At 69.2% G+C, this 55417-nt stretch carries 49 protein-coding genes, 1 tRNA gene and 2 pseudogenes (1 of these 52 cut by a window edge); 34 read left to right on the top strand and 18 right to left on the bottom strand.

Features of this window, described 5'->3' with window-relative positions:
- The first annotated feature begins 166 nt into the window (after window positions 1-166).
- Window positions 167-1999, top strand: a complete 1833-nt coding sequence (mnmC2, locus tag MQH10_RS18140) for a tRNA (5-methylaminomethyl-2-thiouridine)(34)-methyltransferase MnmC2 (RefSeq protein WP_242565415.1) — start codon at window positions 167-169, stop codon at window positions 1997-1999.
- Window positions 2000-2052: 53 nt separating this feature from the next.
- Complete coding sequence (locus MQH10_RS18145) at window positions 2053-2436, top strand: DUF6491 family protein (protein ID WP_242565416.1); 384 nt, start codon at window positions 2053-2055, stop codon at window positions 2434-2436.
- Between the two features lie 72 nt (window positions 2437-2508).
- Here the strand turns inward: MQH10_RS18145 and MQH10_RS18150 are convergent, their stop codons facing one another.
- Window positions 2509-5670 (bottom strand): TonB-dependent receptor domain-containing protein, encoded by a 3162-nt coding sequence (locus MQH10_RS18150; protein WP_242565417.1) that lies wholly within the window; start codon window positions 5668-5670, stop codon window positions 2509-2511.
- Between the two features lie 561 nt (window positions 5671-6231).
- Window positions 6232-9174: a TonB-dependent receptor domain-containing protein gene (locus MQH10_RS18155; protein ID WP_242565418.1), complete on the bottom strand. Its 2943-nt coding sequence runs from the start codon at window positions 9172-9174 to the stop codon at window positions 6232-6234.
- 313 nt (window positions 9175-9487) lie between these two features.
- Between MQH10_RS18155 and MQH10_RS18160 the strand changes: the two genes are divergently transcribed.
- A complete protein-coding gene (locus MQH10_RS18160; RefSeq protein WP_242565419.1) occupies window positions 9488-10393 on the top strand; it encodes an oxygenase MpaB family protein in 906 nt (301 codons plus the stop codon).
- A 15-nt stretch (window positions 10394-10408) separates the two neighbouring features.
- Here MQH10_RS18160 and MQH10_RS18165 read toward each other — a convergent pair.
- A tRNA-Val gene (locus MQH10_RS18165) sits at window positions 10409-10483 on the bottom strand.
- Window positions 10484-10558: 75 nt separating this feature from the next.
- The gene (cpdR, locus tag MQH10_RS18170) at window positions 10559-10918 is read right to left on the bottom strand and encodes a cell cycle two-component system response regulator CpdR (RefSeq protein ID WP_242565420.1); all 360 of its coding nucleotides are present in this window, start codon (window positions 10916-10918) and stop codon (window positions 10559-10561) included.
- A gap of 138 nt (window positions 10919-11056) precedes the next feature.
- Between cpdR and MQH10_RS18175 the strand changes: the two genes are divergently transcribed.
- The 4 genes and pseudogenes from MQH10_RS18175 to MQH10_RS18190 all read left to right on the top strand — a co-directional run bounded on the left by MQH10_RS18175 (window position 11057) and on the right by MQH10_RS18190 (window position 15852).
- A complete protein-coding gene (locus MQH10_RS18175) occupies window positions 11057-11959 on the top strand; it encodes an N-formylglutamate amidohydrolase (RefSeq protein ID WP_242565421.1) in 903 nt (300 codons plus the stop codon).
- Window positions 11960-12346: 387 nt separating this feature from the next.
- Window positions 12347-14178: pseudogene (gene typA / locus MQH10_RS18180) on the top strand (translational GTPase TypA).
- A 7-nt stretch (window positions 14179-14185) separates the two neighbouring features.
- Window positions 14186-15499 (top strand): sensor histidine kinase, encoded by a 1314-nt coding sequence (locus MQH10_RS18185; RefSeq protein WP_242565422.1) that lies wholly within the window; start codon window positions 14186-14188, stop codon window positions 15497-15499.
- Window positions 15496-15852: a response regulator gene (locus tag MQH10_RS18190; protein ID WP_242565423.1), complete on the top strand. Its 357-nt coding sequence runs from the start codon at window positions 15496-15498 to the stop codon at window positions 15850-15852. The genes MQH10_RS18185 and MQH10_RS18190 overlap by 4 nt, the downstream gene beginning before the upstream one ends.
- Here the strand turns inward: MQH10_RS18190 and MQH10_RS18195 are convergent.
- Window positions 15849-16301, bottom strand: coding sequence for a GNAT family N-acetyltransferase (locus MQH10_RS18195; protein ID WP_242565424.1), 453 nt, complete (start codon window positions 16299-16301; stop codon window positions 15849-15851). The genes MQH10_RS18190 and MQH10_RS18195 overlap by 4 nt on opposite strands.
- A gap of 39 nt (window positions 16302-16340) precedes the next feature.
- Between MQH10_RS18195 and MQH10_RS18200 the strand changes: the two genes are divergently transcribed.
- Window positions 16341-17510: an aminotransferase gene (locus MQH10_RS18200; RefSeq protein ID WP_242565425.1), complete on the top strand. Its 1170-nt coding sequence runs from the start codon at window positions 16341-16343 to the stop codon at window positions 17508-17510.
- A 7-nt stretch (window positions 17511-17517) separates the two neighbouring features.
- Here the strand turns inward: MQH10_RS18200 and MQH10_RS18205 are convergent, their stop codons facing one another.
- Window positions 17518-18282 (bottom strand): SDR family oxidoreductase, encoded by a 765-nt coding sequence (locus MQH10_RS18205; protein WP_242565426.1) that lies wholly within the window; start codon window positions 18280-18282, stop codon window positions 17518-17520.
- Between the two features lie 83 nt (window positions 18283-18365).
- A complete protein-coding gene (locus tag MQH10_RS18210) occupies window positions 18366-19673 on the bottom strand; it encodes a glycosyltransferase (RefSeq protein WP_242565427.1) in 1308 nt (435 codons plus the stop codon).
- Between the two features lie 204 nt (window positions 19674-19877).
- Between MQH10_RS18210 and MQH10_RS18215 the strand changes: the two genes are divergently transcribed.
- From MQH10_RS18215 to MQH10_RS18225, 3 genes are read left to right on the top strand one after another with little or no spacing between them, the layout of a single operon-like run.
- Window positions 19878-20363, top strand: coding sequence for a lysylphosphatidylglycerol synthase domain-containing protein (locus MQH10_RS18215; protein ID WP_242565428.1), 486 nt, complete (start codon window positions 19878-19880; stop codon window positions 20361-20363).
- Window positions 20363-20827 (top strand): hypothetical protein, encoded by a 465-nt coding sequence (locus MQH10_RS18220; protein WP_242565429.1) that lies wholly within the window; start codon window positions 20363-20365, stop codon window positions 20825-20827. The genes MQH10_RS18215 and MQH10_RS18220 overlap by 1 nt, the downstream gene beginning before the upstream one ends.
- Window positions 20824-21435, top strand: a complete 612-nt coding sequence (locus MQH10_RS18225) for a pyridoxamine 5'-phosphate oxidase family protein (protein ID WP_242565430.1) — start codon at window positions 20824-20826, stop codon at window positions 21433-21435. Before MQH10_RS18220 ends, MQH10_RS18225 begins: the two co-directional genes overlap by 4 nt.
- 16 nt (window positions 21436-21451) lie before the next feature.
- Here the strand turns inward: MQH10_RS18225 and MQH10_RS18230 are convergent, their stop codons facing one another.
- The gene (locus MQH10_RS18230; RefSeq protein ID WP_242565431.1) at window positions 21452-22663 is read right to left on the bottom strand and encodes an acyl-CoA dehydrogenase family protein; all 1212 of its coding nucleotides are present in this window, start codon (window positions 22661-22663) and stop codon (window positions 21452-21454) included.
- Window positions 22664-22976: 313 nt separating this feature from the next.
- On the opposite strand from MQH10_RS18230, the gene MQH10_RS18235 reads away from it, so the two are divergent.
- Window positions 22977-24071: a 3-deoxy-7-phosphoheptulonate synthase gene (locus MQH10_RS18235; RefSeq protein WP_242565432.1), complete on the top strand. Its 1095-nt coding sequence runs from the start codon at window positions 22977-22979 to the stop codon at window positions 24069-24071.
- Between the two features lie 27 nt (window positions 24072-24098).
- Here MQH10_RS18235 and MQH10_RS18240 read toward each other — a convergent pair whose 3' ends face one another.
- Window positions 24099-24851 carry an extensin-like domain-containing protein gene (locus MQH10_RS18240; protein ID WP_242565433.1) on the bottom strand — a complete coding sequence of 251 codons (753 nt, stop codon included), beginning with the start codon at window positions 24849-24851 and terminating at the stop codon, window positions 24099-24101.
- A 237-nt stretch (window positions 24852-25088) separates the two neighbouring features.
- Between MQH10_RS18240 and MQH10_RS18245 the strand changes: the two genes are divergently transcribed.
- From MQH10_RS18245 to MQH10_RS18255, 3 genes are all read left to right on the top strand, one after another.
- Entirely contained in the window at window positions 25089-25697 is a 609-nt protein-coding gene (locus MQH10_RS18245) for an ATP-dependent Clp protease proteolytic subunit (protein ID WP_242565434.1), read from the top strand.
- A 3-nt stretch (window positions 25698-25700) separates the two neighbouring features.
- Window positions 25701-27317, top strand: coding sequence for an alpha-amylase family glycosyl hydrolase (locus MQH10_RS18250; protein WP_242565435.1), 1617 nt, complete (start codon window positions 25701-25703; stop codon window positions 27315-27317).
- 95 nt (window positions 27318-27412) lie between these two features.
- On the top strand, window positions 27413-28516 hold the full coding sequence (locus MQH10_RS18255) for an aromatic ring-hydroxylating oxygenase subunit alpha (RefSeq protein WP_242565436.1): 1104 nt from the start codon (window positions 27413-27415) through the stop codon (window positions 28514-28516).
- Window positions 28517-28543: 27 nt separating this feature from the next.
- On the opposite strand, the gene MQH10_RS18260 is transcribed toward MQH10_RS18255, so the two are convergent.
- A complete protein-coding gene (locus tag MQH10_RS18260; protein ID WP_242565437.1) occupies window positions 28544-29629 on the bottom strand; it encodes a hypothetical protein in 1086 nt (361 codons plus the stop codon).
- An 84-nt stretch (window positions 29630-29713) separates the two neighbouring features.
- Here MQH10_RS18260 and MQH10_RS18265 point away from each other — a divergent pair, with 84 nt between their 5' ends.
- Entirely contained in the window at window positions 29714-30502 is a 789-nt protein-coding gene (locus tag MQH10_RS18265; RefSeq protein WP_242565438.1) for an alpha/beta fold hydrolase, read from the top strand.
- Between the two features lie 118 nt (window positions 30503-30620).
- Entirely contained in the window at window positions 30621-31760 is a 1140-nt protein-coding gene (locus MQH10_RS18270; RefSeq protein ID WP_242565439.1) for a hypothetical protein, read from the top strand.
- A gap of 23 nt (window positions 31761-31783) precedes the next feature.
- Here the strand turns inward: MQH10_RS18270 and MQH10_RS18275 are convergent, their stop codons facing one another.
- Window positions 31784-32410 (bottom strand): glutathione S-transferase family protein, encoded by a 627-nt coding sequence (locus MQH10_RS18275; RefSeq protein ID WP_242565440.1) that lies wholly within the window; start codon window positions 32408-32410, stop codon window positions 31784-31786.
- An 80-nt stretch (window positions 32411-32490) separates the two neighbouring features.
- On the opposite strand from MQH10_RS18275, the gene MQH10_RS18280 reads away from it, so the two are divergent.
- Complete coding sequence (locus tag MQH10_RS18280) at window positions 32491-34143, top strand: acyl-CoA dehydrogenase family protein (RefSeq protein ID WP_242565441.1); 1653 nt, start codon at window positions 32491-32493, stop codon at window positions 34141-34143.
- On the opposite strand, the gene MQH10_RS18285 is transcribed toward MQH10_RS18280, so the two are convergent.
- Together MQH10_RS18285 and MQH10_RS18290 are read right to left on the bottom strand one after the other, a co-directional pair.
- On the bottom strand, window positions 34140-34745 hold the full coding sequence (locus MQH10_RS18285; protein ID WP_242565442.1) for a TetR/AcrR family transcriptional regulator: 606 nt from the start codon (window positions 34743-34745) through the stop codon (window positions 34140-34142). The genes MQH10_RS18280 and MQH10_RS18285 overlap by 4 nt on opposite strands.
- 98 nt (window positions 34746-34843) lie before the next feature.
- Window positions 34844-35497: a TetR/AcrR family transcriptional regulator gene (locus MQH10_RS18290; RefSeq protein WP_242565443.1), complete on the bottom strand. Its 654-nt coding sequence runs from the start codon at window positions 35495-35497 to the stop codon at window positions 34844-34846.
- A gap of 475 nt (window positions 35498-35972) precedes the next feature.
- Here MQH10_RS18290 and MQH10_RS18295 point away from each other — a divergent pair, with 475 nt between their 5' ends.
- Together MQH10_RS18295 and MQH10_RS18300 are read left to right on the top strand one after the other, a co-directional pair.
- The gene (locus MQH10_RS18295; protein WP_242565444.1) at window positions 35973-36173 is read left to right on the top strand and encodes a twin transmembrane helix small protein; all 201 of its coding nucleotides are present in this window, start codon (window positions 35973-35975) and stop codon (window positions 36171-36173) included.
- A 4-nt stretch (window positions 36174-36177) separates the two neighbouring features.
- Window positions 36178-36750 (top strand): cob(I)yrinic acid a,c-diamide adenosyltransferase, encoded by a 573-nt coding sequence (locus MQH10_RS18300; RefSeq protein WP_242565445.1) that lies wholly within the window; start codon window positions 36178-36180, stop codon window positions 36748-36750.
- Here the strand turns inward: MQH10_RS18300 and MQH10_RS18305 are convergent.
- On the bottom strand, window positions 36747-37007 hold the full coding sequence (locus MQH10_RS18305; protein WP_242565446.1) for a hypothetical protein: 261 nt from the start codon (window positions 37005-37007) through the stop codon (window positions 36747-36749). The two genes, MQH10_RS18300 and MQH10_RS18305, sit on opposite strands and share 4 nt — an antisense overlap.
- A gap of 157 nt (window positions 37008-37164) precedes the next feature.
- Here MQH10_RS18305 and MQH10_RS18310 point away from each other — a divergent pair, with 157 nt between their 5' ends.
- From MQH10_RS18310 to MQH10_RS18330, 5 genes are all read left to right on the top strand, one after another.
- Window positions 37165-37911, top strand: a complete 747-nt coding sequence (locus tag MQH10_RS18310) for an electron transfer flavoprotein subunit beta/FixA family protein (RefSeq protein ID WP_242565447.1) — start codon at window positions 37165-37167, stop codon at window positions 37909-37911.
- Window positions 37911-38855, top strand: a complete 945-nt coding sequence (locus MQH10_RS18315; RefSeq protein WP_242565448.1) for an electron transfer flavoprotein subunit alpha/FixB family protein — start codon at window positions 37911-37913, stop codon at window positions 38853-38855. Before MQH10_RS18310 ends, MQH10_RS18315 begins: the two co-directional genes overlap by 1 nt.
- A gap of 241 nt (window positions 38856-39096) precedes the next feature.
- On the top strand, window positions 39097-39975 hold the full coding sequence (locus MQH10_RS18320; protein ID WP_242565449.1) for a 3-hydroxybutyryl-CoA dehydrogenase: 879 nt from the start codon (window positions 39097-39099) through the stop codon (window positions 39973-39975).
- Window positions 39976-40117: 142 nt separating this feature from the next.
- Window positions 40118-41395: a flagella assembly cyclic-di-GMP phosphodiesterase TipF gene (gene tipF, locus MQH10_RS18325; RefSeq protein ID WP_242565450.1), complete on the top strand. Its 1278-nt coding sequence runs from the start codon at window positions 40118-40120 to the stop codon at window positions 41393-41395.
- A 42-nt stretch (window positions 41396-41437) separates the two neighbouring features.
- Window positions 41438-42301, top strand: a complete 864-nt coding sequence (locus tag MQH10_RS18330; protein WP_242565451.1) for a TIGR01459 family HAD-type hydrolase — start codon at window positions 41438-41440, stop codon at window positions 42299-42301.
- Between the two features lie 4 nt (window positions 42302-42305).
- On the opposite strand, the gene MQH10_RS18335 is transcribed toward MQH10_RS18330, so the two are convergent.
- A complete protein-coding gene (locus MQH10_RS18335) occupies window positions 42306-42803 on the bottom strand; it encodes a copper resistance protein NlpE (RefSeq protein WP_242565452.1) in 498 nt (165 codons plus the stop codon).
- 120 nt (window positions 42804-42923) lie between these two features.
- Between MQH10_RS18335 and MQH10_RS18340 the strand changes: the two genes are divergently transcribed.
- The 5 genes from MQH10_RS18340 (at window position 42924) to lspA (ending at window position 49087) form a co-directional block, all read left to right on the top strand.
- Window positions 42924-43355, top strand: a complete 432-nt coding sequence (locus MQH10_RS18340) for a MaoC family dehydratase (protein ID WP_242565453.1) — start codon at window positions 42924-42926, stop codon at window positions 43353-43355.
- Window positions 43356-43359: 4 nt separating this feature from the next.
- Entirely contained in the window at window positions 43360-44295 is a 936-nt protein-coding gene (locus MQH10_RS18345) for a bifunctional riboflavin kinase/FAD synthetase (protein WP_242565454.1), read from the top strand.
- Between the two features lie 63 nt (window positions 44296-44358).
- Window positions 44359-45453 carry a S1C family serine protease gene (locus MQH10_RS18350; protein ID WP_242565455.1) on the top strand — a complete coding sequence of 365 codons (1095 nt, stop codon included), beginning with the start codon at window positions 44359-44361 and terminating at the stop codon, window positions 45451-45453.
- A gap of 198 nt (window positions 45454-45651) precedes the next feature.
- On the top strand, window positions 45652-48564 hold the full coding sequence (ileS, locus tag MQH10_RS18355; protein ID WP_242565456.1) for an isoleucine--tRNA ligase: 2913 nt from the start codon (window positions 45652-45654) through the stop codon (window positions 48562-48564).
- Window positions 48557-49087 (top strand): signal peptidase II, encoded by a 531-nt coding sequence (lspA, locus tag MQH10_RS18360; protein WP_242565457.1) that lies wholly within the window; start codon window positions 48557-48559, stop codon window positions 49085-49087. The genes ileS and lspA overlap by 8 nt, the downstream gene beginning before the upstream one ends.
- Here lspA and MQH10_RS18365 read toward each other — a convergent pair.
- Entirely contained in the window at window positions 49084-49308 is a 225-nt protein-coding gene (locus tag MQH10_RS18365; RefSeq protein ID WP_242565458.1) for a helix-turn-helix transcriptional regulator, read from the bottom strand. The two genes, lspA and MQH10_RS18365, sit on opposite strands and share 4 nt — an antisense overlap.
- Window positions 49253-50083 carry an AraC family transcriptional regulator gene (locus MQH10_RS18370; RefSeq protein ID WP_242565459.1) on the bottom strand — a complete coding sequence of 277 codons (831 nt, stop codon included), beginning with the start codon at window positions 50081-50083 and terminating at the stop codon, window positions 49253-49255. The genes MQH10_RS18365 and MQH10_RS18370 overlap by 56 nt, the downstream gene beginning before the upstream one ends.
- A gap of 126 nt (window positions 50084-50209) precedes the next feature.
- Here MQH10_RS18370 and MQH10_RS18375 point away from each other — a divergent pair, with 126 nt between their 5' ends.
- The 3 genes from MQH10_RS18375 (at window position 50210) to MQH10_RS18385 (ending at window position 52586) form a co-directional block, all read left to right on the top strand.
- Window positions 50210-51694 (top strand): DUF1254 domain-containing protein, encoded by a 1485-nt coding sequence (locus tag MQH10_RS18375; RefSeq protein ID WP_242565460.1) that lies wholly within the window; start codon window positions 50210-50212, stop codon window positions 51692-51694.
- 120 nt (window positions 51695-51814) lie between these two features.
- Entirely contained in the window at window positions 51815-52372 is a 558-nt protein-coding gene (locus MQH10_RS18380; RefSeq protein WP_242565461.1) for a DUF3035 domain-containing protein, read from the top strand.
- Window positions 52373-52379: 7 nt separating this feature from the next.
- Window positions 52380-52586, top strand: a complete 207-nt coding sequence (locus MQH10_RS18385) for a DUF1737 domain-containing protein (RefSeq protein WP_242565462.1) — start codon at window positions 52380-52382, stop codon at window positions 52584-52586.
- A gap of 3 nt (window positions 52587-52589) precedes the next feature.
- On the opposite strand, the gene MQH10_RS18390 is transcribed toward MQH10_RS18385, so the two are convergent.
- Window positions 52590-53549 (bottom strand): TraB/GumN family protein, encoded by a 960-nt coding sequence (locus tag MQH10_RS18390; RefSeq protein WP_242565463.1) that lies wholly within the window; start codon window positions 53547-53549, stop codon window positions 52590-52592.
- Window positions 53550-53612: 63 nt separating this feature from the next.
- On the opposite strand from MQH10_RS18390, the pseudogene mutL reads away from it, so the two are divergent.
- Window positions 53613-55417 (top strand): annotated as a pseudogene (gene mutL, locus MQH10_RS18395) (DNA mismatch repair endonuclease MutL) (it continues 78 nt past the right edge of the window).

The raw sequence follows: 55417 nt of genomic DNA on the forward strand, positions 1-55417 counted from the left end.
CCACCGCCGCCGCCCCGCCGCCGGCCGACGCCGCATCTTCGGCCATGGCGCCCGCCGCCTCCGCCATGGCCCCGGCCGCCCCGGCCCCGGCCAAGCACTAAGCGTCTTACGCGACTTCGCGTATAGGGAGGGCCGCCTGACCAGGCGGCCCTTTTCGTTTGAGGCCATGAGTTCCAGCCCCGCCCCTTCCGCCGCCGACGAGACCCCGCTGGACTGGACCGAGGACGGCCATCCGCGGTCGCGCCATTTCGGCGACATCTATTTCTCGCCGGAGGACGGCCTGGCCGAGAGCCGGGCGGTGTTCCTTCAGGGCTGCGGCCTGCCGGAGGCCTGGGCCGGCCGAGACCGGTTCGTGGTCGGAGAGCTGGGCTTCGGCGCCGGCCTGAACATCCTGGCCCTGCTGGAGCTCTGGCGCCGGACCAGGCCGCCTGGCGGCCAGCTGTCGATCTTCAGCATTGAGGCCTTTCCGGTCCGCGCCCAGGACATGCTGCGCGCCGTCGCCCGCTGGCCGGAGATCGCCGACCTGGCGGCCCTGCTGGCCAGCCGCTGGCCGGGCCGGGCGCGCGGCTTCCACCGGGTCGAGCTGCAGGAGCTGAACGCCGTCCTCGACCTGGCCGTCATGCCGGTGGAGGACGCCCTGGCCGCCTGGAGCGGCCGGGCCGACGCCTGGTTCCTCGACGGCTTCTCGCCGGCCCTGAACCCCCAGATGTGGAGCGAGGCGGTGATGGCGGCCGTGGCGGCGCGCTCAGCCCCCGACGCCCGGGCCGCGACCTTCACCGTGGCCGGGGCTGTGCGTCGCGGCCTGCAGGCCGCCGGCTTCGCCATAGACAAGCGCCCGGGTTACGGCCGCAAGCGCGAGCGGCTCGAAGCCCGCCTGCCCGGCCCGCCCGCGCCCCGGCCCGATCGTCCCCGGGTGGCCGTCGTGGGCGCGGGGATCGCCGGCGCCTCGGCCATGCGGGCCCTGCGCGCCCTGGGCCTGGAGCCCCTCCTGTTCGAGGCCGCCGATCCCGGCGCGGGCGGCTCGGGCAATCCCGCCGCCCTGGTGACGCCTCGCCTCGACGCCGGCCTCGGCCCGGTGGCCGAACTCGCCGCCCAAAGCTTCGGCCGCGCCGTCGGTCTCTATGCCCAGACGCCCGGCGCCGTCATCGCCCGCGGGGTGTTGCAGCTGGCCCAGACCGACCGCGACCCCGAACGGTTCAGGACCATCGCCGCGGCCGACCTGTTCGAACCGGGCGCCATGACCGTCCTCGCCGCCGAGGTCACCACGGCGCGGCTGGGGGAACCGGCGCCGGCCGGGCTGGACATGAACGAGGCCCTGGTCATCGCCCCGGCCATCGTGCTCGCCTCCTGGCTCGGGGACTGGCGGCCCGCCGCCGTGGCCGCCGTCGTCCGCGACGGCGACGACTGGCGCCTGACCGATGCGGCGGGGGCGGAGCTGTGGCGCGGCGCCGCCGTGATCCTCGCCGCCGGCCCGGACACCGCCCGGCTCTGGCCCGACCTCGCCCTCACCCCGGTCCGCGGCCAGGCCAGTTGGGCGACCGACGCAGACCGGCCTGCCGCAACCGCCTGGGGCGGCTATCTGATCCCCACCGCCGACGGCCTGCTGTTCGGCGCCACCCACGACCGCGGCGACATCGGGACCGAGACCCGCGCCGACGACCATGCCCGCAATCTGGAGACCCTGGCGTCGCGCCATCCGGAGCTGGCCGCTCGCCTGTCCGCCTCGACGCTGGAGGGCCGCGCCGCGGTGCGCGCGACGACTGGGGACCATCTGCCCCTGGCCGGGGCGGCGTCGGAGCAGGCTCCGGGCCTCTTCCTCCTGACCGGCTTCGGCTCGCGCGGCTTCTCGATGGCGCCTCTGCTGGGCGAGCATGTCGCCGCCCGGATCGCCGGCGCGCCATCCCCCCTGCCCGCCGCCCTGGCCGACCTGGTCGATCCGCAGCGGTTCGAGCGCCGGGCCGCCCGGCGTGGCCGTAATTCCGTCCAGACTCGCGCCTAGGCTTTAGGGCATGCTCGGCGGGGCGGCCGAGCCCCTCGGAGTGGAGCATCAATATGAAAAAGATCATCCTGACCGGTGTCCTGGCCGCCGGCGCCCTCGTGACCCTCGGCGCCGCCGGACCGGCCCCCGCCGCGTCCCAGCACAGCTGTTTCTGGAACCGCGAGGTCAACAGTTTCTCGGCCCCCGACGACCACACCGTCTATGTCCGGGTGGGCGTGAAGGAGGTCTATCGGCTGGACCTGATGGGCGCCTGTCCCGATGTGCAGTGCAACAACGGCATCGCCCTGGAATCGCGGCCCGGCTCTTCCATCTGCTCGGCCTTGGAGGCCACGGTTATCACCCACGGCCCGACCGGACCGCAGCGCTGCGCGGTGAGCCAGCTCACCAAGCTGACCCCGGCCGAGGTCGCGGCCCTGCCCAAGCGCTCGCGACCCTGACACCGGCCGTAAAAGAAAGCGCCGCCTCCTTTCGGAGGCGGCGCAAGAGGGTCAATCACGCTCCCGTCGGGATTAGAAGCGCTTCTTGACGCCAATCGAATAGACGCGGCCCAGCGGGTTGGCGCTGGCCGGGTCGTAGTTGTACTGGGTGCCGATCGCGAAGGGCGGATCCTTGTCGAACAGGTTCTGCACCGACAGGGTCGCCGAGGTGTCCCAGGGCAGCTCGATCCGATAGGTGATGTCGTTCTGCCAGTATTCCGGGATCTTGGTGGTCCCGTGAACCTGGGCGGCGATGGCGATGGAGTTCGCCTCCACCTGGTTCGTCGAGGAGATGAACCGCACCTGCCAGCGCAGGTTATGGATGCCGCTCGACCAGTTCACATAGCCGTTGGCGCGGACCTTGTTGTAGCCCGTGAACACCGACGCCCGGTAGGTGCCGGCCCGATGGCTGACCCCGGCCGAGACCGGGATGCCCTCGACCGTATAGGGGCTCTCGTCATAGGTCAGCAGGTAGGTGCCGTCGACGCCGGTGGTCAGGTCGCCGCCGAACACCTGGCCCACGGCGAGATCGGCCTGGAAGTCCACGCCCGAGGTCTTCACCTCCCCGCCGTTGATGTACTTGGTGCGGTAGGCGAGGATGTTGGCGCGGCTGCAATTGCCCTGGTCGAAGGTGAACCGGGCCTGCAGCGCCGCAAAGGCGGCGTTGCCGCAGTTGCCGGTGTTCGAGCCGCCCGGGAACATCAGGGTCACCAGATCGGTCGGGGCTTCCGCCGTCAGGGCGTCCTTGAAGTCGAAGTTCCAGTAGTCGACCGTCGCCTTGAAGCCGCCGATATGGACCATGGTCCCGACGTCGTAGGTGGTGGCGGTTTCCGGAGCCAGGTTCGGGTTCCCGTAGAGGTCATTGGCCTTGTAGGTGCCGTTGGCGCTCGACAGGTTGCGGACGAAGTTGGTGGTGGTGATGGTCGCCAGCGGCGCGCGGTAGGTCGTGCCCACCGAGCCGCGGAACGCCAGCCAGTCCAGGGCCTGCCAGCGGATCGAGGCCTTGGGGTTCGTGGTCGACCCCTGGCCTTGATAGTACTCGTACCGGCCCGCCAGGGTCAGTTCGAGGTTATCGGTCAGCGGCAGTTTGGTTTCGACGAACAGCGAGCTGATCTTCCGCGACACGTCGTAGGGACGGACGTTGGCGTTGAACAGGAACGGCCCGTTGGCGGTGTTGGCGCAATAGGGTGAGCCGTCGCCGAAGGGCGGGCTGTCCACGCAGGGCGTGGCGTTCGCATCATAGAGCGCGTCCGGCGTCTGCTGGGTGCGGTCATAGCGGAACTGAGCGCCGGCGGCCCAGGCCACGCTGTCCTCGCCCCACAGCTTCCATCCCGTGTCGCCGTTGAAGATCAGGTCGGCGACCAGCAGCCGCGACTGGATCTCGTTGTACTGCTTCTGGATCATCCAGTCGGCGACGGCGCTGCGGGCCGAGGCCGCATCGTTGAAGCCCGGGATGGACGAATTGGCGATGTAGTAGGGGTTGGCCGCCACGTTCGACGTCGACTGGGCGAAGGCGTTGGCGAAGGGGTTGAAGTAGTAGCAGCCCAGCGCCGCATTGCCGGCGTTGGTGGTGAAGTTCGCCGTCTCGGCCGCGGTGCACTGGTCGGACGCGCCCGCCTTGCTGCCGTAGCCGCGCAGGCCCAGCTGCAGACGGTTCACCGACACGTCCTCAAGGTTATAGTTGTAGTCCTGCTCCTGATAGGTGAGCGAGAAGTCCCACCCGATGTCGTTGGCGAACTTGCCCTTCAGGCCGCCGGCGATGCGCCAGGTGTCGACCTTGTAGCTGTAGTGGCTGTGACCATCGGAGGTGGCCGGATCGCCGCCGAAGCCCATGGGTCGCCAGGCGGTGTTCGAGGCCGCGACCCCATAGAGCCCGGCATTGGCGACGCCCGCCTTGGCGAGGTTGAGCGCGGTGGTGCAACTCGCCGCATCCACGCCATAGGGATAGACCGGCCCGGCGCAGGAGGCCGTGGAGATCTGGCCCAGCAGGGCGATCAGGCCGGGATTGCTGGCCGGAATATAGAAGCGCGACTGTTCGCCGAGGCCCGAGGCCGGAATGGGCGAGACGCCGCCGCCGATCGAGGCGCCGGACGCCACTTCGGGCGCCGGATACTGGTTCGGGCCGGTGACCGCCCAGCTCTGCTGCGGCGTGGTGTGCTTGGCGTAGAGGACTTCGACGTGGGCCGTGATGTTGTCGGTCACGTCGACGTTCATCTGGCCGTAGACCTGATAGTGGTCCTCGTTCTCCACCAGATTGTCGAAGGTCGTGTACTGGAAGTTACACGAGGTCGGGCTGCCGACCACCGAGCCCAGGACATAGGGCGAGCCGCCATTGGCTGCGCAGCCGATGTCCGGCAGGGCGCCGGAGAAGGTCCCGGCGGTGAAGCCGGTGTTGGGCGAGCCCACCGGGGCGGTGGTGGCATACTGGTACTGGCCGGGGTTGCCGGTGCCGGCCCAGCCGCCCAGCGGATTGACCAGATAGCCGTCGACGCCGGTGCGCAGCGCCCAGCTGCGTTCCTGGATCGGCAGTTGCGACCGGTGGCGATAGCCGCCGGTCAGCATGATGTCGGCCTTGTCGCCCTTCCAGCCCCAGGCGATGGAGCCGTCATAGTCGCCGTCCGAGCCGTTGATGGCCTGATAGTTGGCGCTGACCTCCAGCCCGTTGAGGTCGGTGCGGGTGATGAAATTCACCACCCCGCCGATGGCGTCCGAGCCGTAGGTCGCCGCGGCGCCGTCCTTCAGCACCTCGACCCGACCGATGGCGGCCGACGGCAGGAGGTTGATGTCCACGGCGTTGAGGCCCTGGGACGACACCGGCACGCGCCGGCCGTTCAGCAGCACCAGGGTGCGGGTCCCCGTGGTGGTGGAGTTCAGGTTGCGCAGGTTGACCGTCGCCGCGCCGGAGCCCGATCCGAAGCGGTTGTTCTCCCCGATCACCGCGCCGGAGGAGGGGATGGTCTTGATGAACTGGACCATGGTGGGCGAGCCCCGCCGTTCCAGCTCCTTGGCGCCGATCACATCGACCGGCAGGGCGGCGTCCTCTGGCGTGCCGGCGATAAATGAACCGGTGACCACGACCTCTTCGACCGTGGTGTCAGCCTTGGGCGCATCGGCGGCCGAGGCGGCGCCGGCGATCCCGAAGGACATGGCGACGGCCAGAATTGAGCCGCCACAGAAATATCTGCTCTTTGACATCTATGTTTCCTTTCCCCCTCTGGCGGCCGACGCCCTTGTTGAAATGGACGGGCGTCTCGTGGCCGCAGAGTGAAAGGATCATCCGGCGCCCTCGCGGAGAGCGCCATACCGCCGGGTCACGCTGTTTCAGAGGAGAAACACGCCGCACACAGCCGACATCTTTGACATTACAGTGTTATTTATTTTTCCTTTTCGTACCCTTGAGTCAAAACTGCAATGCGCCCGACGACCGGAGCGAAAGTTCGCCTGGATTGCAAACCGGTTGCCCCTCTCCCGATGCGGGACTGAACGCGGTTCGAATGATACGGCCGCTTCGAAAACAAACCGGACGGACCGCTTGCAAATCATCCGCCGCCCCCCGGGACGGGTGTGGCATTCCCGTCGCGCCTATAGAAAAAATCGCAAGGGCGTCGGGGACGAGCCGCCGCCGGCTCGCGCCAAAGGCGGCAGGACGAGAATCGGAGAGCGTCAGCCCCGCCGCTCGTGCCCCAAAAAAAGCGCCGCCGGAGGACTCCGACGGCGCTTCTCTTGATCTACAGACCCGGCGAGGCCGGGCCTCGACTAGAACTTCTTGGTGGCGACCACCTTGAAGGTCCGGCCGTACGGATTGCCGATGAAGGGATCGTAGCTGTACTCGATCCGGGCTTGGGACGGGTCCTGGTCGAACACGTTCAGAGCCGAGATCGACAGGGTCGAATCCCAGGGCAGATCCACGCGATAGGTCAGATCCAGGGTCACGAACCGCTTCACCTTCATGCCGAAGGTGACCGGCACGCAGACCGCCGAGGCCGCGACGCAGGCCGTGGAGCTGGCCCCGCTCTGGACGAAGATCGGCGCCCGGTTGTCGGTGGCCCCGTCCACATAGTTCACCGTGGCGCGCAGGTTGTGAATGTCACGGTGGAAGTTGGCGTAGAAGTTGCCGCGCCAATCCGGAATGGTCCCCGGCAGGCGGTTGTAGTTGGTGAAGCCCTTGGCCGAGTAGGCCGCGTCGATCTGAACGCCGCCGGCCGTGAACGCGCCGATATCGTACTTGAGCACGTAGCTGGCCGCAGCCCCGAGGCCCAGTTCGCCCCCGAAGACGTCGTCGATCGTATAGTCGATCTGGGCGTCGATGCCGGAGGTGTCCAGGGTCGGGCCGTTGACCCGATCGGAGCGGATCCGGGCGATGTCGTTGCCGATTGTCACGCCCTGGGTGCAGGTGTTGTTGTTGCTGAAGGTGATCAGCCCCCGCAGAGCGGCGCCGCAATTGACGAACTGGGTGCCGTTGCCGACGCCGGCGACCGAGGTCGCGATGACGTTGGCCGGGACAGACGAGATCTGGCCCTCAATGGCGTAGTTCCAATAGTCGACGATGGCGCGGAAGCCGTGGACTTCATAGATGGCGCCGATGTTGTAGGTGGTCGCCGTCTCAGGACCGATCGAGGGATTGCCGAAGAAGTCGACCGACTTGAAGTTGTTGCCGGCCGCGGTGATGCCCGAAAGACCCGTCACGCCATCGGCCGCCCGGTCCGCCGGGGTCGGACCCCGGAAGGTGGTGCCGACCGAAGCCCGCAGGGCGAGCGCGTCCGTGACCTGCCACTTCATCGCCAGCTTGGGATTGGTGGTCGATCCGGTCTGTCCGCCATAGTCCTCGTAACGGACGGCCAGCTGGGCGTTGAAGTTGTCGGTGACCGGCAGGTTCAATTCGCCGAACACCGCCTTGACCTGACCGTCCACATAGGAGGGCGCGCTTTGGCCGAGGAAGATGAACGGGCCGGTCTTGATCGTGCAGTTCACCGTGCCCACGACGGGGCAGGGCGTGACCCGGGAATCGGCCAGGTCGCTGGCGACCGAGGTGCGGGCTTCTTCCGAACGGGTCTGGATGCCGGCGGCCCAGGCGATCTTGCCGCCCGGCAGCTCAATGCCCGTCTCGCCGTTCAGCACGGCGTCGAACACCAGCAGGCTCTGACGCGCTTCGCCGCCCGTCGAGTTCGGCGGCGCCAGCCACTTGATCAGCTCGACGCTGTTGGCGCCCGAGGAGACATAGCCGGGATTGGTCAGGCCCAGAGCCGGGTTGCCGGCATAGGCGTTGGAGAACGGGTTGAAGTAGACGCAGCCGTTCGCCCCGGCGACGGTGCCGGTGCAGGCCGGTCCGCCGAAGCCGTTCAGGGCCCTTTGCAGACGGTCGATCAGGATGTCGTTGCCGCGCGAGGTGTTGGTCGCGTCGGAATAGGTGACCGCCACATCATAGCCGATGGTGTCCGTCAGCTTGCCGACGAAGCCCGCCGACACCCGGAACATCTCGAACGCACGGCTCGAGCTGTAGCCGCCGAGACCGCTTTCACCCGGACGACCGCCCGCGCCGAGCGGACGGAACAGGGTGAGGGAGGCGTTGTCGGCGACCCCGATCAGCGCGCCGAGGCCCGCCTGGGTCAGGGCGACGTTGAAGCCGGGGTTCGAGCTCGGCACGGTGAACACGCCCACGCTGCCGGGGCCGTTGGGACCGGAAGTCGGGGGATAGCCCGGCGAGCTGCGGCCATGCGGGGTGTCGGTCTTGGCGTAGAGGCCTTCGACATGGAACCGCGTGGTGTCGCTGAGGTCGAAATTGACTTCGGAATAGACCTGATAGCGGAACTCGTCCTCGACCAGGTTGTCGAAGGGCACATAGGTGAAATAGCAGGCCGCCGTGGCGCCGGTGAAGCCGACGAAGCCGCCGACCGCGGCGCATCCGCCGTCACGGGTGACGCCGGCGACCGGCACAGCGCCCTTGCGCGGCAGGAAGGCGGGCGGCTGACCCAGGACCGACCAGCCCGAGGGGTTGGTCAGATAGGGCTGGTTGGCCCAGTCGCGGTCCGTGGAGGAGAGTTCCGAGCGGCGCTGATAGCCGGCGGCGATCAGGACGTTGCCGTTGTCGAATTCGTGGCCCCACGCCCCGTTGATCCCGTAGTCGCCGGCCGAGCCGTCGACGAGGCGATAGTCGGCGCTGATGTCGAAGCCTTCGAGATGCTTGCGGGTGATGAAGTTCACCACCCCGCCCATGGCGTCAGAGCCATAGGTGGCGGCGGCGCCGTCCTTCAGGATCTCGACCCGCTGGATCGCGGCGACGGGCATGAGGTTGGTGTCGACGCCCTGGCTGCCGGCGCCCGGCGAGACCGTCGAGCGGCGGCCATTCAGCAGGACGAGGGTCCGCTGGCTGCCGATGCCGCGCAGGTTGATGCTGCCGGCGCCCGGCTGGCCCTGGGCGGTGGTGCTGAACTGGTTGGAGTCCCCGATCACCGGGCCGCTGATCGGCAGCGACTTGATCAGGTCAAGGGTCGAGGGCGAACCTTGCTTGGCCAGCTCTTCCTTGCCGATGACGGAGACGGGCAGAGCCGCCTTCTCCGACGAGCCGGCGATGAACGAACCGGTGACTACAACCTCTTGCACGGTTGTGGTGGTGTCGGCGGCGAAGGCGTGGCCCACGCCTCCCAGCGACATGGCGACAGCGAGCGCAGACCCGCTGCACAGGATCCTGTGTTTAGTCATCATTTCCTCCCCCCGCGGGCTCGCCACACTCGATCTGACGCGAGGGGTCGGCCCGTGGATACGGTGAGGGAAGCCGAGTTGCCCTAAGGGCGCCAGGGTTTTGTAACGCGGCTGACACAATGCCGCATAACTGCGGTACTCGCGCAACACCGTTACGCGATCATTTCATACAGGGCGTCAAAAACACACAATCAGGGGGCGCGCCGATCGACCTTCGCACGCAGACGTGCGCGCGCCGCGCGGACCGCCAGCATACGGCATGCTAGAATCGACCGATCCGAATTCCGTCGCAAGGCGCCCGCATCCTCAGCCCATGACCACGCCCGTCCCCCTGATCTCCCGCCTCGCCGACCGGGCCGCGCGCGCCCTGTTCGCCGCGCCAGGTCTCCCGGAGGCGGACTATCTGAGCCCCATGGGCGATCCGGGCCTCTACGGCCCCGACAGCGTGGCCTGGCGGGCGCACGCCAATCCGGTGACCCTGGCGGTCGGCGGGATCGCCGCGGTGATCCTGGAGCTGGCCGAGCCGCGCGTGCGAACGGGGGTGTGGGAGCACTCGATCTTCCGCACCCAGCCGCTGCTGAGGCTGAAGCGCACCGGGGAGGCGGCCATGGTCACCACCTACGGCCCGACGGAGGCCGCCGAGCGCCGCATCGCCATGGTCGCCCGCATGCACGCCCGGGTCGGCGGGACCACGCCCGAGGGACAGGCCTATCAGGCGCTCGATCCCGAGCTCATGACCTGGGTCCATGTCACCGCCGGCTACGGCTTCCTGAACGCCCATCTGCGCTATGTGGAGCCGGACATGAGCCGCGCGGACCAGGACCGCTACTACGCCGAGGGCCGCAAGGTGGGCGAGGCGTTCGGGGCGCGGGACATTCCGGGGTCGGTCGGCGAGGTCGCCGACTATATGGCGGCCATGACGTCCCGCCTGCGGCGCCATCCGATCCTCGGAGAGTTCCTGGGGCTCGTCGGCCAGGCCTCGCCTCTGGGGCGGACGGGCCGGCCGCTGCAGGGCGCGCTGGTTCAGGCGGCGATCGATCTGACGCCGGCCGAGATCGCCGCGCGCCTGGGCGTGACGCCGGGACGTGGTGCGACGACGGCCCTGGTCCGCGTCCTGGCCAAGGCCGCCCTGGCCGCGACCGGAGCGGACAGCATTCCCGGCCAGGCCTACCGGCGCATGGGACGGCCCGCGCGAAGCTTCGCGCTCAGACCGGTCTGATTTTCAGGAGGGAAATGGTGGACGCGACAGGGATTGAACCTGTGACCCCCTCGATGTCAACGAGGTGCTCTCCCGCTGAGCTACGCGTCCATCTGGACTCCCCGAGGGGAACGAGAGGCGGCGGTATAACGGCGCCTTTTTCCTAAGGCAAGCGTCAGAAGCGGCTTAGGCGGCCGCCATCATCTTCTCCACCTCGGTCACGATTTCCCGCAGGTGGATGGGCTTGGACAGGACCTTGGCGCCGGCGGGCGCGCTTTCGCCCGCGGCGAGCGCCACGGCGGCGAAGCCGGTGATGAACATGATGCGCAGGCCGGGGTGCTTGGCGGCGGCCAGGCGGGCCACCTCGATGCCGTCCATGCCGGGCATGACGATGTCGGTCAGAAGCAGATCCCAGCTCTGGTCGAGCACGGCGGCGGCCTCGTCGCCATCGGCGCAGGCGGTGACCTCATAACCGGCGCGCTCCAGCGCGCGGGACAGGAACCCGCGCAGGGAATCATCGTCTTCGGCCAGTAGGATCCGGGGCATGGGCGCTCCGCCAAGTGATATCGAGAAGAGGCACATTAGCGCCCCAGACGTAAACTCACGATGAACCTTGCGCCCGGGACGGGGACAAAGGCGCTCAACCGTTTGACCCGCCCAGGCTTCAATCGTCATATGCCCTTGATGAACGTCTGGCAGACTGTCCCCTCCCCCACCGAGGATTCCAAGGCGCTTCCCGCCTTCGACATCCTGCGGGCGGCGGCGGACGGGCGACCGGCCCCCACGCCGCTGGTCTTCGCCTCCCCCCATTCGGGACGCCTCTATCCCGCCGACATGATGCCGGCCCTGGAGGGCGTGGCGATCCGCCGCTCGGAGGACGCCTTCGTCGATGAGCTGGTCGCCGCCGCGCCCCGGCTGGGGTGCGCCCTGATCGCGGCGCGGCTGGCGCGGGCCTATATTGACGTGAACCGCGAGGCCTTCGAGCTCGATCCCGCCATGTTCGCCGACGAGCTGCCGGACTTCGCCCGCGGCCGCTCGGCGCGGGTGCAGGCCGGCCTGGGCGCCATCGCCAAGGTGGTGTCCGAGGGCCAGGAGATCTACGCCCGCAAGCTGACCTTCGCCGAGGCCCGGGCGCGGATCGACGGCGCCCACACCCCCTATCACGCCGCCCTGGCCCGCCTGCTGGGCGAGGCCCACTCAGCCCACGGCCTGGCGATCCTGATCGACTGGCACTCCATGCCCGCCGCCGCCGCCAAGGCGGGACGCGGCGAAGCTTGCGACATGGTGCTGGGCGACCGCTTCGGCGCGGCCTGTTCCGGCCAGGTGACCCAGCTGGTCGAGCGGGAGCTTGAGGGCCTGGGCTACAGGGTCACCCGCAACGCCCCCTATGCCGGGGGCTACACCACCGAGCACTACGGCCGGCCGGCGCGCCGCACCCACGCCCTGCAGATCGAGATCAACCGCGCCCTCTATCTGGACGAGGCGACGCTCGTCCCCACGGCGGGGTTCGAGAAGCTGAAGGCGGATCTGGAGCACCTGACCCGGGTGCTGGCGGCGAAGGACTGGAGCGGTCTCAAGACCGCCTGAACCTGCCCGATTTCGGCGCGTTTTGGCGCGCCAGGGTCCCGCGCAAGAAAAAAGCCGGGCACAAGGCCCGGCCAGTTCATTAGGGAGGAAACGCCCAGGAAGGGCAGAAGCGCCAGCGGCGCCTCACGAAGAGATGTATACGGTGCGGCGCACAAAACGGCAAGGACAAAAATGTCGCAGATGCGAATTGGAGGGCGAAAAAAATTGCCTTCCCTTGCGTAATCAAAGGGTTGATCCCACATGACCCCCTGTCGCCTTCGTGCTGCGCTGCACAATGGCGACCGAATCACGCATAGGCCACATGTGAGAAGGCGCTGGCCTAACACCGCGCGCTCAACTAAAAGCGCGCGCCCTTCAAAGCCTCGCCCTCCCCGAGATAAGATTTAAATGTCGCTCCGCAACATCGCCATCATCGCCCACGTCGACCATGGCAAGACCACACTCGTCGACCAGCTGCTCGCCCAGTCGGGCGTGTTCCGCGCCAATGAGGCGACGGTCGAACGCGCCATGGACTCCAACGACCAGGAGCGCGAGCGCGGGATCACCATCCTGGCCAAGTGCACCAGCGTGCTGTGGCACGGCGAGGCCGGCGAGACCCGGATCAACATCATCGACACCCCCGGCCACGCCGACTTCGGCGGCGAGGTGGAGCGGATCCTCGGCATGGTGGATGGCTGCGTCATCCTGGTGGACGCCGAAGAGGGCGTCATGCCCCAGACCAAGTTCGTGCTCGGCAAGGCGCTCAAGATGGGCCTGCGTCCCATCCTCTGCCTGAACAAGGTCGACCGGCCCCACGCCGATCCCGACCGCATCCTGAACGACGTGTTCGACCTGTTCGCCGCCATGGGCGCGACCGACGAGCAGCTGGACTTCCCGCACATCTACGCCTCGGGCAAGAACGGCTGGGCGACGCTGGACATGGCCCAGCCCAACGACACGCTCGCCCCCCTGTTCGACCTGATCGTCCGCCACGTGCCGAGCCCAAGGTCGTCGCCAACAAGGACAAGCCCTTCCAGATCCTGTCGGTGCTGATCGAGAACGACCCCTTCCTGGGCCGTCTGCTCACCGGCCGCATCCAGTCGGGCAAGGCGGTTCCCGGCATGTCGATCAAGGCCCTGTCACTGGACGGCAAGGAAATCGAGCGCGGCCGCATCACCAAGGTGCTGGCCTTCCGCGGCCTGAAGCGCCAGCCGATCGAGGACGCCGAGGCCGGCGACATCGTCGCCATCGCGGGCCTCAGCAAGGCCACCGTGGCCGACACCCTGTGCGCCCTGGAGGTCACCGAGGCCCTGCCGGCCCAGCCGATCGACCCGCCGACCATCTCCATGACCGTCTCGGTCAATGACAGCCCGCTGGCCGGCCGCGAAGGCGACAAGGTGCAGAGCCGCGTCATCCGTGACCGCCTGCTCAAGGAAGCCCAGTCGAACGTCGCCATCCGGGTGACCGAGACCGCCGACAAGGACGCCTATGAGGTCGCCGGCCGCGGCGAACTGCAGCTGGGCGTGCTGATCGAAGGCATGCGCCGCGAAGGCTTCGAAGTGTCCATCAGCCGTCCGCGGGTGGTCTATCAGACCGATCCGGAGACCGGACAGCGCCTGGAGCCGATCGAAGAGGTCATGATCGACGTCGACGACGAGTTCTCGGGCATCGTCATCGAGAAGCTGTCGGCCCGTAAGGCCGAGCTCAAGGACATGGGCCCCTCCGGCGCCGGCAAGACCCGGATCAGCCTGATGTCGCCCTCGCGCTCGCTGATCGGCTATCAGGGCGAGTTCCTGACCGACACCCGCGGCTCCGGCGTGCTGAACCGCGTGTTCAGCCACTACGAGCCCTATAAGGGCCCCATCGACGCCGGCCGTAAGGGCGTGCTGGTCTCCAACTCCGACGGCGAGACCGCGGCCTATGCGCTGTGGAACCTGGAAGAGCGCGGCACCATGTTCGTGGGCGCCGGCGAGAAGACCTACCAGGGCATGATCATCGGCGAGAACTCCCGGGTCGACGACCTGGACGTCAATCCGATGAAGGCCAAGCAGCTGACCAACGTGCGGGCCTCCGGCAAGGACGAAGCGGTCCGCCTGACCCCGCCGCGCCGCCTGACCCTCGAACAGGCCATCGCCTATATCGAGGAAGACGAACTGGTCGAAGTGACGCCGAAATCGATCCGGCTCCGGAAACAAGTGCTCAATCCTTCGTTCCGCAAGAGACGCGTCAAAGAAGAATAGGATTTGCATGGCGAGCACGGATCCGGCGGAAACATCGGGGTCTGACCGGCAGGGCGCGCGGGAGCGCACCTACCGGATGCTCGCAGGAGTCATGGCCGCCCTGTTCCTGGGCTTCGGCGCCCTGGGCGGCCTGTTTCTCTGGTATGACAACGCGACCTCGTGGGTGAGCCACACCCACAGGGTCCGCACCGGGGTCGCCGACACCCTGGAGGCCCTGACCGAGGCGGAGTCCGCCCAGCGGGCCTATGTGCTGACCGCCGACCGCCGGTTCGTCACCACCCTGGAAGACGCCAAGCGCCGCGCCCTGGCCAGCTTCGAGGCGCTGGACCGGCTGACCCGCGACAATCCCGCTCAGCAGGACCGGCTCGGCCCGCTGCGCACGCAGATGGCCATCAGGCTGGAGGTCATCGACCAGGTCGTGGCCGCCCGCGCCGCCGGCGCGCCCGTGGCCGCCATCCGCATCATTCGCCAGGGCCGCGGCATCGCCGCCATGGACGCGATCCGCGCCCAGCTGAAGGACATCGACGCCACCGAGGCGCGGCTGGAGGTCGAGCGCCGGGCGCGGGCCGATACGATCCGCGTGCTGGTGATCGGCGCCGTCCTCGCCTTCGCCCTGCTGCTGGCCATCGTGTTCATCCGCACCCTGCGCGAACTGGATCTCGACCGCGAGGCTGAGGCCGACAGCGCCGAGCGCCTGAGGCGGCTCCTGGCCGACCGCACCCTGCTGATCGACGAGGTGAACCACCGGGTGAAGAACTCGCTGCAGCAGATCGCCAGCGTCGTTCGCCTGCAGTCGCGCGCCTCGCCCCATGCCGAGACCCGCGAGGCCCTGGAAAAGACCCTCGACCGGATCATGGCCGTCGGCCGCGTCCATGAGCAGCTCTACCGGTCCGGCGAGTTGCTGGGCGACTTCGACGCCGGCCTCTATGCGGAGGCCCTGTCGCGCGAACTGATCGAGTCCCTGGGTCGCGACGACGTCGTGCTGGAGACCGATGTCATCTCCGCCAAGCTCGACGTCCGCCAGGCCACGCCCCTGGCCCTGATCCTCAACGAGCTGATCACCAACGCCCTGAAGTACGGCTGTCCCCCGGGCCGCGCCTGCCGAATCCGTGTGACGCTTGGAACCGATGAGGGGGGCTATCGCTTAAGCGTGGCGGATGACGGGCATGGACTGCCGGCGAATTTCAATCCCAAGCAGGGCAAGAGCCTGGGCATGAGAGCGATCGATGCGCTCACCCGGCAGCTGCAAGGTCGCTTCATCGTCGAGACGTCGGAGGTCGGAGCGCATTTCGCGCTCGTCTTCCCCAGGAGTTTGGCATGACCATGCGTATCATGGTGGTAGAGGACGACGCGCTGATCGCGCTCGATATGGTCGGACTCTTGGAGGAGATGGGGCACGAGGTGGTGGCCGAGGCGGCCGACGCCTGCGCCGCCTGGGAACTGGCCGAGCACGACCGGCCGGACATGGCCCTGGTCGATATCCGCCTGGCCCGCAACACCGACGGCGGCAAGCTGGCCCTCAAGCTGTATGACCGGCTGGGCATCCGCTCGCTGTTTGTGTCCGGATCGATCACCGAGGAATTTCGCCGCGAGATGGCCAAGGCCAATCCTGTCGGGTTCCTGGGCAAGCCGGTCACCCGCCGCACCCTGGGCGACGCGCTCAAGACCGCCTAGAGGACCAGCTCCATCCAGACGTCGGCGCGGGCATAGGGCGTCTCCCGCGGCGGCAGGTGAACGAAGCCCATGGCCTCATAGAGACCCAGCGCCGGCGCCAGGCTGGAATTGGTCTCCAGATAGAGCCTGGGCGCACCGCGCGCCCGGGCGCGGTCGATGCAGGCCTGCATCAGCCTCCGCCCCAGGCCGGTTCCCCGCGCCGCCTCGCTGACCGTCATCTTGGCCACCTCGAAGCCGCCGTCCGGCAGGGCGATCAGGGCCGCGCAGCCGATCGCCTCGCCGTCCCGTTCAGCCATGAAGATACAGCCGCCGGGATCGAGGATCTTGGCCTGGGGGTGATCCAGCACCTCGATGTCCTTGGGCTCCAGCTTGAACAGCTGGGTGATCCAGGCTTCGTTCAGGTTTTTCCAGGCGGCGGCGTGCCGGGGTTCGAAATCGACGATCTGCATGCTTCGATTCTGCCGGGCAAGCTGTGCTAGGCAAGGCCCATGGTTCATCCGGTCTTCGCAAACCTGCCCACCACCGTCTTCGAGGAGATGTCGGGCCTCGCCCGGGAGCTGGGCGCCATAAATCTGGGCCAGGGCTTCCCGGACGATCCAGGTCCGCCGGACATCCGCCAGCGCGCCGCCGATCTGGTGCTGAACGGCTACAACCAGTATCCGCCCATGGCCGGCCTGCCGGAGCTGCGCGAGGCGGTGGCGGGCCACTATGGCCGCACCCAGGGCCTGGCGCTGGACTGGAAGACCGAGGTCACCGTCACCTCCGGCGCCACCGAGGCCCTGGCCGCGACCTTCCTGGCCCTGATCGAGCCGGGCGACGAGGTCGTGGTGTTCCAGCCGGTCTATGACGCCTATCTGCCGCTGATCCGCCGGGCTGGCGGCATCCCCCGCCTGGTCCGCCTGTCGCCGCCCGACTGGCGGTTCGACCGCGCCATGCTGGAGGCCGCCTTCACCGACCGGACCCGGCTGGTGGTGCTCAACAACCCACTCAATCCGGCCGGGACCGTCGCCTCTCAGGAGGACCTCGCCCTGCTGGCGGAAGTCTGCGTGGCGCGCGACGTGATCGCCGTCTGCGACGAGGTCTGGGAGCAGGTGGTGTTCGACGGCCTCGTCCACACCCCGCTCATGGCCCTGCCGGGCATGCGCGAGCGCACGGTGAAGATCGGCTCGGCCGGCAAGATGTTCGGCCTGACCGGCTGGAAGGTCGGCTTCCTGATCGCCGCCCCGGCGCTCAGCCACGCGCTCGCCCGCGCCCACCAGTTCCTGACCTTCACCACCCCGCCCAATCTGCAGGGCGCGGTGGCCTACGGCCTGGACAATCCGGGCCAGTGGTTCAGCGCCATGCCGGCCGACCTGCAACGGTCCCGCGACCGCCTGGCCGATGGTCTCCGGCGGGAGGGCTTCTCGGTCCTGCCGTCGTCGGGGACCTATTTCCTGAACATCGACCTGCCGGCCTCGGGGATCGTCGAGCCCGACCGGGCCTTCTGCCTGCGCGCGGTGAAAGAGGCCGGCGTGGCGGCGATCCCGGTCTCGGCCCTCTACGAAGAGGCGCCGGTGACCACCATCCTGCGCCTGTGCTTCGCCAAGCGCGACGCGACCCTGGACGGCGGGATTGAACGCCTGGCCCGGGCGCGGGAGCTGTCCCGCGCCGCGAGCTGAAACGACCTCAGCTGGTCGAACCGCCGTCGATGACCACCGTCTGGCCGGTCATCCAGGAGCCCGCCTTGGAGGACAGGAACACCGCCGCCCCGGCGATGTCGTCGGGCTCGCCCAGGCGGCGCAGCGGCGTGCCGGAGCTGGCGCGGCGCTCGCCCTCCGGGGTGTCCCACAGGGCCTTGGCGAAGTCGGTCTTCACGAGACCCGGCGCGATGCAGTTGACCCGGATGTTGTCGGGGCTGAGTTCCTGGGCGAGGTTCCGCGCCAGCTGCATGTCGGCGGCCTTGGAGATGGCGTAGGCGCCGATCACCGAGGTGCCGCGCAGACCGCCGATCGAGGAGATGATCACGATCGCCCCGTCCTTCCGCTCGCGCATCTCCGGCGCGACCATCTGGATCAGCCAGTTGTTGGCGATGATGTTGTTCTCGAGGATCTTGCGGAACTGGTCGTCATTGATGCCGCTCATCGGCCCGTAATAGGGGTTGGAGGCGGCGTTGCAGACCACGATGTCGACCTTGCCGAACGCCTTGCGGGTCTGGTCGACCAGGTTCTGCAGGTCGTCCTTGGACGAGATGTTGGCCGGGACCGCGATGGCCGCGCCCGGATGGGCGGCGTTGATGGCGGCGGCGACCTCGTCGCAGGGGCCGGCCTTGCGCGAGGAGATGACCACCTTGGCGCCGTGCTCGGCCATGCGTTCGGCGATGGCCTTGCCGATGCCCTTGGTCGAGCCGGTGATGATGGCGACCTTGCCGGTCAGATCGAACAATTGGCCCATGAGCGCGGCCTCCCCCTTAAAACGTATGTTTGAATTCCCGGCCGGCATTTGCCGCGCCCCCGAACCCTAGGTCAAGCGCCGCGTCAGGCGGTCAGGCGCAGGCCGGGGCCGGACATCAGCTCCTCGATCCGGTCCGCCGCCGCCACCGCCCCATGCTCGCGCGACAAGCGGCGCGAGAGGTCCTCCGTGCGCGGCCCATAGGCGCCGTTCAGCAGGGCGCCAAGCTCCCGCGTCGCGGCGCCTGGCCGCCAGGCGCGATCGGCGAGCGACCGGCCTGCGCCCAGGCGGACCACGCGGGCGGCGTTGTCCGGCTGGTCGGCGAAGAAGGGGACCACCAGCTGCGGCTTGCCGGCGCGCAGGGCCTGGGCCGTGGTGCCCACCCCGCCGTGATGGACCACCGCGCAGGCTCTCGGAAACAGCAGGGAGTGCGGGGCGTATTCGGTGATCAGCACGTCCTCGCTGCGCGGCAGACGCCGGGCGGCGTCGGGGCCGACCAGCAGCACGGCGCGACGGCCCAGCTGGCGGGCGGCCTTGATGGCGACGTCGTAGAAGCGGCCGGGTTCCAGGGTCAGGGCCGAGCCCAGGGTGAAGACCAGGGGCGGCGGGCCGGAGTCGAGGAAGGCCGCCAGGGCCTCGGGCAGGCGCTCGGCGGCGCCGGCGCGGCGGTCATAGAAGCAGAAGCCGGTCATGGCGCAGTCGGGCGGGAAATCCGGCTGCAGAGACCCGAACAGGGGCGAATAGAGGGCCAGCGTGCCGAAGGGCGAGAACTGGCCTTCGAACAGGGGATTGGCGCTGCGCGGCAAGCCGAGCCGGGTGCGCATCTGCTGGAACTTGCCGGTCCAGGAGGCGGTGGCGAGCCGCACGACCCGCGCCAGGGCGGCGTCGGACCGGGCGCCGGTCATCCGCCGCAGGGTCTTGAGGGGCGGCAGGGTCGAGAGGATCGGCGGGTCATAGACCGACATGAAGGTGAAGGGCGCCAAGGCCGTGGACAGCCAGGGCAGGCCCCGCTTCTCGGCTGCCAGACGGGCGGCGAAGGCGGAGGTGTGGGTGACCACCAGGTCGGCGTCGACCGTGGCGGCCATCATGTCGTCGAAGGCGCGGCGCAGGAACGGCATGGCGATGCGGCGGACCGCGAACTCCAGCCCGCTCGACCCATGGGTGGCGCGCTGCACGATCTCGGGGGCGTCGAGGCCCAGCTCGCGGCGGACATCGTCGACGCCGGGTCGGACCAGGTGGAAGGCCAGGCCCTCGGCCTCGATGGCGGGCTGGAACTCGCGCTGGGTGGCGATGACCGGACGATGGCCGCGCGCCCGCAGCTCCAGGGCGATCGCGATGAACGGATTGAGGTCGCCCGCCGTCCCTGCCGTGGACAGGACGATCCTTCTCCCCATCGAGCCGCTCCATCCTGAAACGGCGCCCGTCACCGCATCGAAACCGGCGACCGACCCGTCGACCCCAAATGACCGGGCCGCTTCTTCGCGTGGTGTCTAAGATACTCGCGGCAGGATTTAGGCGTGTATCCTTGACCTCCGTCAACCCACGTCCGAGGTGTGGCGCAGCATGGGCCCGCGAGCGGCGAGGCCCGCGAGGCCTGAATGACCAAACCGCCCAAGGCGTTGATCAACGTCGTCATCCCGATCGTGCTGCTGACCGCGGCCGGCTACGTGCTGTGGCGCGAACTGCATCACACCTCGATCGCCGAGATCGCGGCGGCCGTGCGGACCTGGACGCCCGGCCAGCTGGTCGCGGCCGCGGCCCTGTCGCTCGGCGGCTATCTGTTCCTGGGGGTCAACGAGCAGATCGCCCTGCGCTGGTCCGGCTCGACCATCGGCTGGGTTCCCGGGGTCGGCGGATCCTTCATCTCCCACGCGCTCGCTAACACCCTGGGCATGACGATCTTCGTGGGCGGGGCGGTGCGGGCGGGCGTCTATGCCCGCTATGGCGTGACCGTGGCCCAGTCGGCGGTGGTCACTGTCTATGGCGCCCTCTCCTTCGGCCTGGGGCTGGCGGCCCTGGCGGGGGTGAGCTTCCTCTCGGCGCCCGCCGCCACCTTCGAGATTCTCGCGCGCCGGTGGTGCTGATGCGGATCATAGGCGGCCTGCTGGCGGCCGGCCCTATCGCCTATCTGGCGGCCTGCGCCTTCGTCCGGCGCAAGGTGACGCTGATGGGCCAGGAGATCGCCTTCCCGCCCCTCTGGCTGGGCTTCGTGCAATTCGGCTTCGGCCTGGGCGACGTGGTGCTGTCGGCCGCCCTGATGTGGCTGCTGATCCCCGGCAATGAGCTCGGCTTCGCCACCTTCGCCAGCGGCTATCTGACCGCCATGTCGGCCGGCCTGTTCTCCGGCGTGCCCGGCGGGCTGGGCGTGTTCGAAGGCGCCCTGGTCGCCCTGTTGCCCCAGCTGCACCGGCCGGATCTCGCCGCCGCCATGCTCGGCTATCGCCTGTTCTACTATCTGCTGCCCCTGGCGATCTCGGCGGTGGCCCTCGCCGCTGACGCCGTCCTGCGGCCCCGCGCCGCCGCCGCCCCGACAGGAGACGCATCATGACCCGCCTGACCACCCTCGAGGCCCTGGAGGCGATCTATGGCCCGACCAACGCCGCTTCGACGGTGAAGGAGCTGGATCACCTGAACGCCCCCTACCGGGCCTATATCGAGGCCTCGCCCTTCTGCGCCCTGGCCACCGTCGGACCGGAGGGGCTGGACTGCTCGCCGCGCGGCGACGCCGGCGGGGTGGTGCGGATCGCCGACGATCGCACCCTGATGATGCCGGACCGGCGGGGCAACAACCGCTGCGATTCGCTGCGCAATATCGTCCGCGATCCGCGCGTCGCCCTGATGTTCATGATCCCCGGATCCAACACGACGCTCAGGGTCAATGGCCGGGCGGTCATCGAGACCGATCCCGCCCTGTTGGACAGCTTCATGATGGAGGGAAAGCCGCCGCGCTCGGTGGTCGTGGTCACCGTCGACGCGGTCTATTTCCAGTGCGCGCGGGCCCTGATGCGCGGCCAGGTCTGGAACCCGGAGACCTTTGTCGATCCGGCCAGCCTGCCGACCGCCGGACAGATGCTCGCCGCCGCCAGCGCAGGGGCTGTCGGCGGCGAGGCCTATGATCGCGAATGGCCGGAGCGGGCGAAGGCCTCGATGTGGTGAGGCCCCGCCGCCGGACCTAGGCCGAGTGGGTGCTGTCGGGCAGGCCCAGGATGCGCTTGGAGATGATGTTGTTCTGGATCTCCACCGAGCCGCCATAGATCGACATGGCCTTGCCGGAGAGCCAGCCGCGCACCGCCTCGATCTCCTCCTTGGAGAAGCTCGCGCCGTCCCAGCCGAGGCCTTGGGCGCCCATGATCTCCAGCGTCAGCTCGGCGCGGGTCTGGGCGACATTGGTCGCGGAGTTCTTCAGCACCGAGGCGGCGTTGGTGGCGCCCGAGGCGCCCTTGGATTCCACGGCCGCGCGGGCCAGCGTCAGGCCGTGGACCTTGGCGTCCATCAGGTGACGGGTGAGCCGGGTGCGGAGGTCCGAATCGGCCAGGCGGCCCTCGGCGTCCTCGCCCACATAACGCTTGGCGATGTCCTGCAGCGGCGCGGCGCGGGCGCCGGAGGGCGCGCCCGTCTGGCTGGCGCGCTCGTGCTGCAGCAGGCGCTTGCCCACCGTCCAGCCGCGGTTCAGTTCGCCCAGCAGGGCGTCCTTCTCGGCGCGGGCGTCGGTGAAGAAGGTCTCGCAGAACGGCGAGGCGCCGGCGATGAGCGCGATCGGCTTGGGCTCGATGGCGGCCTGGTTCATGTCGATCAGCATGAAGGAGATGCCGTCGTGCTTCTTGGCCGAGAAGTCCGTGCGGACCAGGGCCCCGCACCATTGCGACCACTGGGCGCCGGAGGTCCAGGTCTTCTGGCCGTTGATCTTCCAGTGATCGCCGGCGTCCTCGGCCTTCATCTGCAGGGAGGCGAGGTCGGAGCCGGCGTTGGGCTCCGAGTAGCCGACGCACCAGCGGACGTCGCCGCGGACGATCGGCGGGATGTGCTTCTGCTTCTGGGCCTCGGTGCCATAGTCGAGGATGGTCGGGCCGATCATGGTCACGCCCATGCCGAAGGTCAGCGGATTGAAGGCGCCGGCCTTGACCATTTCCTGCTGCAGGACGCGGGCCTGCATGGGGGTGAGCCCGCCGCCGCCGTATTCCTTCGGCCAGGTGGGGGTGCCCCAGCCCTTGGCGCCGATCCGCTGCTTCCAGAGCAGCAGGTCGCCTTCCGGCTTCAGCCCTTCCATCATGGCCATGGCGAGCGCCGCCTTGCCCTTCAGCGAGGCCGGGAAGTTCTCCTCCAGCCACGTGCGCGCCTCGGCGCGGAAGTCCTCGAGTTCGAGGTCGCCTCCGAAATCGGCCATGGTGATATCTCCCGTCAGAACCGTGATCTCTTGCGCCCCACCTTAGGCTTGCCCGCGCCAGGAACAAGATTCACCCAAGGTAAGGCCGGCGCGACAACGTTGACTCAGGTTCGCCGCTGATGTTTGGGTGTCGGCGATGAACCTCCGCGCCCAATATTCCTATTGGTACTTTAGCTTTCCGATGCCGCTGGCGGAGGAAGGGGTTCGTTTGACGTGAAGACGTCCTGAACAGACACCCACCCAGCCGCCAGCGTTCCTGGCGGCTTTTTTATTGGCCGCCGGCGCTGGCTCTTCTCCACGAAGGAAGCCCGCCATGCCCGCCACCACCGACGATCTTCGGATCCGCACCATCCGCGAACTCAGTCCGCCCGCCGAGGTGATGGCCGAGATCGTGCGCACGCCCCAGGCCAGCGTCACGGTCCAGGCCGCCCGCCACGCGGTCCACCGCATCCTGACCGGCGAGGACGATCGCCTGGTGGTGGTGATCGGCCCCTGCTCGATCCACGATCCCAAGGCGGCGCTGGAATACGCCCAGCTGGTCGCCGACGCCCGCGCCCGGCTGGGCGGGGACCTGGAGATCCTGATGCGGGTCTATTTCGAGAAGCCCAGGACCACGGTGGGATGGAAGGGGCTGATCAACGACCCGCACCTGGACGGCAGCTTCCGCATCGACGAGGGCCTGCGGATGGCGCGCAGCCTGCTGCTGGAGGTCAATGACATGGGCGTGCCGGCGGCCTGCGAATTCCTGGACGTGATCACCCCGCAATACATCGCCGACCTGGTGGGCTGGGGCGCGATCGGGGCGCGGACGACGGAAAGCCAGATCCACCGCGAACTGGCGTCGGGCCTGTCCTGTCCCGTGGGCTTCAAGAACGGCACGGACGGCAATATCCGCATCGCCATCGACGCCATCAAGGCCGCCAGCCAGCCGCACCATTTCCTGGCCGTGACCAAGGAGGGCCGCTCGGCCATCGCCGCGACCAGCGGCAACGGCGACTGCCATGTCGTGCTGCGCGGCGGCCGGGCGCCGAACTATGACGCGCTCAACGTCGCGGCCGCCTGCGGGGAGATCGCCGCCCAGGGGCTGAAGCCGATGGTGATGGTCGATGCGAGCCACGCCAACAGCTCCAAGAACCCGGAGAACCAGCCCAAGGTGCTGGAGGACGTGGCGGCCCAGGTGGCCGGCGGCGACGTGCGGATCATCGGGGTGATGGTGGAAAGCCACCTGGTCGCCGGCCGCCAGGATCTGACGCCCGGCAAGCCCCTGACCTATGGCCAGTCCATCACCGACGGCTGCATCGACTGGCCGACCTCGCTGAAGGCCCTGGAGGGCCTGGCCAAGGCGGTGCGCGCCCGACGCGGCCTACGGATCGCCGGCGCCAGGCTCGAGGCGCGCGTGGAGGCCTGATCCCGAACCGGGCGGCGGCCGTGGCGCTCAGGCGCAGAGCGGCCAGCCGCCCATGTCCAGGTGCAGATGGTCTGAGTGTTCCTTGTTGTAGTCGGGCGACAGCACGGTGATGAACACCTGGCAGCCGCCGTCCCGGACCTTGCGCAGGAACTGGCCCTTCGGTCCGGGATCGGCCCAGTCGTGGGCCACCGTCACCTGGCCGCCGTCGGCCAGGCGAAAGCCGGCCAGGTCCAGGGCGTTGGCGGTGGCGTGCTCGCTCAAGGGGCCCTCGGGGCGGCCATAGATCCGGCGGCAGGCATAGCTGCCATAGTGGTCGAGGCCGACCACGCCCTGGCCCAGGATCTCGAAGGCGGCGGGCTGCACCACCTGGCGCTCCCAGATGGAGACGGCCAGCGCCTCCTTGCAGGTCATGGGGGCGTCGGCGGGCCGCAGCGGCGCCATGCCGGCGGTGATCTGCAGGGCGCCGTCAAGCTGGCAGGCCGAGGCGGTCTGGCGGGCCGGCACGGCGGTGAACACCACCCCGCCCTGGCTCAGCACCTGGCGGCAGGCGGCGGGGTCGGCGCCGGTGCGGGCCGCCTTGGCGCGGGTGGCGACCCCGACGGGATCGATGACGCTCAGCGGCTTCCACAGCAGGTGCTGGGGGGCGATGGTCCGGTCGGCGACCAGGGCCATGATCGCCACCAGGATCCACAACAGGACGAGCCCCACCAGCCGGGCCAGCAGGGTCTGGCGCCTGGCGTGGTGCTCGATCTTGGGGTGGCGGGGAACGCGGTAGGCCATCGGGGCTCAGGCTGCGGATCGGATCGACGCCAGACTAGCACGGCGCGGGGCGATCGGGGCCCGTCCGGGCGGCGGGGAGACGAATGACGCCCGGAATAAACATCTGGGCGTCGACAACTTGAAAAGGATCATCCAGTACAACGCCCGCCTCATCCAGACGGCGACCCCGCGCCCCCCTTGCGGATGCAAGCGGCGCACATCAGGTTCCGTAAGACGACGACACGGAGTGACGAGACCATGCGCGACTGGCGACTGGACGACGAAGAAGAGGGCGAAGGCGCCGACAAGCCCGACATGCCGATGACGGCGGGGCCGGTGCAGAACGCGCTCTTCAAGTCGCGCACGGTGCTGATCTTCGGCGAAATCAACATGCGCCTGGCCGAGCGGGTGACCGCCCAGCTGCTGGCGCTGGCGGCCAAGTCGGACGACGACATCCGGGTGATCATCAACTCGCCCGGCGGTCACGTGGAGAGCGGCGACACCATCCACGACATGATCCGCTTCTGCGGCCCCAAGGTGAAGATGATCGGCACCGGCTGGGTCGCCAGCGCCGGCGCCCACATCTATCTGGGCGCGGCCAAGGAAAACCGGCTGTGCCTGCCCAACACCCGCTTCCTGCTGCACCAGCCCTCGGGCGGCGTGCGCGGCCAGGCCTCGGACATCGAGATCGAGGCCGAGGAGATCGTGAAGATGCGCGTGCGCGTCAACCGCATGATCGCCAAGGAAACTGGGCAGCCCTACGAGAAGATCGTCAAGGACACCCAGCGCAACTTCTGGATCGGAGCCGAGGACGCCGTGGCCTATGGCCTGGTCTCCAAGGTGATCAACCGCGCCGAGGAAGCCTAAGCGATGGCGGCCGCGCCCTGGTGGAAAGGCGCGGTCGTCTATCACATCTACGTCCGGAGCTTCTTTGACTCCGACGGCGACGGCCACGGGGATCTCGCCGGCGTGGCCGCCAAGCTCGACTACATCGAAAGCCTGGGCGTCGACGCCATCTGGCTGTCGCCGATCCACCCCTCGCCCAATCGCGACTGGGGCTATGACGTCTCCGACTATGAGGGCGTCCATCCCGACTACGGGACCCTGGACGACCTGACCGCCCTGGTCGACGCGGCCCACGCCCGCGGCATCAAGGTGATGCTGGATGAGGTCCTGGCCCATACCTCCGACGAGCACGCCTGGTTCGCCGAGAGCCGCGACGGCGGCCCGGACGGCCCCAAGGCGGACTGGTACGTCTGGGCCGATCCGGCCCCGGACGGCACCGCCCCCAACAACTGGCTCAGCGTGTTCGGCGGCCCGGCCTGGGCCTATCAGCCGGCGCGCCGCCAGCACTATCATCATAAGTTCCTGCGCCAGCAGCCCAAGCTGTCCTGGATCAACCCGGACGCCAAGGAAGCCGCCATCTCGGTGCTGGACTACTGGCTGGACAAGGGGATCGACGGCTTCCGCCTGGATGTCGCCGGCACCTTCCTGCACGACGAAAAGCTGACGCCCAATCCAGCCGTGCCGGCCGGCGAGCGGACCCGCCATCACTGGGCCCACGCCTCGGAGATGCAGCGGCATCTCTACGATTCCAACCTGCCCGAGAACATCCCGCTGCTGGACGAGATCCGCCGCCGGGTGGACGCCCACAACGGTAGGAACGGCGGCGACCGCTTCGTGTTCGGCGAATTCTCGGAGGAGGAGGAGCGCTGCGGCGCCTATTGCACGCCCCAGGACGGGCTGCACTCGGCCTACACCTTCGTGCTGCTGCATGCGCGCAAGCTGGGCGCCAAGGTGTTCCGCGAGCACTTCGAGACACTCGCCCGCCATCCGGGCCACTGGCCCTGCATCTCGTTCTGCAACCACGACATTCCGCGCACCGCCACGCGCTTCGGCGGCGGCGACGCCGTGGCGCGCCTGATGTTCGGCCTGCTGCTCACCCTGAAGGGCACCACGCTCATCTATCAGGGCGAGGAACTCGGCCTGCCCGAGGCCCAGAGCCTGACCCGCGAGGAAATCCGCGATCCGGTCGGCGACCTCTACTGGCCGATCGCCAAGGGCCGGGATGGGTCCCGCACCCCCATGCCCTGGGCGCCGGGGGAAAACCTCGGCTTCTCGCCGGCCAAGCCCTGGCTGCCGTCGGCGCCGGAGCACGCCGGCCTGACCGTGGCCGCGCAAGACTCCGACGCCGGCTCGATGCTGGCCTTCAGCCGGGCCATGATCGCCCTGCGCCGCGGCTCGGCCGCGCTGACCCGCGGCGAGATCGGCATGGTCGAGGCGCCCGAACCGATCCTGGCCTTCACCCGCGCCGAGGGCGACGAGACGGTGCTCTGCGTCTTCAACATGAGCGGCGAGGCCCAAAGCTTCGCCGATCCGCGGCTCAAGGGCGCGACCATCGCCGCGCCCGGCGCCGGGACGGCGGCGCTCGCCGGGGTGACCCTGAGCCTAGGTCCCCACGCCTTCCGCATTCTGGAACTGGCTTGAGCGGGCTTGCGCTCGATCAAGGCGCTGGGACGATGAGGCGGCTCGATAGGCGGCTGCGGCTTTCGCCGCCGAGGCCCAGGGACTAAAACGACGCCATGCCCGACGGAAACGCCAAGCCCGCCCGCGCCAGCGCCGAGACCAAGTTCGGCCAGGGGTTCCTGCGCGACATCTGGTATTTCGCCGCCGTCGCGAGCGAGCTCAAGCCCGGCAAGCTGCAACGCTACGAGATCCTGGGCGAGCCGGTGCTGGTCGGCCGCGACCGCAAGGGCCAGGTCTACGCCGTCCGCGACATCTGCCCCCACCGCGCCGCGCCGCTGTCAGCCGGCCGGCTGGTCGAGGAGGCCGACGGCCGGCCCAGCATCGAATGCCCCTATCACGGCTGGCGGTTCGGCACGGACGGCGCCTGCACGGCCATCCCGTCCCTGGTGGCCGACCAGGAGATGGATGTCGGCAAGGTGCGCATCCGCCGCTATCCGGCCGCCGAGAGCCAGGGCATGGTCTGGGTGTGGGTCTCCAGCGACCCGCGCTTCGCGGGCGATCCGCCCGAGCCGCCGCCGGTGTTCGAGGGCGTGGTCGGCGGGGCGCCCAAGTTCGTCGACCGCATGGATTTCGACGCCCATATGGACCACGCGGTCGTGGGCCTGATGGACCCGACCCACGCTCCTTACGTCCACGGCCAGTGGTGGTCGCGCAAGGCCAAGGGCCAGCACGACAAGGCCAAGTGCTTCGCGCCGTCGGAGCGCGGCTTCGTCATGACCCGCCACCCGCCGTCCAAGAGCAATCGGCTCTACCGGCTGCTCGGCGGCGATCCCCAGACCGAGATCACCTTCCGCCTGCCCGGCCTGCGCTGGGAGCATGTGCAGGTGGGCGCGCGCCAGGTCCTGGCGCTCACCTGCCTGACCCCGGTCAATGAGACCCGCACCCGCATCACCCAGATCGTCTGGACCGACCATTGGGCGGCCTCTGTGCTGCGGCCCTGGTTCAAGCATATGATCCGCGTGTTCCTGCACCAGGACGGCGACATGGTGAACCTGCAGAACGAGGGGCTGAAATACGATCCCGGCCTCTTGTGGATCGACGACGCCGACCGTCAGGCCAAGTGGTACCAGCAGCTGAAGCGCGAATGGATCGCCAGCCGCCGGGACGCGCGCGCCTTCGTCAATCCGGTGGAGCCCGCCACCCTGCGCTGGCGCAGCTAGGGCGACTTCGCCCGAGCGGCCGGGACACTAGTAACTGTTGCGCGCCCCGGCCGCGCGCGGCGCCTCGGGCGCCTGGGCCGGCTGCGCACGCACCACCGGCGCGGCGGGCGCGGGCGTCGCCCACGGCGCCTGGCCGGCCAGCTTGAGATCCTCGACGCTGATCGGCGAAAAGCCCCGCGTCGCGTCCCAGTCCAGCCGCCCGCCCAGGGCGGTGACCGTCGACACCGGCTCGAGCTTGGACAGGTCCATGCGGATCATCGCCTGGTGGGTCAGCTTCACATAGAGGATCGAGTGCTGTTCGGTGTCCTTGCCGCCGGGAACCGGCAGCTGGCAGCGGGTCACCACCTCGACCGCGTCGACGCCTACCGCGGACAGCACCTCCACCCCGATCCTCAAGCTGATCGAGCAGACATTGGAGAGGTGCATCTCCTGGATATTCGTCCGCGGCAGGGCGACATAGGCGGCCCGGCCGCCAGGCTGGGCCACGCAGGCCTCGTCGGGCAGGGCGTCGAACTCCAGGGCGTCGATATAGACGATGAAGCGCCCGGGGACCGGCTGGGACAGGGCGAAGCCCTCCAGGGCGGGACGCAGGGCCGGAAAGTCGAGATTGGCCCGCAGGGTCGACTCGATGGCGGTGAGATCGAGGGCGAGCACGCCGGCCGCGACCGTCACGTCGGTGTTGTGCGCCTCGGCGGCCCGCTTGCCCTTTTCATAGAGGTCCTGGTCGGCCTTGGCCGCAGCCAGCACCCGGGCGACCAGGGCGCGACGCCGGTCCTTCTCCATCTTGAAGAGGGCGTCGATCATGCCGGGCTGATAGTTCTGCAGGGCGCGCCGGGCCGCGCGCTCCTTGTCATTGGTCCGGGGCATAGGTTCGACCAGCCCGCGACGGGCGATCTCGCTCCAATCCTTGCGGACATATTTCACGCAATGCGCCCGAGTGAGCCGCTCCACCAGGGTGTCGAAGCGGGTCGCCGCCTCGGCCGGCGCCTCCGATCGCTTCAGCCGCTCGGCGATGCGATCCTTGCGTTCGCGCTCCCGCGTCGCACGCTTGGTCACCCGGTCGATCCGGGTCATTGTGGCGATGATCGTCTTGGCTGTTTCCGGTCCCGACATCACGCATTTCCCCGCGGCCCTTCGCCGCACCCGATCTGGGTACATTCTAAGTAACCCCGTTTTCTGACCGAGCCGTTAAAACCAATGTCTACTTTCACCTCCGACGGACTGCGCCTGGCCTATGACGACATCGCCCCGGCGGGCGGTCATGAGCGCACCATCATTCTCATTCACGGCTTCTCCTCGAACCGCCACGAAGGCTGGCGGCGGACCGGCTGGTACGCGGCCTTCGAGCGCCGCCGGATTCGCTGCATCGCGCTGGACCAGCGCGGCCACGGCGAAAGCGCCAAGCCCCACGAGCCGGAGGCCTATGCCCGCGCCAGTCTCGCCCGGGACGTCATCGCCCTGATGGATGAGCTGGGTCTGGGGCGCGCCGACGTGTTCGGCTATTCCATGGGCGCACGCACCGCCCTGGCGACCGCCCTGGCGGCGCCGGAGCGTATCAATCACCTGATCCTGGGCGGCGTGGGCGGCAAGCTGATCGGGGAGCGGGCCCTGCCGGCCGGCAATCCGATGGCCGAGGCCATGCTGGCCGCAGACCCCGACACCATCACCGAGCCCATGCTGCGCAGCTTCCGCCAGTTCGCGGACGAACAGGGCGAAGACCGCCAGGCCCTGGCCGCCATGACCGGGGTGACCAATCCGCCCTTCGACACCGCCGCCATGGCCGACTTCCCCTCGCCTGTCCTGGTGGTCGCCGGTCAGAGGGACGACGGGGCCGGCGATCCGGAAGAGCTGGCCGCCCGGTTCCTGGACGGCCACGCGGTGACCGTGCCGGGATGCGATCACTTCTCCGCCATCCCCCACGCCCTGACCAAGGCCGCGGTGTTCGACTTCCTCGACGGCCTGCTGGACGATCCCTACGCCCGCTGACCGCTCTGCGGTGATTGGCCGCTGGAATTCACCCTTCCGGACCGGCTTTTCGCGGCGTGCTTAAGGCTGCGCCAACGAACGGCGGCGCATAGTGGACCCCGGTTCAATCAGGACGCCTATGCGCAAGTCCCCCGCCGCGCCGGCCGCGCCGCCCAGCCTGGGCGCGCGCAGCCTCGCCAATCTCGAGGCCCAGGCCTCCACCGCCCGGGTGCTGAACCTGGCGGCGGTGGCGCGCGACTGGGGTCAGGCCCCGGCCTGGCGGGAGCAGCCGCTGTTCCGCATCCGCGCCCTGAACACCGCCCTCTATATGAAACAGCGGGTGACCACCGACCCCTCGGCCCCGCCCGCCATCACCACCCGCATCTTCCTGCCCCAGGCGGGCGAGCCGCCGACCCTGGGCGGCGCGTCGGTCCGGGTCGGCGACGCCGAATGGCGCGAGCGGCTGATCCAGGCCTGCGGCGGCGACGGTCCCGAGCTTCAGGAAGACCTGCGGGTCATCGGGGTGCTGAACGAGCTGCCGTCCTTCGACGCCTTCCTGGTCCGTGAGCATCTGCGGCGGCGCGAGGTCGAGGCGGCGGGCTGCTATGTCCCGCTTTCCGCCACGGAGCTGCAGGGCGTGCAGGCCTTCGTGATCAATGAGGTGGCCCAGCTGGTGCTGCTGGCCTTCGGCAAGGGCCAGGATCCGACCCAGACGGCCAAGCTGGTGGGGGCCATCATGTCGGCCCAGAACGATCCCCGGCTGGAGCCCCTGCGCCGCACCTTCGGGCTGGAGGAGACCGACTTCCAGGACGGGATCTTCGCGTGGAAGGCCTTCCTGCATTTCAAGCGGGCCCTGGCCGAACTGAGGGTGACGGTCCACACCGCCTCGGCCGAGATCGGCCGGATGGTGCTGCTCGCCCCCTGCCCGCCGGTGATCGGAAAATATGTCGAGGCCGGCCAGGACCGCATCCGCCGGGACCTCGCCCAGGCGACCACCGAGGCCGGTCAGATTCTGTCGGTCTACGAGACCGCCTTCCGGGACCTCACCGAGAAGGGCGACCCGCGCAGCTTCCGCGACTTCCTGATCGCCGCGCCCAGCCTGTTCATGGGCCTGGGCGAGCGGATGGGCGCGCTGTCGCATGCGACCACTTTCTGGCGCCGGCGGTTCCCCATCGGCATGAAGGTCGAGGCGACCGGGCCGGAGGCCTGCCAGCTGCTCAGCGACTATGACATGGGACTGGGCGAGGCGGAGATCGAAGAGACCCCCGCCGCCGCCTGATCAGGGCCAGTTTCGCGCCAAATCTACTTCGCGAACGAATAGGCGCCGCCCTTCTCCAGGGCGGTGCGATAGGCCGGACGCGCCTGGAAGCGGGCGACCCAGGCCTTGATGTTCGGATAGGCGTCGAGCCGGCCGAACGCGCCCAGCACTTCGCCCACGAAGGACAGCTGGATGTCGGCGGCCGATAGCTCGGCGCCCATGATGTAGTCGCGGCCGGCGAGCGAGGCCTCGACATAGCCCATGTGGTTGGCGATCTCGCTTTCCAGGCGCGGGTGCAGGGCGGCCCCCGCCTCGCCCAGGCGGCCCACATACATGAACAGCATCAGGGGCAGCATGGCCGAGCCCTCGGCGTAGTGGAGCCACTGCTGATAGGTGTCATAGGCCGGGGTGGACGGATCGGGCTGCAGGCGGCCGCCAGCGTGGCGGCGGATCACGTAGTCGATGATCGCGCCTGATTCGATCACGGTCGCCTGGCCATCGGTGATCACCGGCGACTTGCCCAGGGGATGCACGGCCTTGAGCTCCGGCGGGGCCAGACGGGTCGTGGCGTCGCGCTGGTAGAACTTCAGCTCATAGGGAAGACCCAGCTCCTCCAGCAGCCACAGGATGCGCTGGGAGCGCGAGTCGTTGAGGTGATGGACGGTGATCATGGCGGGGTCCCCCTGACGTGGTCTATGCCGGCGTGGCTTGGTGTTGGCTGACGCACGGCAAGCAGCTCTATAGTCGCGCCATGAGCGCCGAACTGATCCTGCCGAACCTCCCCCGCCTTCTACACGCCGCCGCGGCCCAAGCCGACGCCCTTTCGGCGCGGGCGCGCGACGCCGTCGCGGCCCGGGTCACGCGGGATGGCCGGCTGGATCGCGCCGCCCTCGACGCCGAACAGCACGTGGCTCACGGCCTGGCCTGGATGGCGGCCTATGCCGAGACCCTGACCCAGACCGCCGCCTGGGCCGAAGCGCTGTCCGCGGCCGGCGGGCTCGGCGAGGCCGAGGCCCTGCCCGCCCAGCTCCTGGCCTTCGAATATCTCAGCCAGCTGGCCGGCGGCGTGCCGATGAACCAGGGCGAGATCTTCCGGGCGAGCGACGTCGGGCTCGACACCGCCCGGCTGACGCCGCTGATCGACGAGTTGCGCCCGGGCGCGACCCAGGCGGTGAAGACCCGCATTGTCGAGCTGCTGGCCGAGGCCCGCGGCCGTCCGGCCCTGGAGGCCAGCGGCCTGGACGAGACCCTGGACCAGGTCCGCGACCAGTTCGCGGCCTTCGCGGCTGAGAAGATCAGCCCCTTCGCCCATGGCTGGCACCTGCGCGACGAACTCATTCCGCTGGAGCTGTTGCAGGAGCTGGCGGCGCTCGGCGTCTTCGGCCTGACCGTGCCGGAGGACTTCGGCGGCGCCGGCATGGGCAAGATCGCCATGTGCGTGGTGTCCGAGGCCCTGTCGCGGGGCTGGATCGGCACGGGCTCGCTCGGCACCCGCTCGGAGATCGCCGCCGAGCTGATCCTGGCCAATGGCACCGCCGACCAGAAGGCCCGCTTCCTGCCGGCCATCGCCAGCGGCGAGATCATCCCGACCGCCGTCTTCACCGAGCCGGAGTCCGGGTCGGACCTTGGCTCTCTGCGCACCCGCGCCGTGCTGGAGGACGGCGCCTGGAAGGTCACCGGCGCCAAGACCTGGATCACCCACGCCGCCCGCGCCGACCTGATGACCCTGATGGTGCGCACCGATCCGGCGTCGAAGGATCACCGCGGCCTGTCCATGCTGCTGGCCTCGAAGCCGCGGGGCACGCCCGACGAACCCTTCCCGGCCGAAGGCATGAGCGGCGGGGAGATCGCCGTGATCGGCTATCGCGGCATGAAAGAATATGAGCTGGCCTTCGACGGCTTCGCGGTGCCGGAGGCCGACCTGCTGGGCGGCCAGCCCGGCCAGGGCTTCGCCCAGCTGATGGCGACCTTCGAGAGCGCCCGCATCCAGACCGCCGCGCGCGCCATCGGGGTGGGCCAGGCCGCCCTGGACATCGCGCTCGACTATGCGCTTGAGCGCCGCCAGTTCGGCCAGGCGATCGCGGGCTTTCCGCGGGTGACCAACAAGCTGGCGATGATGGCGGCCGAACTGCTGGGCGCCCGCCAGCTGACCTGGTTCGCCGCGCGCGCCAAGGACGAGGGCCGCCGCTGCGACCTGGAGGCGGGGATGGCCAAGCTGGTCGCCGCCCGCATCGCCTGGGCGGCGGCGGATAATGCGGTGCAGATCCACGGAGGGACGGGTTTCGCCGTCGAACAGCCGGTCAGCCGCCTGCTGGCCGACGCCCGCATCCTGAACATTTTCGAAGGGGCCGGAGAGATCCAGGCCCAGGTGATCGCGCGCCGCCTGCTCGAAGGCGCGAACTAAGCGCGGGGCAGGAAGCCTTCGGCCAAGAGGCCGATCTGACGGTCGAACACCGCGCTCATCTGGTCGGCGTCGGCGCCTTCCCAGGCGGCCAGGCGATAGGTCCAGGCATAGATGCCCATCAGGGCGTCGAGCAGCGCCTCAAGATCCAGGTGGGCGGAGATCTCGCCGCGATTGACGCCTTCGATCAGGCAGTCCCGGATCACCTGGCGCAGGCGGGGATTGCGGCCATAGGGCCGGGTCGAGGGGCTGAGCGTCCAGTCGAAGGCCGCCGCGATATGGGCCAGGAACAGCTTGGTGCGCCGGGTCTCGAAGGCGAAATGGATGGCGAACAGCGAGCGCAGCCGATCGGCCACGCCGCCGCGCAGATGCGGGATCACCCGGTCCAGCTCGGCATAGAGCTCGTCCAGACGGTCGGCCATCACCTGGCTGAGGATGTCGCCCTTGGAGGCGAAGGTCGTGAACACGCTGCCCACCGCGACCTCGGCCCGACGGGCGATCTCGCGCACCGTCGTCTCTTCATAGCCCTGGGTCTCGAAGAGATCGCGGGCCGCGTCGAGCACGCGTTGCCGCGTGGCTTCCTTCTGGGACTTCCGAATGCTCACAAGCTTCCCCCCGGAGGCGGGTTCGAGAGACCCGGTTCCTACAAAGGGTATGACGTCGCCGATGGTGATCGCCCCCAGGCCTGGCGTCCTGAAAATCCCTAGCCCCGGCGGGCGCCGGCGAGGATCACGCGGATCTGGTCGCGGGCCTTGGCCTGCAACGCCTCGAGGCTCCAGCCGAGGAAGATCGCTTCCGGGTAATTGGCCAGATAGGCGTCGAACAGCATGTCGCCGCGCAGCTTGACCTCGGCCTCCTGGGACAGCTCTCCGCGCTCGACGGCGAACTGCACCTGCTCGGTGATCAGCTCGCGCAGCGCCTTGGCCGCGGTGCTGAAGCGCAGCTCGACGCCCTCTTCGGGCAGCCAGGAGACGCAGAAGGCGGCGCGGGCCAGGGGCAGCTGGCTCTTGTAGAACGCATAGCCGGTGCTGAACGCGCGCAGCAGGGCGTCCTCGACGCCGCGGCCGCGATTGGCGGCCTCGCGCATCGACTCGGCCAGTTCGGCCATGTCGGCGAACATGATCTCGCGGAACAGGTCCGACTTGTCGGTGAAGTTGGCGAACACCGCCCCGGTGGACATGCCGGCCTCAGCGGCGATGTCACGGATGGTGGCCCCCTCATACCCGGCTTCGGAGAACAGGCGGCGGGCCGCGGCCAGGACCTTGGTCCGGGTCTGCTGCTTGGCCAGAGCGCGGCGGGTGGGGATCTTCACCCCGGATTCGGGATCGCCGGACAGGGCGCCAGGAACATGCTTCATCAGTCTTCGAGCCTCACGCAAATCGCGTTCGCCCGCCGTTCGAACATCAGGCAACGGGTTTCAAACGCCCCAAAACGCTCTTCCAAATCGATCGAATTCGGCTTGGAGAGCCCAAAATCCATAAATAAATCAACGCCACCCGGTAAACACCGGCCCAAATTTCCGGAGACCATCACTCGGTTGTCCCAATCTAACGCCGGTCACCCAGGCGTGTCTATTCAGAGGATATGATGATCGCGATCAGCGAACGCGTTCGTTGAGGGTCTATTGCGACGTCTTTCGTCCGAGGGCAAGGCCGTAGACCGTGTGGCGGGACGACGCATCTCTTCGCATTTTCCGACGCAGGTTGGGGTTTTCCCGCCATGCGCGAAGGATTCGCCGACGGAACGCTGCTCATTGAGCATGCTCGCAGAACAGCGACCACCCGCGACGACCGGGGATGGCCTAGGGCGACGCCAGAGCTTAGATAGTCGGCATGGATCGCCTGTTTAACATTCTGATTCCCGTCGCCCTCGCCGGCGTCCTCGTCTCGCTCGGCGTCGGTCTGTTCGCCCTGTTCCGCGGGGGGGAGTTCGGACGCTCCTATTCGAACAAGCTCATGCGGCTGCGGGTGGTGATGCAGGCGATCGCGGTGGCCCTGCTGGTCGCCGCCGCCTGGTGGCGGCACAAGGGCTGAGGCCGTGGTCACCCTGAACCGCATCTATACGCGCACCGGCGATGGCGGCGAGACGCGGCTGGCCACCGGCGCGCCCGTCGCCAAGTGCGACCTGCGGGTCACGGCCTATGGCGAGGTCGATGAGACCAACGCCTGCGTCGGGCTGGCCCGGCTGCATACGGCCGACAGCGCGCTCGACCCGCTGCTGGCGCGGATCCAGAACGAGCTGTTCGACCTGGGCGCCGATCTGGCGACCCCGGCCAAGGCGGACGAGGCCGAAGGCGCGGCCCTGCGCATCCTGGACAGCCAGGTCGAGCGGCTGGAGCGCGAGATCGACGCGATCAACGAGACCCTGCCGCCCCTGACCTCCTTCATCCTGCCGGGCGGCACGCCGGCCGCGGCGGCCCTGCACTTGGCCCGCACCGTGGCCCGCCGGGCCGAGCGGGCGGCGGTCGCGCTCATCCAGTCCGGCGAGACGGTCAGCCCGCCGGCCCTGCGCTATCTCAACCGGCTGTCGGACCTGCTGTTCGTGGTCGCCCGCGCCGCCAATGACGGCGGCCGCGCCGAGGTGTTCTGGAAATCCGGCGCGACTCGTTAGGGCTTCGGCGCCGCGGGGGCGTGAACCTCGGCCTTGGCCGCCGCGCGGCTCTTGTCGTCGGAGATCACCCGGCCGGTGATGTCGGAAATGGCGATCGGCCGGGCGCAGACCCGATCATGCCAATCCCACCACATGCCCTGGGCTTCGCACTTCTTGCCGGGGATGATCCAGACCAGCTGGGTGACCGCGATCACCGTGACGATGCCGGCGAAAGCGATCAGGAAATAGCGGGCGAGGCGGGCGATCGTCGGGTTCATCGTCTCAATTCTGCTGTGGCGGACAGGTCCCTATGGACCGCTTCCGTCGAAAATGGGGCCTAGCCCAGACGCCCACGCGCTTGCAATGCGCGTCGGAACCGTTATTCCGCAGCCGTTCAGTTTTTTCCGCAATATAATTTGAGGCGCTAGCGAAGCCATGAAGGTGCTCGTCCCCGTCAAGCGGGTGATCGACTACAACGTCAAGGCCCGGGTCAAGCCGGACCAATCCGGCGTGGACCTCGCCAATGTGAAGATGTCCATGAATCCCTTCTGCGAGATCGCGGTCGAAGAGGCCGTGCGTCAGAAGGAAAAGGGTGTGGCCACGGAAGTGGTCGCCGTCTCCATTGGTCCGGCCCAGGCGCAGGAAACCCTGCGCACCGCCCTGGCCATGGGCGCGGATCGCGCCATCCTGATCCAGACGGACCAGGATCCTGAGCCGCTGGCGGTCGCCAAGCTGCTCAAGGCGATCATCGCCGAGGAAAGCCCCGATGTCGTGATCATGGGCAAGCAGGCGATCGACGGCGACAACAACGCCACCGGTCAGATGCTGGCCGCCCTGCTCGACTGGCCGCAGGCGACCTTCGCCAACGCGATCGAGCTGGCCGCGGGCTCCGCCAAGGTGGCTCGTGAAGTCGACGGCGGCATCCAGACGGTTGAAGTGGCCCTGCCGGCGATCATCACCGCCGACCTGCGCCTCAACGAGCCGCGCTACGCCTCGCTGCCGAACATCATGAAGGCCAAGAAGAAGCCGCTGGACACCAAGGAAGCCGCCACGCTCGGCGTCGACCTGGCCCCGCGCCTGAAGGTCGTCAAGGTCACCGAGCCGCCGAAGCGCGGCGGCGGCATCAAGGTCGAGACCGCCGCTGACCTGGTCACCAACCTCAAGACCGCTGGGGTGCTCTAATGGCTGTTCTCGTCATCGCCGATCACGACAATGCGTCGCTGAAGGACAACACCAACAAGACCGTCACCGCGGCGCTGGCCCTTTCGGGCGACGTCGACGTGCTGGTCGCCGGTCAAGGCGCCAAGGGCGTTGCTGACGCCGCCGCCAAGATCGCCGGCGTCCGCAAGGTCCTGCTGGCCGAGAGCGACGCCCTGGGCCAAGGCCTGGCCGAGGCGGTCACCGCCGCGGTCCTGCCGCTGATGGGCGGCTACGACGCCGTCCTCACGCCCGCGACCTCGCAAGGCAAGAACTTCAGCCCGCGCATCGCCGCGAAGCTGGACGTCTCGCAGATCTCGGAAATCGTCGAGGTCGTGGACGCCAACACCTTCGTGCGCCCGATCTATGCCGGCAACGCGCTGGAGACCGTGCAGTCGTCGGACCCGAAGAAGGTCATCACCGTCCGCGCCACCGCCTTCAAGGCGGCCGGCGAAGGCGGCTCGGCCGCGGTTGAATCGGTCGGCGCCGGCGACGGCGCCCCGAAGACCAAGTTCGTCGACCAGCAGCTGGTGAAGTCGGCCCGTCCGGAACTGACGGCGGCCAAGATCGTCGTCTCCGGCGGTCGCGCCATGGGTTCGGCCGAGGAATTCCAGCGGGTCATCGAGCCCCTGGCCGACAAGCTCGGCGCCGCCGTGGGCGCCAGCCGCGCCGCGGTCGACGCCGGTTATGCGCCGAACGACTATCAGGTCGGCCAGACCGGCAAGGTGGTCGCCCCGGAACTGTACGTGGCGATCGGCATCTCCGGCGCCATCCAGCACCTGGCCGGCATGAAGGACTCCAAGGTCATCGTCGCGATCAACAAGGACGGCGACGCGCCGATCTTCCAGGTCGCCGACTTCGGCCTGGTGGCGGATTACAAGTCCGCCGTGCCGGAACTGATGGACGCGCTCACCGCCGCGGGCAAGTAAGCCCGCCAGCGCCCAAATCGGGTAAGTAAGCGAGGGGCGGTCTTCAGGTGGAGGCCGCCCCTTTTGCTTGGGACGCAGCGCTCTTATAAGTTGAAATCGCGACTGCGGCGCCACACTGTCGTGCGCTCGCCACGCTGCGTCGCAGCAAAAGTCTTGGCGGCGCCGCACACGCACATGTTAGATAGAGATCTTTGGCGGCCGGCGACCTTGAGCGTCGCCCCGCGCATTTGAGGCTTTGTCGATGGTGGAAATCAGGTCGGTCGGCGTCATCGGCGCGGGCCAGATGGGTGCGGGCATCGCCCATGTCTGCGCGCTGGGCGGCTATGACGTCCTGCTGCACGACGTGAGCCCGGACCGGATCGCCCTGGGCTTCGGCCAGATCCAGCACAACCTGACGCGTCAGGTCGTGCGCGGCATCATCGACCAGGCCACGATGGATCAGGCGATGAACCGCCTGAAGGCGGCGCCCGAGCTGCAGATGATCGGCGGGACCGACATCGCCATTGAGGCGGCCACCGAGAACGAAGAGGTCAAGAAGTCGATCTTCAAGGCCCTGACGCCCCACCTGGGCGCCAACACCATCCTGGCCTCCAACACCTCGTCGATCTCGATCACCCGCCTGGCCTCGGCCTCGGACCGGCCGGAACGCTTCATCGGCCTGCACTTCATGAACCCCGTCCCGCTGATGAAGCTGGTCGAGATCATCCGCGGCATCGCCACCGACGCGCCGACCTACGAGATCGCCGTCAATTTCGCCAAGTCGCTGGGCAAGACCACCGCCAACGCCGAGGACTTCCCGGCCTTCATCGTCAACCGCGTGCTGGTGCCGATGATCAACGAGGCGATCTACACCCTGTACGAAGGGGTCGGCACGGTCGACGCCATCGACACCGCCCTGAAGCTGGGCGCCAACCACCCCATGGGGCCGCTGGAACTGGGCGACTTCATCGGCCTGGACACCGTGCTGTCGATCATGAACGTGCTGCACGAAGGCCTGGCCGACTCCAAGTACCGGCCCTGCCCGCTGCTGGTGAAGTATGTCGAGGCCGGCTGGCTGGGCCGCAAGTCGGGCCGCGGCTTCTACGACTATCGCGGCGAGACCCCCGTTCCGACGCGCTAAGAGCCCGCCGCCCGCCCCGCAAGGGCGGGCTGGGCGGACTTAATTCGCGCGCCAGCCCGGCGGCGGCGCTCTGCGACCGTTAATCATTCGACTTGGCGGCCGCGGTCATCGGATACTGCGTTCGATTCGGACCGGCGGAACGATGCGACGCCTCACCTTGCCACTGCTGTCGGCCAGCTATCTCAGCCTGGCCCTGATCCTCGCGCTTTCGCTGTGGCGGAACGGCGGCGGCTGGGGCGCGGGCGTGGCCGGGCTCGTCGGCATGCTGGCGCTCTGCTTCACCTTCCACGGCCTGATCGGTCGGGCCCTGGAGACCGAGGGTCTGCGCAAGGAGCTGGAGCAGATCCGGCTCGCCCACCGGATCATGATCACCCAGATGGAGCGGCTCGACGCCCGGGTCACCGAGGTAGTCTCCACCGTCGCCGACGACGCCGTGCGCCGCAATGAGGAGCTGTCGGGCGAGGTCCACATGCTGGAGGACCTGGTTCAGCGGATGAGCCAGAGGCTGGAAGAGCGCATGAGCGCCCCGGCGGTCCACGCCTCCGGCCGCGCGCCGCACCAGACCCGCCAGTCCGCCGCCCTGCTGGAGACCGTCCGCGCGGCGCTGGCCGACAACCGAGTCGACCTTTACCTGCAGCCGATCGTGGGCCTGCCCCAGCGCCGGACCGTGTTCTACGAAAGCTTCTCGCGCCTGCGCGACGAGACCGGCCGCATCATGATGCCGGCGGAATATCTGTCGGTCGCCGAGCCCGAGGGCCTGGTCACCTCGATCGACAACCTGTTGCTGTTCCGCTGCGTGCAGATCGTGCGCCGGCTGGCCAAGACCGATCGCAAGGTCGGGATCTTCTGCAACATCTCCACGGCCAGCCTGGCCGACGAAACCTTCTTCCCGCAGTTCCTCGACCTCCTGGCCGCCAATCGCGACCTGGCCGGGGCGCTGATCTTCGAACTGGGCCAGGCGGCGTTCGACGCCCGCGGCGCGGTCGAGGCCCGCAACATGGGCAAGCTGGCTGACCTCGGCTTCCGCTTCAGTCTCGACAAGGTCGTCGACCTGGACATCGACTTCCAGGACCTGGCCCGCTCGGACGTGAAGTTCCTGAAGGTCGGCGCCCAGTTCCTGCTGGAACAGCTGACCGACACCGACGAAGGCCTGGTGCTGAAGTCGATCCCCGACCTCGCCGCCCAGGACTTCTCCTCGCTGACCCGCCGCTATGGGGTGGAGATCATCGTCGAGAAGGTCGAGGCCGAGCGTCAGATCGTCGACATCCTCGAGCTCGACATCGCCTATGGCCAGGGCCACCTGTTCGGCGAGCCCCGCGCCATCCGCGACCAGGTCCTGGCCGAAACCGATCCGCCCGCCGACTTCATGCGCACCAGCATGGGCGGTCCCGGCCGCCGCCGCGCGGGCGCGCGCGGCTAAGCCGCCGTTGACCCGGTCTTCCCGGACCGCTACCGCCCCCGGATGACCAAGCCCCAAATCATCTCCGGCCTGTCCGACCTCGCCGATCGCTATGACGTGATCCTCTCCGACGTCTGGGGGGTGATCCACAACGGCCGCGAAAGCTTCCCCGCCGCCTGCGGGGCTCTGGCCAAGTGGCGGGCCGACAAGGGCCCGGTGGTGCTGATCTCCAATTCGCCGCGCCCGTCGGCCGCGGTCCACGCCCAGCTGGACGAGCTGAGGGTGCCGCGCGAGGCCTGGTCGGCCTTCGTCTCCTCCGGCGACGCCACCCGCGTGCTGCTGGGCGGCCGCGCGCCCGGCCCGGCCTGGGCCATCGGCCCGGACCGCGATGCGCCGCTCTATGACGGCCTGGAACTGACCTTCGCCGGACCAGAGGACGCCGCCTTCGTCTCGGTCACCGGTCCCTATGACGACGAAGTCGAGACGCCCGAGCACTATCGCGCGCGGTTCGAGCAGGTCGCCGCCCGCGGCTTGACCATGATCTGCGCCAATCCCGACCTGGTGGTGCAGCGGGGCGACCGGCTGATCTATTGCGGCGGGGCGCTGGCCCAGCTCTACGCCCAGCTGGGCGGCGAGGTGATCATGGCCGGCAAGCCCTACAGCGCCATCTACGGCCTGTGCCTGGGCGAGGCCGAGGCCCTGCTGGGGCGCCCCGTCGATCGCCGCCGGGTGCTGTGCATCGGCGACGGCCTGCCCACCGACGTGAAGGGCGCCAACGACCAGGACCTCGACATCCTGTTCGTGGCCAGCGGCATCCATGGCGCCGAGACCATTGGCCCCGACGGGCTGAGAGCCGACGCCGTCGCCGACCTCCTGGGCCAGGCCGGGCTCACCGCCACCTACGCCATCGCCGACCTGGTCTGGTAGGGCGTCAGCGCACCCGGGTCAGGGTGTCCGGCAGCCCCTTGGGCAGGGGCTTCATGTCGCCGTCCAGGGTGCGGATCGCCTGGTCGTCGCCCACCCTCAGGAAGTGGCGCGCGGTCTTGGGATCGTCGGGATTGAGCTCATAGACCGTGGCGTCCTCATCGAGGGCGTCGCCGCGCAAGGTGGTCCAGTCGCCGGTGCTCACGAACGGCGCCCCACGATCGATATAGGTCTCGGTCAGCCTGTAGGTCCCTTCCGCCCAGCCGGCCGCCTTTCGCGTCAGGACCAGCTCGGTCTTGATACCCGGGCAGTCGGCGCAAAGCAGAGTCCCTGAGAAGGTCAGGGTCATGGGCTCGGCCTGGGAGGTCAGGGCGACATCGGCCGGCTGCGGGACCGGGAGCTTGGGCGGCGCGATCTTCGGCGGCGGCGGCGAGGTCGGCGGCTCGGCGCCCTTCGAGCAGCCGCCCAGCAGCAACAGACCCAGCAGCAGAACAGCCCCGCGCATCGCATTCCCTCGCCAACAGCCTCTTGCCAGCCTGGGCCTGAAAGCCGATCTCGTCCAGGAGGCTTCGCTTAGGCCGCCAAGGCGGCTAAGGAACCTGGGCTAGAGGGAGTTGCAGGGCCGGTGCAGGGTTTGTTCTTCGAGGATTTGCAGGTCGGACAAAGCGCCGAAATGACGCGGTCCGTCACCGAGGCCGACATCCAGGCCTTTGCGGCGGTGTCCGGCGACACCAATCCTGTCCACCTGGACGAGGCCTACGCCCAGACCACCAGCTTCCAGGGGCGGATCGCCCACGGCATGCTGTCGGCCGCCTATATCTCGGCGGTGATCGGCACCCAGCTGCCGGGACCCGGCGCCATCTATCTGTCCCAGAGCCTGAAGTTCCGCCGGCCGGTGCGGATCGGCGCGACCGTGGTCACCACGGTCACGATCGAGGCCCTGGATGAGCGCCGCGGCCACGCGACCTTCGCGACCGTCTGCCAGGTGGACGGCAAATCCGTGGTCGAGGGCGAGGCCCTGATCATGGTCCCGCGCAAGACCGTCGGGGGCGCCTGAGCCCATGCGTATCGTTGAAGGGTGGAAGGGCCTGGCCGAGGCGGACCGGGGCGCATCCGTGGCGCTCGGCAATTTCGACGGCGTGCATCGCGGCCACCAGCGGGTGATCGCGGCGGCCGCCCGCGGGGCCCAGGCCGCCAAGGCGCCCCTGGGGGTCATCAGTTTCGAACCGCACCCGCGCCGCATCTTCCAGCCCGACGCCCCGGCGTTCCGGCTGATGAACGCCGAGCAGCAGGCCAAGGCGCTGGCCGATCTCGGCGTCGACCTGTTCTATGTCCTGCCCTTCGACGCCGAGATGGCCAATCTCACCGACCGGGACTTCGCCAAGCAGGTGCTGCATGAAGGCCTGGGCGTCCGCCATGTGGCGGTGGGCTTCGACATCTCGTTCGGCAAGGGCCGCACCGGCAGCCCTCAGACCATGACCGCCTACGGGGCCGAATTCGGCTTCTCGGTCTCGGTGGCCGAGGCGGCCGGCGCGGACGGCGCCAAGTTCTCCTCGACCGGCGTGCGCGAGGCCCTGCGCAATGGCCGGCCCGAGGCCGCCGCCGCGATCCTCGGCCGCCCCTTCGCCATCCGCGGCATGGTCGAGCATGGCCGCCAGCTCGGCCGCCAGCTGGGATTCCCCACCGCCAATGTGGACCTGGCCGACTATGTGGTGCCGAGGTTCGGCGTCTACGCCACCCGCACCCGCCTGCCCGACGGCCGCGAGATCGCCGGCGTGGCCAATCTGGGGGTCAACCCCACCGTCACCGGAACGATCGCCCCGCGCCTGGAAGTGTGGCTGTTTGACTTCGATGAGGACATTTACGACCAGGTCATCGAGACCGACCTCATCGCCTTCCTGCGCGACGAGGAAAAGTTTGTTAACCTTGAGGTCATGACCGAGCAGGTGATGGCCGACGCCCGAAAGGCGCGGGCGCTGCTTCTGCCCGAGTTCTAATTCGAGAGTTCTAATTCGAGAGTTCTAGTTCGAGTTCTGACACCGGAAGGCGGGGGGCCCTCCATGGCGATCGCGATCAAGGGGCTGAAATACGCGGCCTTCGACCAGGCCAAGCGCCGGCGTCACAAGCGCCCGCCCTCCTTCGCCTTCCCGTCCGGCGGCCGGGCGACCTTCGCCTATTCCGAGACCCAGATCGTCACCCCTTCGGCGCCGCTCGCCCCGCCCTCGGACGGCGCCCTGCTGGACGCCTATTCGCGGGCCGTGGTGGACGCGGTCGATCGCGTGGGGCCGGCGGTGGTGCGGGTGCATCCCTGGACCAGCAGCGGCGCCGACGGGGTCGGCTCGGGCATCGTGCTCGCCCCCGACGGCCTGATCCTGACCAACAGCCATGTGGTGCGCGGCGCGGCCCAGGCCGAGGTGGTGGCCCTGGACGGCCGGGCCATGACCGCGCGCGTCATTGGCGACGACCCCGACACCGACCTCGCCCTGCTGCGCGTCGAACAGCCGGTCAGCCTTCCGCATGCCCAGCTGGGAGACTCCAAGGCCCTGCGCCGCGGCCAGCTGGTGATCGCCATCGGCGCGCCGCTGGGCTTCGAGGCTACGGTGACGGCGGGGATCATTTCGGCCATGGGCCGGTCCCTGCGCGGCGAACGCGGCCGGCTGATTGAGGACCTGATCCAGACCGACGCGGCGCTCAATCCCGGCTCCTCCGGCGGGCCGCTGGTCAATGCCTCGGGCGAGGTGGTGGGTGTCGCCACGGCGGTGATCGCGGGCGCGCAAGGCCTGTGCTTCGCCGTCGCCTCCAACACCGCCGCCCTGGTGGTCGGCGAACTGATCAAACATGGCCGGGTGCGGCGCGGCTCGATCGGGGTGATCGCCCAGCAGGCGCCCATTCCCCGCGACCTCGCCCGGGCCGTGGGCCTGGCCCAGCCCTTCGGCATCTGGATCGCGACGCTCGAGCCCGGCGGCCCCGGGGCCAAGGCGGGCCTCGTCCCCGGCGACCTGATCGTCGCCGCCGGCGGCCAGACCCTGATCGGGCTCGACGACCTGATGCGGGTGCTGGACACCCAGTCCATCGGCCATCCGATGGCCTTCGCCATCATCCGCCAGGGCCGCCGCATGACCATCGAGGTCACCCCCCGGGAACGCCGCCGCTAGACCGATCGCGCCATAAGGGTTGGGTTCGGGCCGCGCCTCTGCTACAGCCCCCGGCCATGACTTCGGTTCGGATGAGCTCGCGAATTACCCGCCCGGCGTGACGCCGCCGGACGATCTCCAGCGCGCGCCGGGCACTATCTCCGACCTCTCCTAGCCGCCTTTGGCCCGCCCTCAGGGCGAGCCCGATTGGAAAGCCCCATGGCCGACGACGCCGAAAAGCCCTCGCGCGACTATCGCGAAACCGTCTTTCTTCCCGAAACCCCGTTCCCCATGCGCGCGGGCCTGCCCCAGAAGGAGCCGGAGATCCTGGCCCGCTGGGCGGAGCTCGACCTCTACAACGCGCTGCGCGCCGACCGGCAGGCGAAGAACGCCCCGCTGTTCGTGCTGCATGACGGCCCGCCCTACGCCAATGGTGCGATCCATATCGGTCACGCCCTGCAGAAGACCCTGAAGGACTTCGTGGTCCGCTCGCGGTTCGCGCTCGGCTACGATGTCGACTATGTGCCCGGCTGGGACTGCCACGGCCTGCCGATCGAGTGGAAGATCGAGGAGGAACTGCGCAGCCAGGGCCGCCGCAAGGACGAGGTCTCCAAGGCCGAGTTCCGCGAGAAGTGCCGCGCCTACGCCGCCAAGTGGATCGACGTGCAGCGCGACGGCTTCAAGCGCCTGGGCGTGGTCGGCGACTGGGAGAACCGCTACGCGACCATGGACTACGGCTCGGAAGCCGCCATCGTCGCCGAGTTCCACAAGTTCGTGGTCTCCAACCAGCTCTATCGCGGCTCCAAGCCGGTGATGTGGAGCCCGGTGGAGCGCACCGCCCTCGCCGACGCCGAGGTCGAGTATCACGACCATGTCAGCCCCACGATCTGGGTGAAGTTCCCGGTCGTCCAGGGCTCCGACGCCACCCAGAACGCCAGCGTGGTGATCTGGACCACCACCCCTTGGACCATCCCCGCCAACCGGGCGATCAGCTATTCCGACCAGATCGCCTATGGCGTCTATGAGGTCGAGGCCATGGAGGCCGGGCTCGCGTTCGAGCCCTGGGCCAAGGCGAGCGACCGGCTGATCGTCGCCGACAAGCTGGCCGCCGACGTCGCCGCCGCGGCCAAGATCGCAGCCTGGCGCCGGATCGAGACCGTCGATTGCCAGGGCATGGTCTGCGCCCACCCGCTGGCCGGCCTGGATCCCTATTACGGCTTCGCCGTGCCGATGCTGGAAGGCGACCACGTCACCGACGACGCCGGCACCGGCTTCGTGCACACCGCACCGGGTCACGGCGCGGACGACTATCTGGTCTGGCTGGCCCACGGCCATCGCGAGATCCCGGAGACCGTCGATCCGGACGGCGCCTATTACCCTCACGTGGCCCTCTTCGCGGGCCTCAAGGTGCTGGAGACCGAGGGCAAGAAGGTCGGCAAGTTCGGCCCCGCCAACGGCGCGGTCATGGAAAAGCTGATCGAGGCCGGCGGCCTGCTGGCCCGCGGCCGGCTGGAGCACTCCTATCCGCACTCCTGGCGCTCCAAGGCGCCGGTGATCTTCCGCAATACGCCCCAGTGGTTCATCCGCATGGACAGCCCCATCGAGACGCAAGTCCATGGCGGCAAGACCCTGCGCGAGACGGCGCTGGCCGCCATCGCCGCCACGGCCTTCCACCCCGAGGCCGGGCGCAACCGCATCCGCGCCATGGTCGAGAGCCGTCCCGACTGGCTGATCAGCCGCCAACGCGCCTGGGGCGCGCCGCTGGCCATGTTCGTCGACAAGGAAACCAACCAGCCGCTGGTCGACGCGCAGGTCAATGCGCGCATCGTCGAGCTGATCGCCGCCGAGGGCGCCGACGCCTGGTTCACCCGGCCGGTCTCCGATTTCCTGGGCGAGCACGATCCCGAGCGCTTCGAGAAGGTCGAGGACATCCTCGACGTCTGGTTCGATTCCGGATCGACCCACGCCTTCACCCTGGAAGGCCGCGCCAACACCCGTTGGCCCGCCGATCTCTATCTGGAAGGCTCCGACCAGCATCGCGGCTGGTTCCAGTCCTCGCTGCTCGAAAGCTCCGGCACCCGCGGCCGCGCGCCCTATGACGCGGTCCTCACCCATGGCTTCACCATGGACGAGAACGGCGAGAAGATGAGCAAGTCCAAGGGCAACACGATCGACCCGCAGACGGTCATCAAGGACTCCGGCGCCGAGATCATCCGCCTTTGGGCGGCGATGGTCGACTATTCGGACGACCAGCGGATCGGCAAGACCATCCTGGCCACGACCTCGGACGCCTATCGCAAGCTGCGCAACACCGTCCGCTACATGCTGGGCGCCCTGGCCGGCTTCGACGAGGCCGAGCGGGTGGCCCATGCCGACCTGCCGCCGCTGGAGCGCTTCATCCTGCACCGGCTGCAGGAACTGGATGTCCAGGTTCGGGCGGCCTACGAGGCCTATCTGTTCCAGGACGTGGCCCGGCCGATCGTCGAGTTCTGCCAGACCGAGCTCTCCAGCCTGTTCTTCGACATCCGCCGCGACGCCCTCTATTGCGACCAGCCCGGTTCGCTCCGCCGCCGCGCGGCGCGAACGGTGATGGACGAGGTGTTCATGCGGCTGACCGCCTGGCTGTCGCCTCTGATCCCCTTCACCATGGAAGAGGCCTGGACGACGCGCTTCCCCGAAGGCGGCTCCAACTGCCTGCGGGTGTTCCCCGACACCCCGGCCGCCTGGGCCGATCCGGCCGAGGCCGAGCGCTGGGCCAAGATCCAGCAGGTCACCTCGGTGGTCACCGGCGCCCTGGAAGTCGAACGGCGCGAGAAGCGCATGGGCGCGGCCCTGGAAGCCGCCCCGCGGGTCTGGCTGGCCGATGCGAGCCTGGCCGCCGCCCTCGAAGGGCTGGACGCCGCGGAGGTGTTCCGCACCAGCCAGGCGACCCTGTCCCAGGGCGAGGGCCCGGCCGGGGCCTTCCGCCTGGCCGAAGTTCCCGGCGTCGCCGTCGAGCCCCTGAAGGCCGAGGGCAGGAAGTGCGCCCGCTCCTGGCGGATCCTGCCGGAGGTGGGCTCCGACCCGCGCTATCCGGACCTGTCGCTGCGCGACGCCGAGGCCGTGGCCGCCTGGGACGCCGCCCGTGTCTGAGGCCGCCAAGACGCCGGCGGAGCCGTTCGCCACGCCCCTGGGCTGGATCGCCTATGGGCTGGCGGCCGGGACCATCCTGCTCGACCAGATCGTCAAGGCCTGGATCCTGGAGGGCCTGAACCTGCCGATGCGGATCACCGTGCCGGTGGGCGGGCCGCTCAGCCTGACCATGGTCTGGAACCGCAGCATGAGTTTCGGCCTGCTGCGCGGCAATGAGGACCTGCTGCGCTGGGGGCTGACCGCCTTCTCCCTGGGCGTCGCCGGCCTGCTCGCCGTCTGGGTCCGCCGGGCGGAGCGCCCGTTCATGGGTCTGGGCCTGGGCCTGGTGATCGGCGGGGCCATCGGCAACGCCATCGACCGGCTGCGGTTCGGGGCGGTGGTGGACTTCATCGACGTCACCCGGCTGGGGTTCTTCCCGTGGGTGTTCAATGTCGCCGACAGCGCCATCACCGTGGGCGTGATCTTCCTGCTGCTCGATTCCGCCCGGCGCGAGCCGAAGCCGACGCCCCAGAACGACAGCTAGACCGCCGCGCGCCAGGCGCTGGGCGTCTGGCCCGTCGCGCGCCGGAAGAAGCGCGAGAACACCGCCGGCTCCGCGAAGCCGATCGCCATGGCGATCTCGGTCAGGGGCACGTCGGAGTGGCGCATCAGCCGCTTGGCCATTTCCAGCCGGGCGGCGTCCAGCAGATCACTGAAGGCGACGCCCTCCCGGCTCAGGCGCCGCTGGAAGCTGCGCAGGGGCACGCCCAGATCGGCGGCGATCTCGGGCGCCGCGCAGCGGCCCACCGCCAGGCCGCGCCAGACGCGGCCGCGCACCAGGCCTGAAAATCCCCGACCCGGCCGGATCGGCGCGCGCGCTGAGCTGGGCGTAGAGCACCCGGTTCAGATCCAGATTGGCCCGGGCGATCGGGGTGTCGAGCAGGCTGGCGCGGATCGCGATCCCCGTGACCTCCTGACCGAACAGCACCGGGGCCCGGAAATAGGTTTCATAGGGTCCTGTCTGGGCGGGCCGGCGACGCGCCAGATAGACCGCCTCGGGCCTCCAGTCGGGCCGGGTGAGCTGGCGCAGGAGGCCCACGGCGGCGCCGGCCAGGTGATCGAGCTGCTGGTCCAGGGCCGGCGGGTCGTCGAGCACCACCTGGCCGGTCAGCATGGCGTCCGCGCCCCGGCGCTCCACATAGGCCCGCACCCCGCCCGCGAAGCTGTAGGGCATCAGGCGGAACAGCTGGTCCAGGGCCTCCCCCACCCGCGGCGCCGACCCGACCAGGGGCGCGAGGCCGCCCAGGGTCTCGAGAGTCCGCCGCTTGGCGAGCATTAGGCCGAAATCCTCCCGCCCGGTGGCCTGGGCCGCGAGCCCCAGGGCGGTCTGGAAGGCCCGGGGTGGGATCGCCAGCTCTCTTCGGCTCAAGGCGGCGGGGTCGAGGCCTGCGGCCGCCAGCACCGGGCCTGCATCGCCGCCGAGCTCGCCGATCAGCCGGGCGAGACCTTCGAGACCGGCGATGGGCGGCTGAAACGCCATGACGGGCCCCCGTGATCGGACAACCGCAAGGCTTGCGGTTTGGCGCGTAAAGTCAAGCGGCGCGCGCGACGCTGTCCGATGATGCTCAGGCCCAAGGGCTGGATCATAAGGACTGGGAGGACCGCCATGACCCGACACCCCCGCGATGCGCGCAAGATGGGACCGCGGCGCACAGCCGCCGCCGTCATCGCCCTGGCCCTGGCCTGGGGCGCGGCCGGCAGCGGGTTCGGCCAGCCCCTGTCACAGTTCTCCATGACCACCCCGGCCCAGGACGCCCAGGCGCGCGAGGACATCGCCTACGCCTACGCCCTGGAGGCCTATGTCTTCGCCTTCCCCCTGACCATCACCGAGCGCGAGCGGGTGCGGCGGGAGCACCTGACCGGACCGGTGGCCAATGAGCCGGCCGCGCCGATCAACCAGCTCGGCCACATGACCCGGCTGGCCAGCGCCAAGGGCGACCTGCCCTACAGCCCCAACAACGACACGGTCTATACGGGCGTGGGGCTCGACCTCAGCCAGGGCCCGATCATCCTACACATGCCCGACATCAAGGACCGCTACGCCTCGGTCCAGGTGGCGGACGCCTATATCGAGAACCAGCCCTATCTCTTTTCGACCCGGATCAATGGCGGCCGGGCGATCGACATCGCCTTTGTCGGCCCGACCTGGAAGGGCAAGCTGCCCGCTGGCGTAAAGGAGCTGCGGGCCACCACCAACCTGCTCTCCATCGCCGTCCGCATCGCCGTGCATGGCGAGGCCGACCTCGCCAACGTCCGGCGCTATCAGTCGGCCATGTCGCTCACGGCGCTGGCCGACTGGCATGGCCGCCCCTCTGCGACACCGCCGAAGCCGCCGCCGCCCAAGACGCGGGCGGCCTATAGCGGCGATTTCGCCTATTTCCGCCGGATCGCGGACCTGATGACCGACAATCCGCCGCCGCCCAAGCATGCGGCCATGGTCACCATGATGCGCCGGATCGGCCTGGTCCCCGGCCAGCCCTTCAACCCGGACGCCCTGGATCCGGCCACCCGCGCCGGTGTGCTGCGGGCCGAGCGCGAGGGCCCGGTGGTCATCAACCTGATCCGCCGCACCCGCGGGACCCCGACCCCCACCGGCTGGACCGCCAACCGGGCCGGGGCCAATAACGACTTCGACTATCCGACGCGGGCCGGCAACGCCCTGGTCGGACTGATGGGCAATGACCCGGAAGAAGCGCTCTATTTCAACAACTTCTTCGACGCCAAGGGCGAGGCCCTGCACGGCGGCCGCGCCTATCGCCTGCACTTTGCGGCCGACGAGATTCCGAAGACCGCCCCGCTCGGCTTCTGGTCCCTGACCATGTACGACGCCCAGCGCTTCCAGTTCATCGACAACCCCCTGAACCGCTTCGCCATCGGCAGCCGTGACGGCCTGCAGCGCAATCCGGACGGCTCGATCGATCTCTATGTCCAGCCGACGCCGCCCGGGGACGGACATGACGCCAACTGGCTGCCGTCGCCGGCCGATCGCGATTTCAAGCTGACCTTGCGGATCTACATGCCGACCGACGCCGAGGTCGTCGCCTATCGCGGCTCGACGCTGCGGGTTCCGCCCATCGCGCCGGCCCCCTGAATCCGGCCGACCCCGCGCCCGATCCGGCCAGGCAGGAGAAACCGCGTTGGCGTATTTTGCCGTATGCGCTATCTGGTCTGTCTTTCCTGGCCGGGGGCGGCCTCACGGAGCCTTAAGTTCATGCGTCTGAACCGAGTGATCGTTATGACCGCCCTGATCGGGGCTGTGGGTCTGGCGGGGTGTCAATCGACCCGCAAGGCCCTGGGCATGACCAAGGTCACCCCCGACGAATTCCGCGTCGTCGCCAAGGCCCCCCTGGTGGTTCCCCCCGACTACGCCCTGCGCCCGCCGGCGCCCGGCGAGCCGCGTCCGCAGGAACTGCAGCCGGAGAACGCCGCCCGCGCCGCCCTGCTGGGCGCCCGCGAGGGTGAGATGCGCTCGGACGGCGAGAAGCTGCTGGTCACCAAGGCCGGCGCCGACAAGGCCGATCCGCTGATCCGCTTCGTGGTCGACGACGAGAACGGCGACATCGCCCACAAGGACAAGAGCTGGGCCGACAAGGTCATGTTCTGGAAGGCCGGCCAGGCCAAGACCACCGCCCCCACCGTGGCCGAAGGCGACGTCCCGGCTCCGGTCGATGCGGCCTCGGAAGAAGCCCGGATCAAGACCGTGCTCGGCGACAAGCCGGTGATCATCGCCCGCACCAAGCCGACCAAGTTCAAGCTGCCCGGTCTCTGAGGCGCGCGTGCAGGCCTATCGCTACCTGACCGGCCCGGACGACAAGAGCTTTTGCCACCGCGTCACCGCGGCCCTGAACAAGGGCTGGTCGCTGCACGGCGACCCGACCCTGACCTTCGATCCCGTCCAGGGCCGGGTGATCTGCGGCCAGGCCATCGTCAAGACCGTGGACGGGGTCGACTACGACCCCGACATGGCGCTCTCCGAGCTCTGAGCCCTACTCCTCGCCCGGCGTCTTCACCGTGAAGCCCTGGGCGCGGAGGCGATCCAGAACCCCGCCCTGGGCCAGCAGCGGCCGCAGCTGCACGACCGCCACCGCATGGCCCGGCTGCTTCAGGGCCGCAGCGATGGCGGCGGCCTGATCGGCCTTCAGCCGGGCGTCGAGATCCCCCGCCCCCGGCGCCGAGTTCAGGCACTTCTCATAGCCGCGCTCGCCCCCCAGAGCCGCGCGCACCTCCCCGTCCGCCCAGGCCTGCGCGGCGCGGCGCGAGCTGGCCTCTCCGGCCTCGACCTCCTCCAGGGCGTCCTCCAGGCAGGCCCGCTGGGCCGCGGGCGAGGTGCGCAGGGCCGCGCCCATGATCGGACCCAAGGGATAGACCTTGGTCTCGGTCTTCAGCTTCCGGGCCTTGGCCTTGCGGGCGATGGTCTTGGCCGGATCGGCGGAGGTGATGTGGGCGGCCTCGCGATAGTCCGAGACCAGCAATATGCCCGCCGCCAGGCCGTTCCTGAGCGCATAGCGCTTGGCCGGCTGGCCCACCCGCGTGCGGGCGGCGACGAACCGGGCCTTGAGCGCCGGATCCAGGGTGGCCTCGATCGGGGTTCCGGACTTCATGCGGGCCAGATCGAACAGCACGCCCGGCGCGCCCAGCACGCCCACGCCGACATTGTTGAACGGCAGGATCACCTTGTTCGCGCCCATCAGCCGGCGCTCCAGCACAGCGTCGTCCCAGGGGAAGCTCTTGGGCATGCTCGACGGTACGCCCAGCACATAGACGGTCGAGACGCCATTGGTGACCCGCCACCAGGCCGGGCCGCGATCGCGGGCGGTGACCACCAGCTCCTCGACCAGCACGGCGTCCGGGTCATTGGGGTCCGGCGCCGGCGGGGCCTGGGCCACAGCGGGCAGGGTCACGAGGAAGGCGGCCGCGAGGCCGCAGAGGTGCTTTGCAAGCTTCATGTCACACCGTCCGGGCGCCCCCCCGGAATCGTCCTATATTGAGAGGCTGGAGCCCGCCTGACCATGCCGATCCGCCGCCTGCCGCCCGAAACCGTGAATCGCATCGCCGCCGGCGAAGTGGTCGAACGTCCTGCGAGCGCGGTCAAGGAATTGGTGGAGAACGCCCTGGACGCCGGGGCGACCTCGGTGGAGGTCCAGGCCGACGGCGGCGGCCTGACCCGCATCCTGGTCGCTGATGACGGCCAGGGCCTTTCGGCCGAGGAACTGCCGCTGGCCATCGAGCGCCACGCCACCTCCAAGCTGGGCCCCGACGCCCATGGCGACTACGACCTGTTGCAGATCGCCACCCTGGGCTTCCGGGGCGAGGCCCTGCCCTCCATCGGCTCGGTGGCGCGGCTGGCGATCAGCGCCCGCGCCAAGGGGCAGGCCGACGCTTACGCCATCCTGGTCGAGGGCGGCGCGGTGGGTCAGGTCACACCGTCCGGCTTTCCCGGTCCGCACGGCGCCCGGGTCGAGGTGCGCGACCTGTTCTACGCCACCCCCGCCCGGCTGAAGTTCATGAAGTCGGAGCGCACCGAATCGCTGGCCATCGCCGAGGAGCTGAAGCGCCAGGCCATGGCCCATGAGGCGGTCAGCTTCACTCTCGACATCGACGGGCGCCGCACCCTGCGCCTGCCGGCCGAGCGCAAGGGCCCCGAGGGCCGCCTCGCCCGCCTGGCCGCGATCATGGGCCGGGAGTTCCAGGATAACGCGCTTGCGATCGACTATGAGCGCGAGGGGGTGAAGCTGTCGGGCTTCGCCGGCCTGCCGACCTTCAACCGCGGCAACTCCGCCCACCAGTACCTGTTCGTGAACGGCCGGCCGGTGCGCGACCGGCTGCTGCAGGGCGCCTGCGCGGGGCCTATGCCGACTTCCTGGCCCGCGACCGTCACCCGCTGGTGGCGCTCTATCTGGAGCTGGATCCGTCCCAGGTCGACGTCAATGTCCATCCCGCCAAGGCCGAGGTCCGGTTCCGCGATCCCAGCCTGGTGCGCGGCTTGATTGTCGGCGGCCTGCGCCATGCGCTGGCCGGCGCCGGCCACCGGGCGGCGACCACCGTGGCGACGGACGCCCTCAACGGCTTCCGGCCCGAGACCCGCACAGGCGGCTACACGCCCGGTTATGTTCCGCCGCCGTCGGCCCAGGGGTTCTCCGCCTGGAAGATGGGCGGCTGGGCGCCCAGCGGCGACGGTATGGGCCGCGCGCTCGCCGAGGTCCTGCCGGGCCTCACGGCCGTCTCGGCGCGGTCGGACTATCCGGAGACCCAAGGCTATGCGCCCGGCATGGCCGAAGGCCCGACGGCCCAGGTCACCTTCGACCCGGTCGACTTCCCGCTCGGCGCGGCGCGGGCCCAGGTGCACGAGACCTATATCGTCGCCCAGACCCGCGACGGGGTGGTGATTGTCGACCAGCACGCCGCCCATGAGCGGCTGGTCTATGAGCGCATGAAGGTCGAGATGGCCGAAGGCGGCGTGGCCCGCCAGGCTCTGCTCCTGCCCGAGGTGGTCGAGCTCGATCCGGCCGAGGCCGAGCGGGTGGCCGCCAAGGCCGACGAGCTGGCGGCCCTGGGCCTGATGGTCGAGCCCTTCGGCCCCGGCGCCGTCCTGGTGCGCGAGACCCCCGCCCTGCTGGGTGAGACCGATGTCGCCGGCCTGATCCGCGACATCGCCGACGACCTGGCCGAGAACGGCCAGGCCCTGGCGCTGAAGGAGCGGCTGGAGGAGGTCTGCTCGACCATGGCCTGCCACGGTTCGGTCCGGGCCGGCCGCCGCCTGACCGCCCCAGAGATGAACGCCCTCCTGCGCCAGATGGAGGCCACCCCCCATTCC

The sequence above is a fragment of the Phenylobacterium aquaticum genome (assembly GCF_022695515.1).
Classification (GTDB): Bacteria; Pseudomonadota; Alphaproteobacteria; order Caulobacterales; family Caulobacteraceae; genus Phenylobacterium; species Phenylobacterium aquaticum.

What these genes read in the sequence shown, in the direction of transcription:
- MQH10_RS18330 (WP_242565451.1), top strand. Translation starts at nt 41,438, where the DNA reads ATGACCAAGCCCCAAATCATCTCCGGCCTGTCCGACCTCGCCGATCGC.
- mnmC2 (WP_242565415.1), top strand. Translation starts at nt 167, where the DNA reads ATGAGTTCCAGCCCCGCCCCTTCCGCCGCCGACGAGACCCCGCTGGAC.
- MQH10_RS18315 (WP_242565448.1), top strand. Translation starts at nt 37,911, where the DNA reads ATGGCTGTTCTCGTCATCGCCGATCACGACAATGCGTCGCTGAAGGAC.
- MQH10_RS18240 (WP_242565433.1), bottom strand. Translation starts at nt 24,851, where the DNA reads ATGGCCTACCGCGTTCCCCGCCACCCCAAGATCGAGCACCACGCCAGG.
- MQH10_RS18195 (WP_242565424.1), bottom strand. Translation starts at nt 16,301, where the DNA reads ATGCAGATCGTCGATTTCGAACCCCGGCACGCCGCCGCCTGGAAAAAC.
- MQH10_RS18290 (WP_242565443.1), bottom strand. Translation starts at nt 35,497, where the DNA reads ATGAAGCATGTTCCTGGCGCCCTGTCCGGCGATCCCGAATCCGGGGTG.
- MQH10_RS18225 (WP_242565430.1), top strand. Translation starts at nt 20,824, where the DNA reads ATGACCCGCCTGACCACCCTCGAGGCCCTGGAGGCGATCTATGGCCCG.
- MQH10_RS18220 (WP_242565429.1), top strand. Translation starts at nt 20,363, where the DNA reads ATGCGGATCATAGGCGGCCTGCTGGCGGCCGGCCCTATCGCCTATCTG.
- MQH10_RS18370 (WP_242565459.1), bottom strand. Translation starts at nt 50,083, where the DNA reads ATGGCGTTTCAGCCGCCCATCGCCGGTCTCGAAGGTCTCGCCCGGCTG.
- MQH10_RS18335 (WP_242565452.1), bottom strand. Translation starts at nt 42,803, where the DNA reads ATGCGCGGGGCTGTTCTGCTGCTGGGTCTGTTGCTGCTGGGCGGCTGC.
- MQH10_RS18250 (WP_242565435.1), top strand. Translation starts at nt 25,701, where the DNA reads ATGGCGGCCGCGCCCTGGTGGAAAGGCGCGGTCGTCTATCACATCTAC.
- MQH10_RS18185 (WP_242565422.1), top strand. Translation starts at nt 14,186, where the DNA reads ATGGCGAGCACGGATCCGGCGGAAACATCGGGGTCTGACCGGCAGGGC.
- MQH10_RS18350 (WP_242565455.1), top strand. Translation starts at nt 44,359, where the DNA reads ATGGCGATCGCGATCAAGGGGCTGAAATACGCGGCCTTCGACCAGGCC.
- MQH10_RS18150 (WP_242565417.1), bottom strand. Translation starts at nt 5,670, where the DNA reads ATGTCAAAGAGCAGATATTTCTGTGGCGGCTCAATTCTGGCCGTCGCC.
- MQH10_RS18230 (WP_242565431.1), bottom strand. Translation starts at nt 22,663, where the DNA reads ATGGCCGATTTCGGAGGCGACCTCGAACTCGAGGACTTCCGCGCCGAG.
- MQH10_RS18265 (WP_242565438.1), top strand. Translation starts at nt 29,714, where the DNA reads ATGTCTACTTTCACCTCCGACGGACTGCGCCTGGCCTATGACGACATC.
- cpdR (WP_242565420.1), bottom strand. Translation starts at nt 10,918, where the DNA reads ATGCCCCGGATCCTACTGGCCGAAGACGATGATTCCCTGCGCGGGTTC.
- MQH10_RS18320 (WP_242565449.1), top strand. Translation starts at nt 39,097, where the DNA reads ATGGTGGAAATCAGGTCGGTCGGCGTCATCGGCGCGGGCCAGATGGGT.
- MQH10_RS18295 (WP_242565444.1), top strand. Translation starts at nt 35,973, where the DNA reads ATGGATCGCCTGTTTAACATTCTGATTCCCGTCGCCCTCGCCGGCGTC.
- MQH10_RS18145 (WP_242565416.1), top strand. Translation starts at nt 2,053, where the DNA reads ATGAAAAAGATCATCCTGACCGGTGTCCTGGCCGCCGGCGCCCTCGTG.
- MQH10_RS18210 (WP_242565427.1), bottom strand. Translation starts at nt 19,673, where the DNA reads ATGGGGAGAAGGATCGTCCTGTCCACGGCAGGGACGGCGGGCGACCTC.
- MQH10_RS18390 (WP_242565463.1), bottom strand. Translation starts at nt 53,549, where the DNA reads ATGAAGCTTGCAAAGCACCTCTGCGGCCTCGCGGCCGCCTTCCTCGTG.
- MQH10_RS18270 (WP_242565439.1), top strand. Translation starts at nt 30,621, where the DNA reads ATGCGCAAGTCCCCCGCCGCGCCGGCCGCGCCGCCCAGCCTGGGCGCG.
- MQH10_RS18160 (WP_242565419.1), top strand. Translation starts at nt 9,488, where the DNA reads ATGACCACGCCCGTCCCCCTGATCTCCCGCCTCGCCGACCGGGCCGCG.
- MQH10_RS18280 (WP_242565441.1), top strand. Translation starts at nt 32,491, where the DNA reads ATGAGCGCCGAACTGATCCTGCCGAACCTCCCCCGCCTTCTACACGCC.
- MQH10_RS18155 (WP_242565418.1), bottom strand. Translation starts at nt 9,174, where the DNA reads ATGACTAAACACAGGATCCTGTGCAGCGGGTCTGCGCTCGCTGTCGCC.
- MQH10_RS18245 (WP_242565434.1), top strand. Translation starts at nt 25,089, where the DNA reads ATGCGCGACTGGCGACTGGACGACGAAGAAGAGGGCGAAGGCGCCGAC.
- MQH10_RS18260 (WP_242565437.1), bottom strand. Translation starts at nt 29,629, where the DNA reads ATGTCGGGACCGGAAACAGCCAAGACGATCATCGCCACAATGACCCGG.
- ileS (WP_242565456.1), top strand. Translation starts at nt 45,652, where the DNA reads ATGGCCGACGACGCCGAAAAGCCCTCGCGCGACTATCGCGAAACCGTC.
- MQH10_RS18310 (WP_242565447.1), top strand. Translation starts at nt 37,165, where the DNA reads ATGAAGGTGCTCGTCCCCGTCAAGCGGGTGATCGACTACAACGTCAAG.
- MQH10_RS18175 (WP_242565421.1), top strand. Translation starts at nt 11,057, where the DNA reads ATGAACGTCTGGCAGACTGTCCCCTCCCCCACCGAGGATTCCAAGGCG.
- MQH10_RS18345 (WP_242565454.1), top strand. Translation starts at nt 43,360, where the DNA reads ATGCGTATCGTTGAAGGGTGGAAGGGCCTGGCCGAGGCGGACCGGGGC.
- MQH10_RS18255 (WP_242565436.1), top strand. Translation starts at nt 27,413, where the DNA reads ATGCCCGACGGAAACGCCAAGCCCGCCCGCGCCAGCGCCGAGACCAAG.
- MQH10_RS18200 (WP_242565425.1), top strand. Translation starts at nt 16,341, where the DNA reads ATGGTTCATCCGGTCTTCGCAAACCTGCCCACCACCGTCTTCGAGGAG.
- MQH10_RS18190 (WP_242565423.1), top strand. Translation starts at nt 15,496, where the DNA reads ATGACCATGCGTATCATGGTGGTAGAGGACGACGCGCTGATCGCGCTC.
- MQH10_RS18235 (WP_242565432.1), top strand. Translation starts at nt 22,977, where the DNA reads ATGCCCGCCACCACCGACGATCTTCGGATCCGCACCATCCGCGAACTC.
- MQH10_RS18205 (WP_242565426.1), bottom strand. Translation starts at nt 18,282, where the DNA reads ATGGGCCAATTGTTCGATCTGACCGGCAAGGTCGCCATCATCACCGGC.
- MQH10_RS18275 (WP_242565440.1), bottom strand. Translation starts at nt 32,410, where the DNA reads ATGATCACCGTCCATCACCTCAACGACTCGCGCTCCCAGCGCATCCTG.
- MQH10_RS18305 (WP_242565446.1), bottom strand. Translation starts at nt 37,007, where the DNA reads ATGAACCCGACGATCGCCCGCCTCGCCCGCTATTTCCTGATCGCTTTC.
- MQH10_RS18215 (WP_242565428.1), top strand. Translation starts at nt 19,878, where the DNA reads ATGACCAAACCGCCCAAGGCGTTGATCAACGTCGTCATCCCGATCGTG.
- MQH10_RS18375 (WP_242565460.1), top strand. Translation starts at nt 50,210, where the DNA reads ATGACCCGACACCCCCGCGATGCGCGCAAGATGGGACCGCGGCGCACA.
- MQH10_RS18380 (WP_242565461.1), top strand. Translation starts at nt 51,815, where the DNA reads ATGCGTCTGAACCGAGTGATCGTTATGACCGCCCTGATCGGGGCTGTG.
- tipF (WP_242565450.1), top strand. Translation starts at nt 40,118, where the DNA reads ATGCGACGCCTCACCTTGCCACTGCTGTCGGCCAGCTATCTCAGCCTG.